The organism is Polaribacter sp. Asnod1-A03, assembly GCF_045063585.1.
In the GTDB taxonomy this organism is placed as follows: domain Bacteria; phylum Bacteroidota; class Bacteroidia; order Flavobacteriales; family Flavobacteriaceae; genus Polaribacter.
This window is the reverse complement of sequence record NZ_JBEFOE010000009.1, coordinates 461,373-519,043: the sequence shown is the minus strand read 5'-3', so window position 1 is coordinate 519,043 and position 57,671 is coordinate 461,373. Positions and strand designations below refer to the sequence as shown.

General features: G+C 28.1%; 48 protein-coding genes (2 of these 48 cut by a window edge). 25 read left to right on the top strand and 23 right to left on the bottom strand.

Annotation, left to right across the window (positions count from 1 at the left end):
- Positions 1-253, top strand: partial view of a DUF3037 domain-containing protein gene (locus tag ACJJVY_RS02675; protein WP_405604857.1) — the 3' portion only. 131 nt of this gene lie to the left of the window's left edge; the window shows 253 of its 384 coding nt (coding positions 132-384); the start codon falls outside the window, past its left edge; it ends in the stop codon at positions 251-253.
- A gap of 94 nt (positions 254-347) precedes the next feature.
- Positions 348-863, top strand: a complete 516-nt coding sequence (locus ACJJVY_RS02670) for a hypothetical protein (RefSeq protein WP_405604855.1) — start codon at positions 348-350, stop codon at positions 861-863.
- Between the two features lie 100 nt (positions 864-963).
- Here the strand turns inward: ACJJVY_RS02670 and ACJJVY_RS02665 are convergent, their stop codons facing one another.
- Positions 964-1,239, bottom strand: a complete 276-nt coding sequence (locus ACJJVY_RS02665; RefSeq protein ID WP_405611569.1) for a winged helix-turn-helix transcriptional regulator — start codon at positions 1,237-1,239, stop codon at positions 964-966.
- A 157-nt stretch (positions 1,240-1,396) separates the two neighbouring features.
- Between ACJJVY_RS02665 and ACJJVY_RS02660 the strand changes: the two genes are divergently transcribed.
- Complete coding sequence (locus tag ACJJVY_RS02660; protein WP_405604853.1) at positions 1,397-1,909, top strand: VOC family protein; 513 nt, start codon at positions 1,397-1,399, stop codon at positions 1,907-1,909.
- 320 nt (positions 1,910-2,229) lie between these two features.
- On the opposite strand, the gene ACJJVY_RS02655 is transcribed toward ACJJVY_RS02660, so the two are convergent.
- A complete protein-coding gene (locus ACJJVY_RS02655) occupies positions 2,230-4,089 on the bottom strand; it encodes a B12-binding domain-containing radical SAM protein (protein ID WP_405604851.1) in 1,860 nt (619 codons plus the stop codon).
- 157 nt (positions 4,090-4,246) lie between these two features.
- Here ACJJVY_RS02655 and ACJJVY_RS02650 point away from each other — a divergent pair, with 157 nt between their 5' ends.
- Complete coding sequence (locus tag ACJJVY_RS02650; RefSeq protein WP_405604849.1) at positions 4,247-6,604, top strand: PAS domain S-box protein; 2,358 nt, start codon at positions 4,247-4,249, stop codon at positions 6,602-6,604.
- A complete protein-coding gene (locus tag ACJJVY_RS02645) occupies positions 6,604-6,738 on the top strand; it encodes a GNAT family N-acetyltransferase (RefSeq protein ID WP_405611566.1) in 135 nt (44 codons plus the stop codon). Before ACJJVY_RS02650 ends, ACJJVY_RS02645 begins: the two co-directional genes overlap by 1 nt.
- A 174-nt stretch (positions 6,739-6,912) precedes the next feature.
- Here the strand turns inward: ACJJVY_RS02645 and ACJJVY_RS02640 are convergent, their stop codons facing one another.
- Both ACJJVY_RS02640 and ACJJVY_RS02635 read right to left on the bottom strand, forming a co-directional pair.
- A complete protein-coding gene (locus ACJJVY_RS02640) occupies positions 6,913-9,354 on the bottom strand; it encodes a M1 family aminopeptidase (RefSeq protein WP_405604847.1) in 2,442 nt (813 codons plus the stop codon).
- Between the two features lie 174 nt (positions 9,355-9,528).
- Positions 9,529-10,704 carry a GlmU family protein gene (locus tag ACJJVY_RS02635; protein WP_405604845.1) on the bottom strand — a complete coding sequence of 392 codons (1,176 nt, stop codon included), beginning with the start codon at positions 10,702-10,704 and terminating at the stop codon, positions 9,529-9,531.
- Between the two features lie 236 nt (positions 10,705-10,940).
- Here ACJJVY_RS02635 and ACJJVY_RS02630 point away from each other — a divergent pair, with 236 nt between their 5' ends.
- The gene (locus ACJJVY_RS02630) at positions 10,941-11,495 is read left to right on the top strand and encodes an acyl-CoA thioesterase (protein ID WP_405604843.1); all 555 of its coding nucleotides are present in this window, start codon (positions 10,941-10,943) and stop codon (positions 11,493-11,495) included.
- A 223-nt stretch (positions 11,496-11,718) separates the two neighbouring features.
- Here ACJJVY_RS02630 and ACJJVY_RS02625 read toward each other — a convergent pair whose 3' ends face one another.
- The 4 genes from ACJJVY_RS02625 to ACJJVY_RS02610 all read right to left on the bottom strand — a co-directional run bounded on the left by ACJJVY_RS02625 (position 11,719) and on the right by ACJJVY_RS02610 (position 14,854).
- Positions 11,719-12,246, bottom strand: coding sequence for a hypothetical protein (locus tag ACJJVY_RS02625; protein WP_405604841.1), 528 nt, complete (start codon positions 12,244-12,246; stop codon positions 11,719-11,721).
- Between the two features lie 104 nt (positions 12,247-12,350).
- Positions 12,351-12,677, bottom strand: a complete 327-nt coding sequence (locus tag ACJJVY_RS02620; protein WP_405604839.1) for a hypothetical protein — start codon at positions 12,675-12,677, stop codon at positions 12,351-12,353.
- A 1-nt stretch (position 12,678) separates the two neighbouring features.
- Positions 12,679-13,521, bottom strand: a complete 843-nt coding sequence (locus ACJJVY_RS02615; RefSeq protein ID WP_405604837.1) for a sulfurtransferase — start codon at positions 13,519-13,521, stop codon at positions 12,679-12,681.
- A 7-nt stretch (positions 13,522-13,528) separates the two neighbouring features.
- Complete coding sequence (locus tag ACJJVY_RS02610; protein ID WP_405604835.1) at positions 13,529-14,854, bottom strand: dicarboxylate/amino acid:cation symporter; 1,326 nt, start codon at positions 14,852-14,854, stop codon at positions 13,529-13,531.
- A 124-nt stretch (positions 14,855-14,978) separates the two neighbouring features.
- Between ACJJVY_RS02610 and ACJJVY_RS02605 the strand changes: the two genes are divergently transcribed.
- Positions 14,979-15,620, top strand: coding sequence for a DUF937 domain-containing protein (locus ACJJVY_RS02605; RefSeq protein WP_405604833.1), 642 nt, complete (start codon positions 14,979-14,981; stop codon positions 15,618-15,620).
- Between the two features lie 62 nt (positions 15,621-15,682).
- Here the strand turns inward: ACJJVY_RS02605 and bshA are convergent, their stop codons facing one another.
- The 4 genes from bshA to dnaB all read right to left on the bottom strand — a co-directional run bounded on the left by bshA (position 15,683) and on the right by dnaB (position 20,848).
- A complete protein-coding gene (gene bshA, locus ACJJVY_RS02600; protein ID WP_405604831.1) occupies positions 15,683-16,819 on the bottom strand; it encodes an N-acetyl-alpha-D-glucosaminyl L-malate synthase BshA in 1,137 nt (378 codons plus the stop codon).
- 156 nt (positions 16,820-16,975) lie between these two features.
- Positions 16,976-17,821 carry a transketolase gene (locus ACJJVY_RS02595; protein ID WP_405604829.1) on the bottom strand — a complete coding sequence of 282 codons (846 nt, stop codon included), beginning with the start codon at positions 17,819-17,821 and terminating at the stop codon, positions 16,976-16,978.
- A 175-nt stretch (positions 17,822-17,996) separates the two neighbouring features.
- Positions 17,997-19,256 (bottom strand): asparagine synthetase B, encoded by a 1,260-nt coding sequence (locus tag ACJJVY_RS02590; protein WP_405604827.1) that lies wholly within the window; start codon positions 19,254-19,256, stop codon positions 17,997-17,999.
- Between the two features lie 71 nt (positions 19,257-19,327).
- On the bottom strand, positions 19,328-20,848 hold the full coding sequence (gene dnaB, locus ACJJVY_RS02585) for a replicative DNA helicase (RefSeq protein WP_405604825.1): 1,521 nt from the start codon (positions 20,846-20,848) through the stop codon (positions 19,328-19,330).
- Between the two features lie 138 nt (positions 20,849-20,986).
- Between dnaB and ACJJVY_RS02580 the strand changes: the two genes are divergently transcribed.
- From ACJJVY_RS02580 to ACJJVY_RS02555, 6 genes are all read left to right on the top strand, one after another.
- On the top strand, positions 20,987-22,051 hold the full coding sequence (locus ACJJVY_RS02580; protein ID WP_405604823.1) for a DUF3810 domain-containing protein: 1,065 nt from the start codon (positions 20,987-20,989) through the stop codon (positions 22,049-22,051).
- 110 nt (positions 22,052-22,161) lie between these two features.
- Positions 22,162-25,131 carry an amidohydrolase family protein gene (locus ACJJVY_RS02575; protein WP_405604821.1) on the top strand — a complete coding sequence of 990 codons (2,970 nt, stop codon included), beginning with the start codon at positions 22,162-22,164 and terminating at the stop codon, positions 25,129-25,131.
- Positions 25,132-25,142: 11 nt separating this feature from the next.
- Positions 25,143-26,441: an amidohydrolase family protein gene (locus ACJJVY_RS02570; RefSeq protein WP_405604819.1), complete on the top strand. Its 1,299-nt coding sequence runs from the start codon at positions 25,143-25,145 to the stop codon at positions 26,439-26,441.
- Positions 26,442-26,603: 162 nt separating this feature from the next.
- Entirely contained in the window at positions 26,604-27,401 is a 798-nt protein-coding gene (locus ACJJVY_RS02565; RefSeq protein WP_405611563.1) for a TrmH family RNA methyltransferase, read from the top strand.
- Between the two features lie 6 nt (positions 27,402-27,407).
- Positions 27,408-28,154, top strand: a complete 747-nt coding sequence (gene ppgK / locus ACJJVY_RS02560; protein WP_405604817.1) for a polyphosphate--glucose phosphotransferase — start codon at positions 27,408-27,410, stop codon at positions 28,152-28,154.
- On the top strand, positions 28,155-29,387 hold the full coding sequence (locus ACJJVY_RS02555) for a M48 family metallopeptidase (RefSeq protein ID WP_405604815.1): 1,233 nt from the start codon (positions 28,155-28,157) through the stop codon (positions 29,385-29,387). It abuts the gene before it with no gap.
- On the opposite strand, the gene ACJJVY_RS02550 is transcribed toward ACJJVY_RS02555, so the two are convergent.
- Positions 29,384-29,602 carry a hypothetical protein gene (locus ACJJVY_RS02550; RefSeq protein ID WP_405604813.1) on the bottom strand — a complete coding sequence of 73 codons (219 nt, stop codon included), beginning with the start codon at positions 29,600-29,602 and terminating at the stop codon, positions 29,384-29,386. The two genes, ACJJVY_RS02555 and ACJJVY_RS02550, sit on opposite strands and share 4 nt — an antisense overlap.
- Before the next feature lie 40 nt (positions 29,603-29,642).
- Here ACJJVY_RS02550 and ACJJVY_RS02545 point away from each other — a divergent pair, with 40 nt between their 5' ends.
- The 3 genes from ACJJVY_RS02545 to ACJJVY_RS02535 all read left to right on the top strand — a co-directional run bounded on the left by ACJJVY_RS02545 (position 29,643) and on the right by ACJJVY_RS02535 (position 33,699).
- Complete coding sequence (locus ACJJVY_RS02545) at positions 29,643-31,865, top strand: RelA/SpoT family protein (RefSeq protein WP_405604811.1); 2,223 nt, start codon at positions 29,643-29,645, stop codon at positions 31,863-31,865.
- Between the two features lie 73 nt (positions 31,866-31,938).
- Positions 31,939-32,388, top strand: coding sequence for a Fur family transcriptional regulator (locus ACJJVY_RS02540; RefSeq protein ID WP_405604809.1), 450 nt, complete (start codon positions 31,939-31,941; stop codon positions 32,386-32,388).
- Positions 32,389-32,427: 39 nt separating this feature from the next.
- Positions 32,428-33,699: an adenylosuccinate synthase gene (locus tag ACJJVY_RS02535; protein WP_405604807.1), complete on the top strand. Its 1,272-nt coding sequence runs from the start codon at positions 32,428-32,430 to the stop codon at positions 33,697-33,699.
- A gap of 72 nt (positions 33,700-33,771) precedes the next feature.
- Here the strand turns inward: ACJJVY_RS02535 and ACJJVY_RS02530 are convergent, their stop codons facing one another.
- Both ACJJVY_RS02530 and ACJJVY_RS02525 read right to left on the bottom strand, forming a co-directional pair.
- Positions 33,772-35,574 (bottom strand): hypothetical protein, encoded by a 1,803-nt coding sequence (locus ACJJVY_RS02530; RefSeq protein WP_405604805.1) that lies wholly within the window; start codon positions 35,572-35,574, stop codon positions 33,772-33,774.
- Positions 35,575-35,661: 87 nt separating this feature from the next.
- Entirely contained in the window at positions 35,662-37,098 is a 1,437-nt protein-coding gene (locus tag ACJJVY_RS02525) for a pyridoxal phosphate-dependent decarboxylase family protein (RefSeq protein ID WP_405604803.1), read from the bottom strand.
- A 287-nt stretch (positions 37,099-37,385) separates the two neighbouring features.
- Between ACJJVY_RS02525 and ACJJVY_RS02520 the strand changes: the two genes are divergently transcribed.
- The 4 genes from ACJJVY_RS02520 to ACJJVY_RS02505 all read left to right on the top strand — a co-directional run bounded on the left by ACJJVY_RS02520 (position 37,386) and on the right by ACJJVY_RS02505 (position 42,244).
- The gene (locus tag ACJJVY_RS02520) at positions 37,386-38,111 is read left to right on the top strand and encodes a DUF542 domain-containing protein (RefSeq protein WP_405604801.1); all 726 of its coding nucleotides are present in this window, start codon (positions 37,386-37,388) and stop codon (positions 38,109-38,111) included.
- A 77-nt stretch (positions 38,112-38,188) separates the two neighbouring features.
- Positions 38,189-39,820: an OstA-like protein gene (locus tag ACJJVY_RS02515; protein ID WP_405604798.1), complete on the top strand. Its 1,632-nt coding sequence runs from the start codon at positions 38,189-38,191 to the stop codon at positions 39,818-39,820.
- A 2-nt stretch (positions 39,821-39,822) separates the two neighbouring features.
- The gene (locus ACJJVY_RS02510) at positions 39,823-41,004 is read left to right on the top strand and encodes an aspartate aminotransferase family protein (protein WP_405604796.1); all 1,182 of its coding nucleotides are present in this window, start codon (positions 39,823-39,825) and stop codon (positions 41,002-41,004) included.
- Between the two features lie 52 nt (positions 41,005-41,056).
- Positions 41,057-42,244: an NAD(P)/FAD-dependent oxidoreductase gene (locus ACJJVY_RS02505; RefSeq protein WP_405604794.1), complete on the top strand. Its 1,188-nt coding sequence runs from the start codon at positions 41,057-41,059 to the stop codon at positions 42,242-42,244.
- Position 42,245: 1 nt separating this feature from the next.
- Here the strand turns inward: ACJJVY_RS02505 and ACJJVY_RS02500 are convergent, their stop codons facing one another.
- Genes ACJJVY_RS02500 through pheT form a run of 3 tightly spaced genes read right to left on the bottom strand, consistent with a single transcriptional unit; the run spans position 42,246 to position 46,401 of the window.
- Positions 42,246-42,860: a LysE family translocator gene (locus tag ACJJVY_RS02500; protein ID WP_405604792.1), complete on the bottom strand. Its 615-nt coding sequence runs from the start codon at positions 42,858-42,860 to the stop codon at positions 42,246-42,248.
- A gap of 36 nt (positions 42,861-42,896) precedes the next feature.
- On the bottom strand, positions 42,897-43,931 hold the full coding sequence (locus ACJJVY_RS02495; protein ID WP_405604790.1) for a quinone-dependent dihydroorotate dehydrogenase: 1,035 nt from the start codon (positions 43,929-43,931) through the stop codon (positions 42,897-42,899).
- Between the two features lie 46 nt (positions 43,932-43,977).
- Complete coding sequence (gene pheT, locus ACJJVY_RS02490) at positions 43,978-46,401, bottom strand: phenylalanine--tRNA ligase subunit beta (RefSeq protein ID WP_405604788.1); 2,424 nt, start codon at positions 46,399-46,401, stop codon at positions 43,978-43,980.
- Positions 46,402-46,571: 170 nt separating this feature from the next.
- Here pheT and ACJJVY_RS02485 point away from each other — a divergent pair, with 170 nt between their 5' ends.
- Positions 46,572-48,233 carry an ArnT family glycosyltransferase gene (locus ACJJVY_RS02485; RefSeq protein ID WP_405604786.1) on the top strand — a complete coding sequence of 554 codons (1,662 nt, stop codon included), beginning with the start codon at positions 46,572-46,574 and terminating at the stop codon, positions 48,231-48,233.
- Between the two features lie 287 nt (positions 48,234-48,520).
- Entirely contained in the window at positions 48,521-50,275 is a 1,755-nt protein-coding gene (locus ACJJVY_RS02480) for an LTA synthase family protein (RefSeq protein WP_405604783.1), read from the top strand.
- Here the strand turns inward: ACJJVY_RS02480 and ACJJVY_RS02475 are convergent.
- The 5 genes from ACJJVY_RS02475 to ACJJVY_RS02455 form a co-directional block, all read right to left on the bottom strand.
- A complete protein-coding gene (locus ACJJVY_RS02475; protein WP_405604781.1) occupies positions 50,268-50,825 on the bottom strand; it encodes a phosphatase PAP2 family protein in 558 nt (185 codons plus the stop codon). The two genes, ACJJVY_RS02480 and ACJJVY_RS02475, sit on opposite strands and share 8 nt — an antisense overlap.
- A 106-nt stretch (positions 50,826-50,931) precedes the next feature.
- Positions 50,932-52,089 carry a peptidylprolyl isomerase gene (locus tag ACJJVY_RS02470; protein ID WP_405604779.1) on the bottom strand — a complete coding sequence of 386 codons (1,158 nt, stop codon included), beginning with the start codon at positions 52,087-52,089 and terminating at the stop codon, positions 50,932-50,934.
- 9 nt (positions 52,090-52,098) lie between these two features.
- Positions 52,099-52,803: an FKBP-type peptidyl-prolyl cis-trans isomerase gene (locus ACJJVY_RS02465; protein ID WP_405604777.1), complete on the bottom strand. Its 705-nt coding sequence runs from the start codon at positions 52,801-52,803 to the stop codon at positions 52,099-52,101.
- Positions 52,804-52,811: 8 nt separating this feature from the next.
- On the bottom strand, positions 52,812-53,342 hold the full coding sequence (gldI, locus tag ACJJVY_RS02460) for a gliding motility-associated peptidyl-prolyl isomerase GldI (protein ID WP_405604775.1): 531 nt from the start codon (positions 53,340-53,342) through the stop codon (positions 52,812-52,814).
- Entirely contained in the window at positions 53,332-54,360 is a 1,029-nt protein-coding gene (locus tag ACJJVY_RS02455; protein WP_405604773.1) for a bifunctional oligoribonuclease/PAP phosphatase NrnA, read from the bottom strand. Before ACJJVY_RS02455 ends, gldI begins: the two co-directional genes overlap by 11 nt.
- 80 nt (positions 54,361-54,440) lie before the next feature.
- Here ACJJVY_RS02455 and ACJJVY_RS02450 point away from each other — a divergent pair, with 80 nt between their 5' ends.
- The 3 genes from ACJJVY_RS02450 to ACJJVY_RS02440 form a co-directional block, all read left to right on the top strand.
- Positions 54,441-55,481 (top strand): alkaline phosphatase D family protein, encoded by a 1,041-nt coding sequence (locus ACJJVY_RS02450; protein WP_405604771.1) that lies wholly within the window; start codon positions 54,441-54,443, stop codon positions 55,479-55,481.
- A 51-nt stretch (positions 55,482-55,532) separates the two neighbouring features.
- The gene (locus ACJJVY_RS02445; RefSeq protein WP_237590045.1) at positions 55,533-55,952 is read left to right on the top strand and encodes a nucleoside-diphosphate kinase; all 420 of its coding nucleotides are present in this window, start codon (positions 55,533-55,535) and stop codon (positions 55,950-55,952) included.
- A gap of 176 nt (positions 55,953-56,128) precedes the next feature.
- A protein-coding gene (locus ACJJVY_RS02440) for an ArnT family glycosyltransferase (RefSeq protein WP_405604769.1) crosses the window boundary here: on the top strand, positions 56,129-57,671 show its 5' portion. Its footprint extends 140 nt past the window's final position; the window shows 1,543 of its 1,683 coding nt (coding positions 1-1,543); the start codon lies at positions 56,129-56,131; its stop codon lies beyond the right edge, outside the window.

Genomic DNA, 57,671 nt, shown 5'->3' with positions numbered 1-57,671 from the left:
AGATAACAATAAATTAAGCGTTATTGCACCAGATTTAGAAATTGCTTTACTAAACGACTATTTAAGTGCTTGGAAATTAATTTGTAATGGAGGGAAATCTGGAGGTAAAATTGGTGAGTTTGAAATTTCTGATCGTTTTAGATGGTTAGCGGCCTGTAGAAGTACAATTGTACAAAGTTCTAAAACACATCCTGGTCTTTGTGATAACCCAGAACAAGCGCTAAATGATATTTTCGAAAAATATGTATTATAGTTAAGTTTGCTCAATTTTCGTGAATAAAATTGTAATTAAAAGCATTAACTAAAAAATTAAATCCCTATTATTGCCGAAATTAATCAATAGTAAAATGGCAAAAAGAAAACCTTCATTTGCATTACAAGTTAGAATAATTCACAGGTATTTGGGCTTTTTTTTAGCAGGAATTATGTTTATTTATGCGTTAAGTGGAATTTTAATGATTTTTAGAAATACTAATTTTCTAAAAAAAGAAATAATTACAGAACAACAATTAGCTCCAAATTTATCTGACAGACAATTAAAACCAGTCTTTAAAAAAGGTGCTGACGTAATTAAAGAAGAGGCTGGAGTTCTATATCTTAAAGGAGGTACTTATAATAAGCAAACTGGTCTTGCAGTAATAAAAAAACAAGAATTGCCATTTATACTTAATAAAATGGAAAAACTGCATAAAGCAACTACCGATAGTCCTGTATATTTTTTAAATATCTTTTTTGGTGCTTCCTTATTGTTCTTTGTTTTGTCTGCATTTTGGATGTATACTCCAAAAATGGCTATTTTCAAAAAAGGAATGTACTATGCGGTTGGCGGAATTATTTTATCTCTTATTCTTATTTTTGTTTAAAAAAAACAAACACATATAGTTAATTAATTACTTTAGGTAGAAATTTTAATTAAATTTAAATCAGTTATTTAATACTTAAATAAAAGCTAAGTAGTATTGATTAACCATTGATATCTTTAAATCCCCATTCATCTAAACTTCTTAAAATATTTTCTAGAGATTGCCCCCTTTCACTTAAACTATATTCTACTTTTGGTGGAACAACAGGGTATACTTTTCTAATGATAAGTCCGTCTTTTTCTAACTCTCTTACGGTTTGCGTAAACATTTTGTTAGAAATTCCAGAAATTTGTTTCTGTAAGACTCCAGATCTTAATCCTCCGTCTAGTAAATGGAATAATATTAAAGGTTTCCATTTTGTACCTATTAAATTCATGGTATAATTTAAAGGACACTTAATTTTTTCTATCAAAATATAATTATTATTTTGTTGATAATCATTATTTTACTCTTTTTGGTAACTATACTACTTTTTAGTTAGTTATTGCCCAATAAGCAAATATAGATTAATTTTGCTATCTAAATTAAATATTATGACTAAAAATAAAGATTATCCTAAATCATTTTCTCATATAGGTCTTACTGTACCTAATATTAAAGAAGCTGTAAAATTTTATTCAGAAGTAATGGGCTGGTATGTTATTATGGAGCCATCTACTGTTAAAAAAGAAGCAGATACAGCTATAGGTATTATGTGTATTGATGTTTTTGGGGATGATTGGGAAGAATTTGAAATTGCACACTTATCTACTTCAGATGGGGTTGGTGTAGAATTATTTTGTTTTCCAAATGGAGTTAAAGAAGCGCCAGTATTCAATCCTTTTAATACAGGACTTTTCCATTTTTGTATTCAAGACCCAAATATTGAAGAATTAATTGAAAAAATTGTTTCTTATGGCGGTAAGCAAAGAATGCCAATTAGAGAATATTATCCAAAAGACAAACCTTTTAAAATGTGTTATGTAGAAGATCCTTTTGGAATTGTTTTTGAGGTTTACACACACAGTTACGAATTAACATATTCTTCTGGAGCGTACGCTAAATAAGTTTTAATTTATCATTTCAACAATTTTAGGAGAAATCTTATAATATAGAATATTAAATAAAGGGTTCTATATATGATTTCTCCTTTGTCGAAAAAATAAAATTGTGTTTTAATTATTTTAAAAAAACCCAATACCTTTATTTAACGTTGAATTATTCTCTGTAAAAACTTTGTTTGCATACAAGTCTAGCCCAGATTGAAGTGGCATCCTTTTTTCTGTCAGTTCGAGTGAATTTGCTTTTTTTTGCAAATTTGTATCGAGAACAGAAGAAAAAAGATATAGCGGAAAGCTGGAAATAGCTTCCTATAAAAAGAAAAAATTTACTTTTTTAAATAATCTGCAATCAAATTATTTTTTAAAGTAATCTTCGGAACTTTAAAGTCGAAATATTCATGCAAAGGAATTTCAAATCCTTTATGATTTAAGTAATTATTTAAAGCGACATTTAAGCCTTGGCTGTATAAGTGATGCTCTGCTCCTGTTGGATCTTCGTGATATAAATCGTTTTCTGCAAAACCTTTAAATTCTGGTCCAATAATTTTGATGTTAAATTTATCAGGATTTTTACCAACCGGACTGTGACTTGTACAAGCAAATTGATGCCAAAAAGCAGATTGTATACAATCGTTGTAAAACAATTGACGTACAACTTCTAAAGAATCAATTGTTTCTTGTGCCGTTTCTGTAGGAAAACCAAACATTAAATAAGCATGAACCATAATGCTTTCATCCGAAAAAGCTTTGGTAACTCTTGCAACTTGCCCAATATCTACTCCTTTTTTCATTTTGGCTAACAATCTGTCTGAGGCAACTTCTAATCCACCAGTTACAGCAATACAACCAGATTTTGAAAGTAAAGCACATAATTCTGGAGTAAACGTTTTTTCGAAACGAATGTTTGTCCACCAAGTAATATACACTTTACGTTCCATTAATTTATTAGCCAAAGCTCTAAGCATTTTTGGTGGTGCAGCTTCATCTACAAAATGAAAACCTGTAATTCCGGTTTCCGAAATTATTTTTTCTATTTTATTTACTAAATCATCTGCAGTTGTATTTTCATAATTACCGATATAATCTAAAGTAACATCACAAAAAGAACATTGTTTCCAATAACAACCATGAGAAATAGTAAGTTTATTCCATTTACCATCAGACCACATTCTATGCATCGGATTCATAACATCTAAAAAAGACAAGTATTTTTCTGTTGGCAAACCAATATAACTTGGTGCTGGTAAATTTTTATGATGAAAAATAGTATTCGGTATTTTATTCGCGTAAATAACTTTATCTTCTCTACAGATAAAGGTTCTTTCTAAAGACTCCTCTCCTATTTTATTTTCTAAAAACTCTGTAATTTTTAACAATGGGCTTTCTCCATCATCTAAAGTAATAAAATCTATATAATCGAAAATTCTAGGATCTGATAACCGTCTTAATTCTGTATTACAATAGCCACCACCCATTGCAATTTTAATATCAGGATATTCTTGTTTTATAAACTGTGCACACCTTAATGCAGAAAATAAATTACCAGGAAAAGGAACTGTAAAACAAACCAAATCATACGAATCTTCTTGTAATTGCTCGTTTAACAAATACAACATTTCGTCTTCAATTAACGTGGTTTCATATTGTAAACAATCATCAATCGTATCAAAACTAGAAGCGGCTCTACCAATTTGTTCTGCATAACGTGTAAAAGAAAAAAACTCATCTACATTCGCGTTGATAAAATCGCCTAATTCTTCTACAAACAAAGTAGCAATGTGTTTGGCTTTGTCTAAAATACCGAGTTTACCAAACTCGGTGCTTAAATCCTTTTCTAATTTTATACGTCTATGTCCGTATGGTAAATAATCTTTATGTATTATTTGATACGCCGCAGTAACTTCTTGCACACGTAAATAATCCATTACAGAATCTACTTTATTTATATAATCTTCTTTTTTCTGATAAACTAAAGGGTATTCTTTATTACCAAGCATTGCTGCTTGTTTAAAAATAGCATCTATAAACTCTTTAGTAAAAACGGCTGTAAACAACTCTATACTTAAGTCTATCTGCCTTGTTTTTACATTTTTAGAATCTAAAAATCCTTTAATATAGGCGGTTGCAGGATATGCAGTATTTAATTGAGTAAAAGGAGGAGTTATTAAAAGTGTGCTTAAAGACATAGATTAATTAAAGTGCAAATATACTATCTGATTTTAAAAGGATAAGATAACAGTAAACTAAATAAATGTTTTTATAAAAAAAAGAGTAATTGTTTGTCATTTTAGTCGATTATAAAACTTATTTTTATAATTTACACTTGCTATTTAAAAGAATAAAATGAAATTTGTAAATTTAAAAAGTCTTCTACTTTTTTTTATACCAATAATTATAATTAGTTATTTTGGTATTAATCATTATTACCATGTAATTACCCAAAATGAATTAGAAATCATAAAAACGGGTGCTGCTAATGATCTGAACGCTAAAACCCTACTGATTAATGACATGTATAAATCTCTAGCAACTGATATTGATATTATACATTGGGGACTTAATCGAGACCCACAACCAGAGAAAAGAAATGTAAAAGATTATTTTCTTCATCTATCTAATTTACAATCAACTTATGATCAAGTAAGACTTTTAGATACTTTAGGTCATGAAATTATCCGTGTAGATTTTGATGGTATTAATTCTGCTAAAAATCAAGAGGAACATAAGCTTCAAGATAAAAGTGATCGTTATTATTTTAAAGAAGCTAAAAAATTAGGGAAAAACGAAATTTATTTTTCTAATATAGATTTAAATATGGAATATGGGAAAATTGAAATCCCTTATAATCCTGTTCTTAGAATTGCTACAAAAATATATAATCAAAAAGGAGAAACGAATGGCGTAATTATTATCAACTATTTTATGAAAAATTTATTTGATAAACTTGTTACACAAAGCAAATTAAAACATTCTTCTTTTGAATTAATTAACGATAAAGGTTTTTATTTAATTTCTAAAGATGAATATAAAAACTTTAGTCATTTTGTATCGGATTCTGATAGTTTGGCTTTATATAATACAAATAAACAACTTTGGAATAAAATAAGTCAAAATTCTGAAGGAATAGATATTCAAAAAGATGCTATTTATATATTTAAAAAATTAACGGTAGATGGCAATAGTACTTATAATATAAACTATAAAGACCGTAAATCTCTTATTCTTGTTCATAAAATAGATTTAAAAAAAGTAAATGAATCTCAGTTTATTTATGCAATATATCAATGGGTTTCTTTTATCTTTTTTAATCTTTTTATGCTTTTTATTATTTTAAGTTTACAATATTATAATTATAAATTAAAATTAAAAAACGATAAATTACTAGAATCTAATGAAGAATTAGAGAAATTAAAAAATAAAATTCAAAAAACATTAAATATTAAACTGGATGAATTAAAACTCACAGAAAGAAAATTTTACTCTATATTTAATAATGCTGGTATTGGTATTACACTGGTAGATTTGGAAGGTAAGCCTGTGTATCCTAACAAAAAATTTATGGATATTTTGGGTTATACTAAAGAAGAACTTCTTAATATGACTTTTGCAGATTTTACACATCCGGCAGACAGAGGTATTGATGTTAAAAAATTTAATAGAATAATTAATAGAGAATGGGATTCTTATAATATAGAAAAACGTTACATACGTAAAGACGGAGCTATTATTTGGGTAGATTTAAATGCATCTCTACTTCTTGATGAAGAAGATAATATAATAAGCGTTATTGGTGCTGTTACAGATATAACAGAACGTAAAGCTGCTCAAAATGAATCTAAAAACCTCAAAAAAATTATTAAGAGTCTTAGTTATATTGCAAAAGTTTTAAAAATAGATTCCATAGAAAATACTACAGAAATTAACGAATCGGTTAATTTAGTACAATACATAGAAAAACAGTCTGAAGATATTTTAAATGCAAATAAAGCTAGAGAAGAGCTACTTAAAAATTTAGAAAATAAAAACATAGAATTAAATAATTATGCACAAATTGTTTCGCATGATTTAAAAACACCTTTAAGAAGTATTTATACTCTATTTAATTGGGTTGAAGATGAAATTGAAAACAAATTAAGTGAAGAAAGTAAAGATTATTGTCAATTGATTCTAGAAAATATAGAAAAAATGGAGTCTTTGATCACTGGTATCCTAAAATATTCTAGCATTGACAATGATGAAATGGTAGAATATAATTTAAACACTTATGATTTGGTAAACGAACTTGTAAAGTTAATGTTGATTCCTAAATTTATTGAAGTTAAAGTTGATGAAAACCTACCAACCATAGAAGGCAATAGACAAAGAGTTTTACAGATCTTTCAAAATTTACTTCAAAATGCTGTAAAAAGTATTGTTAATAAAACAGGTAAAATAGAAATTGGTGTAAAAGAAAGTGAAAATGACCAGTTTTGGGAATTTTATATAAAGGATAATGGTAAAGGTATCGAAGAAAGATATTTTAAAAAAATATTTGAATTATTTCAAAGTGTTGATGAAAATGACGGAAAATCAGGAATAGGTCTTTCCATTGTTAAAAAAGCAATTAATTTTTACCACGGAGAAATTTGGGTAGAAAGTGAGGTTTCTAAAGGAACTACTTTCTATTTTACACTGCCTAAAAACATAAGTAGTAACTTGTAATTACAGTATCATTCTTAAATAAGAATGATAAACTTTTTGAAATAGGAAAAATGGCTGTTTCAGAAAAATACCAAGGTCATAAAATAAATACTTTTTTACTTGAACATTGTTTAGAATCAGCAAAAAAAAGATAAAAACACTATTCTTACACTCTAATACTCAATTAAAACCTAAAATCTATCTTTTAAATAATACGGATTTGTTAAAGTTGAATTAGAAAAAGAATTATACCAAAGAGTAAATACAAAAAAGAAAAAGCACCCTTGTATTAAAGATGCTTTTCTTTTTTAACATTTACTAATAAAAAATTATAATAATTTTGCCATAGATTCTTCTATGATCGCTATATTTCTTATTTTATTTGGTTGATTTTTAGTTTTTTGATCTTGTATCATTTTACGCATTAGGTTAATTACAACCTTGTCAAAATTAAAAGACTTGTATTGTGTTCCTTTTACAACCATATCGTCAACTAAATTTTGAATGGCTTCTGAGTTATTACTTTCAGAAACTTGTTTAAATGCTTTTTCGTAAAGAACTTTTGTTGCATCATCACCTGTTAAAAACATTCCAGATAAAATACTTTTCGCAATAAAAGGAAGTTCTTCTTCGTCTTTTTCTTCAATGTAAATACGAGTTAAAGGTGTTGCTAATATTTTTTTAACTTCATCTGGCAACTCTTTAGATTTACCAATTGCTGTTTCTTTATCGATATAATACATTGAAACTAAAGCTTTACCTAAAACCGCATAAGACTCACTACTTAAGTGTTTTAAAAATATATTTTTTAATTCAGGATCGGTTAATTTACCTAAAGTTTCTATTGCTGCAGCTTGTACTAATGTCTTATCATCGTTATTTGCAATTTGCATTATTTTTTGAATGGCTTCCTTTTTAGAAAACTTATTAATTAAATCTATTTTTTGTAATGCTAGAATTCTAATTTTATAAGACTCATCATTTAAAGCATCTGCAACAGCATTAAAGGCATCTTTTTCTTCTTGCTTTTTTACGACTTCTAACAAAGCTTCTCTTCTTTGTGCAAAATTCTCAGCATTTTTTAATTGAAAAATATAATCACTTAAAATTTTGTTTTCGTTAATCTCGCATAATAAAACACCATCTGCATTTACTTGTATCAATGTTGGTTGTTTTTGATAATCAAAAGTAAAAGAAGCGTCTTTACCATCTACAAAAACGTTATGTCTTATTCTTTTTCCATTTTCAAAAATATCAATTGCAATAGGGAATTTAAATTCATTTACATTTAATTGCAATAAATTAACGGTTACTTTTTTCTGAATTGTGTTATAATCATAAGAAACATCTATTTTTGGATGTCCAGAATTATAATACCACTGGTTAAAAAACCAATTTAAATCTTTACCTGTAATTTTCTCGAAAACTAATCTTAATTGATGTACTTCTGCAGCTTGATACTTATTTTCTGTTAAATACGTTTTCAATCCTAAGAAAAAAGCGTCATCACCTAAATAATTACGTAGCATATGTAAAATAGAACCACCTTTATTGTAGCTTACTAAATCAAACATATCTTCTTTATCATCATAATTAAAACGAACCAAATGTTTTTCGCTACTTTGTCCGTTTATATAAGCTTCTCTATCTTCAAACAAATGCATATCTGCATCTAGTTTTCCGTATTTATATTCTCTCCATAAATATTCGCTATAATTGGCAAAAGATTCATTTAATGTTAAATTAGACCAACTCTCTGAAGTCACTAAATCTCCAAACCAATGGTGAAATAACTCATGGGCAATGGTGTTTTCTTGTATATTTTCATCAATTAATTGCCCTGGTTTTTGGTATGCTTGTTCTCCATGAATTACAGCTGTTGTATTTTCCATTGCACCAGAAACATAGTCTCTACCAACAATTTGGCTGTACTTATTCCAAGGATATTCTACGCCTAATTTATCTGAAAAGAAACCAATCATTTCTGGGGTTAATCCAAAAATATTTTTGGCATAAGATGCATATTCTTTTTCTACATAATAATTAACAGGTATGTTTTTATAAGAATCTTTAATAATTTCAAACTCTCCAACTCCCATAAAAAACAAATATGGAGCGTGTTTTTGATCCATCTTCCAGTAATCTGTTCTATTAGATCCGTTTTTTGTTTGATTTTCTAATTTTCCGTTAGAAAGTGTTACATATTTATCTGGAACAGTAATGTAAATTTCTTGAGTTGTTTTTTGGTTAGGACTGTCTATTGTAGGAAACCAACAGCTACTTGCTTCTGTTTCTCCTTGTGTCCATATTTGTGTTGGTTTATTTTTGTCAGCACCATCTGCATTTATAAAATACAAACCTTTAGCATCTGTAATTGCAGCACTTCCTTTTTGTTTTACTTTTTCTGGGCGAGCAGTATATTTAATATAAACGGTAAATTCTTCGTCTTTTTTATATTGTTTAGGTAATTCTATAGTGATTTTAAAATCATCATAGTTATAATTTAATTCTTTACTATTTAAGGTAATAGTATGAATTAGCATAGCTTTAGCATCTAATGTAAACTTGTTAGTGGCATAAAAATGAGGTTTAGCTGTAACCCAAGCTTCACCATTTAATTGTTTTTTATCAAAATTAAAATCTACCTTTAATTTTGTGTGTACCAAATCATGGATTTTATCTCTTTCTGGTTTATATGTTTTATAAGTTTGAGAAAAACTGATTAAACTAACCATGGTAAAAAGAGCAAATAAAAACTGCTGTAACTTCATAAATTTTACTTTCTTAAAATCTCAAAAATAATAAATAATATAGCTGATGCTGTTAATTAGCAGTTAAAATAAGATTTTTACAAACATAGAAAAAGACCATAAACATCTTATTTTTAGTTTGTTATTTATTTTTGACAAGTTTTTTTAAGACAATATTAGTAATTAAAGTAAAAATTAATAATTTCTATATTTTTTTGTTTCATTAAAAACATGTTCTAAAATACGTTTATCTTGGTCGTTAAACTCTAAATTTCTACGTTCTAAAACAACTGTAGCTACTTCAAAAAACTTATTAGTTTTATATTCTGTAAAACCAGAAGAACCACCCCAGCTAAAAGAAGGTACAAAATTTCTTGGAAATCCTGTACCAAAAATATTAGTACTAACCCCAATAACTGTACCTGTGTTAAACATAGTATTGATGCCACATTTAGAGTGGTCTCCCATCATTAAACCACAAAATTGTAATCCTGTTTTTGCAAATCTACCAGAGTTATAATCCCATAATTTTACTTCTGCATAATTGTTTTTTAGGTTAGAATTATTGGTGTCTGCACCTAAATTACACCACTCTCCTAAAACAGAATTTCCTAAAAAACCATCGTGTCCTTTATTAGAATACGCCATTAAAAGAGAATTATTAACCTCTCCTCCTACTTTACAATAAGGACCAATTGTTGTACCTCCATAAATTTTTGCACTCATTTTTAATAATGCACCTTCTCCCATTGCAAATGGACCTTTTACAGCACTGTTTTCTAAAATAACAGCATTTTTACCAATATAAATTGGTCCAGAAGAAGCATTTAAAATAGCAAAAGTGATGCTTGCTCCTTCTTCTATAAATATATTTTCTTTATTAATATACCTTGTTCCTTCTGGTATTGGTTGAGATTCTCTACCTTCTGTAATTAAATCGAAATCTTGTTGAATTGCTTTAAAATTTAATGAAAAAATGTCCCAAGTATTTTTAACTTGTAATAAATCTTCTTCAAATTCTATATGCTTATAAGCATCAAAATTTACTTCTTCTTGAGAGTCTTTTGTAAAAAAAGCTAAAACATCATCACCTTTAAAAATAGCTTCGTTTTCAGATAAATCCTTTATAAGCTCGACTAAATTTTCATTAGGGCAATAAGAGGCATTTATTAAAATATTCTCTTCCATTTCTACCATTGGATATTTTTCTTCTAAATATTCTTCGGTAACGGTAGTTGTTGTAACACCTAGATGCTTTTCCCATTTTTCTCTGATGGTTAAAATACCAATTCTAATATCTGCTACTGGTCTTGTAAATGTAAAAGGTAAAAGGTTATTTCTAACCTCGCCATCAAATAGGATATAATTCATTTTTCTTTTTTTAACTAAAGCAAATTTACTTTAAAAAGAGCATTAAACAAACAGATTATAACAATTACAATCAGTTTGTTTAATATAATTTAAATATTGATTTGTAAGTCTTTAAATTATAAATTGCCGAAATAAAACAAAATAAAAATTATAAATTAGCTTTTAAGAAATTAATTAAGCTTGTAAAATTCTTAATATTTTTCTGTTAACCGCTTCTAACCAATAGATATTAACTTATGAAATCAAATTTTAAACATATAACAGAATCTCAGATAACAATTACAGAATTAATGTTACCATCTAACTCTAATTTTAGTGGTAAAATTCATGGAGGATATATTTTAAATTTAATGGATCAAATTGCTTTTGCTTGTGCGTCTAAACATTCTGGTAATTATTGTGTAACTGCTTCTGTGAATAAAGTAGATTTCTTAAACCCGATAGAAGTTGGCGAATTGGTAACTATGAAAGCTTCTGTAAATTTTACAGGAAGAACCTCTATGGTTGTAGGTTTACGAGTAGATTCTGAAAACATTAGAACCGGAGAAACTAAACATTGTAATTCTTCTTATTTTACAATGGTTGCTAAAGATGATGATGGAAAAAGTACGCCAGTGCCAGGAATTATTTTAACAACAGAAGATGAAGTAAGACGTTTTGTAAGGAGTATTACTAGACAAAAAGAAGGACGAAAAAGAACTTCTCGTTTTAGTAGTAATGTTTTTAAAATGAAAGATAATTTACATTTATTAAAAGAGAGTAATGCTAAAATAGAGTTAGAAAATAAATAGTTATTGTTGTATTCTGCAATTGTATTTGGGTTGTGTCTAATTTTAAAGTTACAAGAATTTGCAATAAAACACATTTTATTCAGTCACTATAATTTTATGTGTTGAACATAGTAGTTCAAATCTTATTCTTTCAGTTTTAGTTGATCTTATTTTAACAGAAACCAGATGTATTTAGATAAGATTAGTTGGCTATGTTTAAAACAATAAAATTCAAAGTAAATTTTTATAGGTTAACTATACTTTCAATTATAATTCCGATAAAACAATCATCCATACACTCTTTTTCAACATAACCACAGGTTGAAATTAATCCATTATTTTCTGACTCAAAATAAGAAGTTGCATTTTTTCTTTTTATTAACCAATCTTGTTCTGCTTTTAGATATATTTCATCTAAGGTTAAAGCTGTGGCAGCTAATGAATATTCATATTTTGTACTGTTGATTTCATTTTCATTTTCTGTCCATTCTAATTGATCTACAGGTATGTTTACTGTGTTACCTGTATATTCAAAATGTCTCTCTATTATTACTCCATTTGATACTGTGATAGTTGTTTCCCAACCGTAATCGGTAAAAACAGAACCTCCAGACACCAAGTATTTGTATGAATCGTTAGATGACTCTTTGAAATCTAGCCAATTATTTTGGCTTTTTTCAAAATCATTTTGATAGTCTATATCATCTAATGAACATGAAGTTGTTAAAATATTGATGAATAGAAGTGCAATAAAATAAAGTTTGTGTTTCATAATTGTTTTATAACTATATCCAATAGATGTAAATTTCTCTGTTTGGTTGCGTTAACACTTAGCTTTATTTTTGTTTTTACTTCTTAAGAGTAATCAACTAAAACTTAATCAATAATTTTCTTTAAAATAGCAAATACTTTTTTTTCTACAACATCTACAGAACCATCCGCAAAAAAGACATTTTTAATATCCTTTATTAAATCATCTTTCTCTTGTTGACTAAATTCGTTTTCTATAATATATTGCTGAATTTTATTTAAATTATTTTCATCCGAATCTACAACAACTTCTATATGAATTTTATTAAATGTAATTTTATCTACTTTAGATAATATATAATCCTGTTCTTCTTTAGATTCAAAATAATTACAATGTGCAGCATATAAAAGCACATAGGCTTCAAACTCTTTTTTTGTCCAATCTAACTTCATCTTATCTTTCTATTGGTAAACTTTTAGTTGTTCCCCACTCTGTCCAAGAACCATCATAAACTGCATAATTATTATTCCCTGACACATTTGCCGCCAAAGCTAAAATCGATGCTGTTATTCCTGACCCACAAGAGAAAATAAATTCTTTTTTTTCTGGATTTATTTCATCAAAAATAATTTTTAATTGATCATCTGATTTAAACAATCCGTTTTCTAAAACACTTGAAAAAGGCAAACTTATAGAATTAGGAATATGTCCTCCTTTTATATCATTTCTAGGTTCAGGCTCAGTAGCATAAAATCTACCTTTAGAGCGTGCATCAGCAATTAAAATTTTATCATTATTAATAGCTGATAAAATCTCTTTTGTAAATGTTATTTTTTTAGGTTGATACGCTGCTTTAAAGTTTCCTTTTTTAATAGGTTTCTTTTCAGGTTTTTCTGTGGGATAATTATTTTCTTTCCATTTGGGTAAACCACCATTTAAAACGGCAACATTTTTAAAACCCATTAACTGAAACATCCACCAAACTCTTGGAGACGAATAAATACCTAAATCATCATAACAAACAATGATACTTTCTTTATTTATCCCTATTTCTCGTGCTTTATCTTCAAAACCTTTAGACGATAAAATTGTATTGGGAAAAGGAGCTTTTTTATCTGAAAAACTGTTTTTTATATCAAAAAAAATAGCTCCTTTAATTTGTTCTTTATCAACGTTTATTGTTGATTTATTAGTTACTTTAGGAATTGTACAATCTAAAATGATTAAATTTTCATCATTTAAATGATTGTTTAACCAATCTATTGAAATTATTGGTTTTGTAATTTCTAAAGTCATATTATAATTATTTTACAGCTTCATAATTATCATCCCATTCTTTAGGTTTAGGATCGTGTAATTTACCTAAAGATTTAGCTACCAAAACAGAAACAGTAGCATCTCCTGTAACATTAACAACAGTTCTACACATATCTAAAGGTCTGTCTACGGCAAAAATAAGCGCAATACCTAATGGCAATAATTCTGCAGGAAAACCAAGAGTTTCTAATACAACAACTAACATTACAATACCTGCACTTGGTACAGCAGCACTACCAATAGAAGCTAAAACAGAAGTACCAATAATAACTAATTGATTAGAAAATGTTAAGCCTTCTGGCCAAAGTACTTGCATAATAAACACGGCAGCAATACCTTGGTATAAACTTGTACCATCCATATTTACTGTTGCACCAACTGGTAATACAAAACCAGCTACTTCAGAATCTACACCTAGATGTTCTTCTACACGCTCCATAGTTACCGGCAAGGTTGCCGCACTACTACTTGTAGAAAAGGCTAATAATTGAGCTGGACTTATTTGTTTTAAAAACCAAATTGGCGATTTTTTTGCATACACACTAACTAAAAGTAGGTAAAAACAAATTAATAAAACCAAGCCTCCGAAAACACAAAATGCATACCAAAGCAGTTTTAATAAGATTTCTGTATCATCAAAAGAAATGATAACATTTGCTAATAATGAGAAAACAGCATAAGGAGCAAAAAGCATAATTAAATCTACCATTTTCATAACCACTTCATTTAGTGAATCAAAAAAACTGATTAAAGGTTTTGCTTTCTTTTCGTCTATTAATAATAAACAAATACCAACAAAAAGAGCAAAGAAAATAACTTGAAGCATAGATGCATCTGTTAAAGACTTAAAAATATTACTTGGAAAAATATCAACCAAAGCTTGTAATGGCCCTGCTTCTTTTTGGGAAGTTGCTTTATTTAATTTATCAATTACACCAGAATCATTAGAATACTTTAATTTAATTTTTTCAATCGTTTCTGCAGGCATTCCATTACCTGGCTTTACTGTATTTACAATACTTAAACCAATAATAACAGCAACTAAAGTAGTAACCATGTATAGACTAATGGTGCGTAACCCCATCGATTTTATTTTAGAAATATCTTTTAAATCAGAAATACCTTTTATTAGAGAAGCAAGAATTAATGGTACTGCTATTAATTTTAATAAATTTATAAAAATGGTTCCGAACGGTTTTATCCAATCAGTAACAAATCCTTTTCCTCCGTCTATAGAATTCATTATAAATCCAAAAATGATTCCAAGAAACATTCCTATTAAAATTTTCCAATGTAGTGCTAGTTTTTTCATCAAATGTTTTAAAATTATTAAGAATTTGAAAGGTAAAAAAAAAATTTATAAGCAGACGTGACTTTATTTGTATATTGTGTCATAAAATTAGAAAACATTTAAATTAATTATAAAAAACACAATAATGGCAGGTATATTAGACTTATTAAATAGTGATTTAGGAAAACAAATTATTTCTGGAGTTTCTGGTTCTACAGGTAACGACACAAGTAAAACAAGTAGTGTTTTGACAATGGCTTTGCCAGTTTTAATGAAAGCAATGGAAAGAAATGCTTCTACTCCAGAAGGTGCAGCAGGATTAATGGGCGCTTTATCTAATAAACATGATGGTAGTATTTTAAATAATTTAGGTGGTTTATTTGATGGAGGTGTTGATGAAAGCGTAAAACAAGATGGAGCAGGAATTCTTAATCATATTTTAGGAAGCAAACAACAGGGGGTTGAGCAAGTTATTGGGCAAAAGTCTGGTTTAGATGCAGGTTCTGTTGCTAATATTTTAAAAGTAGCAGCACCTATATTAATGGGGGTGTTAGGTAAACAAAAACAAGAGCAAAGTGTTAGTAATTCTGGTGATTTAACAGGACTTTTAGGTGGTTTATTAGGAGGAAGTAACAACAATACAGAACAAAATTTCTTAGAACAAATTTTAGATTCTGATGGAGATGGAAGTGTTGTTGATGATGTAGCAGGAATGCTTTTAGGTGGTAATAAAAGTCAATCTGGTGGTGGAATTGGTGGAATGTTAGGTGGACTTTTCGGAAAATAAATTTCTATAAATCTCACATATAATTAAAAAAGCTCAAACAAACGTTTGAGCTTTTTTAATTCTTATAATACTTTAGTTTTATAACAAGATTTATAAATGTCCTCATAAACCGGCAATATATTTTCTAATGAAAATCTTTTAGTATGTTCTCTAGCGTTTGTTTTAAATTTTTCTAATGTATTCTCGTCTTTTAGAATGGAAATGGCATTTTTTGCCATATCTTTTACATCACCTAAATCACTTAAATAACCTGTAACACCATGTATATTTACTTCTGGTAAACCACCAGTGTTTGTAGATATTACTGCTGTTTTTGCAGCCATAGCTTCTAAAGCAGCTAAACCAAAACTTTCTGTTTGAGAAGGTAAAAGAAAAATATCTGAATAACATAAAATTTTAGCAACCTCAGAACTGTTTCCTAAAAACATAACAACATCAGAAATTTTTAATTTGTTTACTAAGTTTTCTGCTTTTACTCTTTCTGGTCCTTCTCCTACTAATAATAACTTAGACGGAACTTCTTTTTGTACTTCATAAAAGATTTTGATTACATCTTCTACTCTTTTTACAGGCCTAAAATTACTAATATGCGTTAAAACTTTTTCGTGAGGTTCCGCAATCGCAATTCTATTGCATTTTTTTTGATGTACTTTGTCGTACTTTACTACATCTATAAAATTGTAAATTACTTGTATATCTTTTTTAATATTAAAAAGTCTATTTGTAGTCTTCTTTAAATCGTTAGAAACAGATGTAACTACATCAGAATTATTAATACTAAACTCTACCGCGGTTTTGTAAGTTGGATGGCTACCAACCAATGTTATATCTGTACCGTGTAAAGTAGTTACAACTTTTACAGAAATACCTTTTTCTTTTAACATTTGTTTTGCCATGTATGCTGCATATGCATGTGGTATTGCATAATGTACATGTAAAACTTCTAGCTCGTGTTTTTCTACAACTTCTACTATTTTACTAGATAAAGCCAACTCATAAGGTTGGTATTGAAATAATGGATACTCTTCTAAAATTACTTGATGAAAATGTAAATGATGAGAAATAAAATCTAAACGAACTGGCTGGTTATAGGTGATAAAATGTACTTCGTGTCCTTTATCTGCTAAAGCCATGCCTAATTCTGTAGCAACTACTCCACTTCCTCCAAATGTTGGGTAACAAACAATACCTATTTTCATTCCTTATTAAATAATTTATAAATTGACAAAATATCAATTTGTTAGTTGTAAAGATAAAAGTATTCTTACAGTTTAAATCTAAATAAAAACATAAAAAAACCTACAATTGAATTTGTAGGCTTTGTAATATAAATTTCTGATAATAAAATCAGGTGTTTAGTAATCTCCTAAAGTTACTGGGTTTTGAGCTAAAGCATTTTCTAACTGCTCATCATTTGGCGCTTTACCATGCCAAGCATGGGTGTGCATCATAAAATCTACACCATTACCCATTTCTGTATATAATAAAATACAAACAGGTTTTCCTTTACCTGTCATAGATTTTGCTTCAGATAAACCTGCTAAAATAGCCTCAATATCATTCCCTTTTTCTACTTCTAAAACATCCCAACCAAAAGCTTCAAATTTAGCTTTAATGCTTCCCATTGCTAAAACTTCGTCTGTAGAACCATCAATTTGTTTTCCGTTTAAATCTATAGTAGCAATTAAGTTATCAACTTTTTTTGCTGATGCATACATAATCGCTTCCCAGTTCTGGCCTTCTTGTAACTCTCCATCTCCATGTAAAGTATATACAATTTTATCATCACCATTTAATTTTTTAGCTTGTGCAGCTCCTAAACCAACAGACATACCTTGTCCTAAAGATCCAGATGCAATTCTAACACCAGGTAAACCTTCGTGAGTTGTTGGATGCCCTTGTAAACGAGAATCTAATAATCTAAATGTGTTTAACTCTTCTACAGGAAAAAAACCACTATGTGCCAAAACACTATAAAAAACAGGAGAAATATGTCCATTAGAAAGAAAAAATAAATCTTCATTTTTACCATCCATTGTAAATTCTGTAGAATAATCCATTACTTCTTGATATAAACAAGTAATAAACTCTGCACATCCTAAAGAACCTCCTGGGTGACCAGAACTTACTTTATGAACCATTCTTAATATATCTCTACGAACTTGTTGCGTAAAATCTTGTAATTGCTGTGTTGTTGGCATTGTGTTAATTTAATTTGACGACAAAAATACAAAAGAGATTGAATTTTATTCTGTTTTAATATTATTTATTTTATAATAATTAATAATATTAAGTAGATAATCTTATTAAGAATGTAATAAAGTGAGCTATTTTTTATAAAATGAGATTATATGAGTTTTTGCACTTTATTTTATACTAAGTTTTTTGCTTTTTCTTTTTAGCTGCAGGAAACAATACATTGTTTAAAATTAAACGATAACCAGGAGAAGTTGGGTGTAAATCTAACTCCGTTTTAGGATCTCCTACTCTATGCGTGTAATCTTCTGGATCATGACCTCCATAAAAAGTAAACATTCCTTTTCCTTTGGTTCCATGTATATAACGAGCTTCTCTATTTGTTTTATTTTCTCCTAAAACTAATACATTAGATTTAATTGTATTTCTATTAAAGGAAGTAGTTTGCCCCATAAAACCTTTTACCAAAGTTGTGTGGTTTTGATTTAACATAGTGGGTACAGGATCCCATTTTGCCGAAAACTCTACCAAAGAAAAATAATCTGATGTTTTTGGTATTTTACGTTTACTTGTCATATCTATCGAAGAAAACTCATAAGTATTAGGGTTTCTAACTAACAGAAAGTCTTTAAAAGCAAAAGTTTTATTATAATCTATTTTAGATTGATAATTTAAATCTGTTCCATCTCCATCAAACATAGATTCTGCAATATCTACACCTTCGGCAGATAATGCAATATCAAAACTATCTGTTGCAGAACACATAGCAAACATAAAACCACCACCAATTACATAATCTCTAATTTTTTTAGAAACAGCTAATTTTTCTTCTGAAACTTTAGAAAAGCCTAATTCTGTAGCTAATTTTTCTGCATTTTTCTTTCCTTCTAAATACCATGGAGTTGATCTAAAAGAACCGTAAAATTTACCATATTGTCCTGTAAAATCTTCGTGATGTAAATGCAACCATTCATATAAAAGTAACTTATCTTCTAAAAGTTCTTTATCGTAAATAACATCAAAAGGAATTTCTGCATACGTTAAAACCATAGTAACGGCATCATCCCATGGCATTTTATCTTTTGGAGAATACACAGCTATTTTTGGTGCTTTTTCTAAAGTTACCGCATCTTGATTTGATGATGGCGAAGAAATTTCTTCTAAAATTAATTGCGCTTTTGCATCAGAAATTACATGAAAAGAAACACCTCTAATTTTGCATTCTTTTTCTATAATTTTATTGTTTTCTATTAAAAAAGCTCCTCCATCATAATTTAACAACCATTTAGATTTTAAACCTGCTTCCAAAGAAAAATAAACAATTCCGTATGCTTTTAAATGATTATTTTGATTATCATGACTCATAGGAACATAAATAAATGATGCCCAAATTGAGTTAGAAATTAAAAGAAAAGTTAAAATTAAAAGCAGCTTTTTCATATTAAAAACTAAAATACACAATTACTTTAAAGCAATTGTGTATTTCTATAATTTTATAAAATCTTTAAGTTTTAGAAAGGAACATCATCTCCACCAAAAGCATCTTTTGGATCCATTCCACCTTCATTAGAACCTTCAAATGGGTTTTCTGGGAAATCTGCATTCATAGAAGATTGAAATTCTGAACTAAATCCTTCTTCTAAATCAGAGAATTTTGCTAAATGTCCTGTAAATTTTAAACGAATATTATCCAAACCACCATTTCTGTGTTTTGCAACAATAAATTCTCCTTGCCCTTCACATGGCGAATGATCATCATCATCCCATTCTGTCATTCCGTAATATTCTGGACGGAAAATAAACGATACAATATCTGCATCTTGTTCAATCGCTCCAGATTCACGTAAATCTGATAATAGAGGTCTTTTAGACCCTCCACGAGTTTCCACCGCACGCGATAACTGAGATAATGCAATAACTGGCACAGATAATTCTTTTGCCAAAGCTTTTAAGTTTCTAGAAATCATTGAGATTTCTTGCTCACGATTTCCTCCTGCTTTCCCTCCTGCTGTCATCAATTGTAAATAATCAATAACTAAAATTTTAACATTGTGTTGCGATACCAATCGTCTTGCTTTTGCACGTAAATCAAATACAGAAAGAGAAGGCGTATCATCAATAAAAATAGGCGCATCAGATAAGCGCTTCACTTTTACATTTAATTGTTCCCACTCATGTGGTTCTAAATTCCCTTTTCTTAATTTTTCTGATGTTAATCCCGTTTCCGAAGAAATCATACGTGTAATTAACTGTACAGAAGACATTTCTAAAGAAAATACGGCAACTCCATGGTTAAAATCGATTGCCATATTTTTTGCCATCGAAATTACAAATGCTGTTTTTCCCATACCAGGACGTGCAGCAATAATAACTAAATCAGACGGCTGCCAACCAGAAGTTAACGCATCTAATTTCGTAAAACCAGTTGCCAAACCAGACATTCCTTCTTGATTACCGATTTCTTGTATCTTTTTTAAGGCTTGTTTTACAAGTGATCCCGCATCTTCGGAACTCTTTTTTAAATTACCTTGTGTAACTTCAAAAAGCTTAGCTTCTGCATCGTCTAATAAATCAAAAACATCTGTACCTTCATCATAAGCGTTTTCTATAATTTCTGATGAAATAGAGATTAATTTACGTTGAATGTATTTTTGTAAAATAATTCTAGCATGGAACTCAATGTGTGCAGAAGACGCTACTTTTTGAGTTAAACGAATTAAAAAGAAATCTCCACCAACAAATTCTAATTTACCATTCTTTTTTAACAAGTTAGATACCGTTAAAAGGTCAATAGGTTCAGAATTTTGAAATAATTCATAAATAGCAGCATAAATATCTTGGTGTTTTTGATCATAAAAAGCATCTGCACTTAAAACATCAATAACATCATCAATACCTTTTTTATCAATCATCATTGCACCTAGCACAGCTTCTTCCAACTCCACTGCTTGTGGTGGAATTTTACCTTTTTCAAGTTGTACTAGTCTTGATTTATCTATCTTTTTACCTGTAACAGGAGTCGTTTTTTCCATGACTGCAAATGTACTTTTTTAGGTTGAAAATGGTTTCTAAAAATTAACTTTAATTTGTAAACATTTATTGTAAACAAAATTGTTATTATCTTGTTAATAACCAGTCAACTTCTATTTTGATTTGTTATTTTTACATCAATGAAATGGAATAAAAGACATATTTTACTTGCAATATTATTACCTATTCAAGTATTTCTAGTACAACTATCAGCTAATACCCCTTCTTTTATAGAAACCTATTATTCTAACGGAATTTACCCACGCATATCCTCTTTTTTTAGAATTATTTTAGGTTGGATTCCTTTTTCTTTTGGCGACGTTTTATTAGGTTTTGGTTTGTTTGTTTTAATACGTTTTTTAGTACGGTTGGTAAAAAGTAGATTTAAATATTTTCTACCTAAACTAATTCATTTTACAGCCATTTTATCTATCATTTATTTTTGTTTTTATCTTTTTTGGGGATTGAATTATTACAGAGAACCTTTAGCAAAAAACTTAAATTATCAGCAAAAAGAATATACTACAGAGCAACTTATAAAAGTAACCGAACATGTTATTGAAAAACTCAATTACTATCAATCTAAAATAACAAAAAATGATACTTTAAAAGTTGTAAACCCATATCAACCCAAAGAAATGTATAAAATGGCTGTTGATGGATATAATAATTTAGCTAGAGATTTTCCGCAATTAAAATATCAACATCCGTCTGTAAAAAGTTCTCTAATGAGTTTGTTACAAACTTATAACGGTACAGCTGGTTATTTAAATCCGTTAACAGGAGAAGCACAAGTAAACGACAAATTACCCAAAACTAGTTATCCAACAACAACTTGCCATGAAATGGCGCATCAAATTGGTTTTGCTGCAGAAAATGAAGCTAATTTTGTAGGCTTTTTAGCCGCAAACTATAATGATGATCTTTACTTTAAATATGCTAGTTATAGAATGGCTTTTGGGTATTGTATTTCTGAAATTAAAAAACGAGATAAAAAATTATCTCAAGAACTTTGGCAAACTGTAAACAAAGGAATTGTAAAAGATTTTAATGCTAGTTATTTATTTTGGCAACAATATAAAAATCCTTTTGAACCATTTATTAAAAAAGGTTACAATGTCTATTTAAAAGCAAATAAACAAGATAAAGGAGTACAGTCTTATAATTATGTTGTAGATTTATTTATCAGTTACTTTGCATCTTAGATAAATCCTTAATTATCTTAAATTTTTGTTAATTTAACCTATTTTAACATTTTACAAATTGCTTCTATTTAATTTTAGGGAATTAATCCAAATATATAATTCAAACTTTTATGAGAAAATTACTCTTATTTTTCTCCTTATTTGTAGCATTTTCTATGCATTCGCAAGATTATTTCCCTACAGATAGCGGAGTAAAAACAACAGAAAACACAACTTTTGCATTTACAAATGCAACAATTTATGTTACGCATGACAAAGTTGTAAAAAAAGGAACTTTACTAATTAAAGATGGTAAGGTTTTAAGTATTGGTAAATCAGTTAAAATTCCTGAAGGAACAAAAACAATTGATTTAAGTGGTAAAACTATTTATCCTTCTTTTATTGACATTTATTCTGATTTTGGTTTGGCAAAACAAAGCAGAGAAGGTGGTCAAGCAGGGTTTAGATCTAGAACAAGACAATATGAGGCTACTCGTGAAGGTTATTACTGGAACGATCATATTAGACCAGAAACAAATCCAATTGCAGATTTTAAATTCGATAGCAAAAAAGCGAAAGGTTTAATTGATGCTGGTTTTGGTGTTGTAAACACACATTTTAACGATGGTATTGTACAAGGAAATGGTTTATTAATAGCTTTAAACCCTAATTCTTCTGATGCTTACAGAATTTTAGATACAAAATCCTCTCAATATTTATCATTTAATAAGAGTTCTAAATCTAGTCAAGCATACCCAAGTTCTAGAATGGGTGCAATGGCTTTATTACGTCAAGTATATAATGATGCTGATTGGTATGCAAAAGGAAATATGAAAAATAAAGATTTGTCTTTAGAAGCATTTAATGCAAATAAAGGTTTAAATCAAATTTTTGAAACTTCTAATGTTTTAGATGCTTTAAGAGCAGATAAAGTAGGTGATGAATTTGGTGTACAATACACAATTGTTGGTAGCGGAGAAGAATTTGAAAGAATTAGCGATATTAAAGCAACCAATGCAAATTTTATTATTCCTATTAACTTTACTGTTGCTTATGATGTTTCTAATCCTTTGCTTGCACAACATATTTCTTTAGGAGATATGCGTAAATGGAATCAAGAACCTTCTAATTTAAGTGTACTTTCTAAAAACGGAGTAAATTTTGCTTTAACAACACATACTTTAAAGTCTGTTGGTTCTTTTCATAAAAACTTACAAAAAGCCATTAAATATGGTTTTGAAAAAGAAAAAGCTTTAGCTGCTTTAACTACTATTCCTGCAAGTATTATTGGCAATACTTCCATCGGAAACTTAAATACAGGTAGTTATGCAAACTTTATTATTACTTCTGGTGATGTTTTTGATCCTAAAACTACCATTCATGAAAACTGGGTGCAAGGTGATAAAAACATAGTTAATGACATGGGAATTAAAGATATTACAGGTAACTATATGTTAACGGTTAATGGTGAAAATTACGATTTATCAATTACAGGTAAAGGTGCTAAACAAACTGGTACCATTAAAAAGGGTGATAAAAAAGTAACTTCTAAATTTTCTTTTTCTGATGATTGGGTTACAATTACTTTAAATGAAGATAACAAATTTACCAGAATGTTAGGTAAAATTGTAAACGATTCTAATTTAATGCAAGGTGACGCTTTTGATACTAAAGGAGATAAAACATCTTGGTCTGCTAGTAAAAAAGTAGCAGCAACAACATCAAAAGGAAAACCTTCTAAAAAAGATGGTAAAAAAGAAAAAGCAATTACTGTTGTTCCTGTTAGTTATCCTAATATTGGTTTTGGTAATTACGTTCAACCAAAAACACAAACAATTTTAGTAAAAAATGTAACTGTTTGGACCAGTGAAGATGAAGGTATTTTAGAAAATACAGATGTTTTATTAAAAAATGGAAAAATTGCTAAAATTGGTAAAGACTTAAGTGCTGGCGGAGCAACTGTTGTTGATGGAACCGGGAAACACTTAACTGCTGGTATTATTGATGAGCATTCTCATATTGCTGCATCATCTATTAACGAAGGTGCACAAAACTCTTCTGCAGAAGTTACTATAGAAGATGTTGTAGATCCTAATGATATTAACATTTATAGAAACATTTCTGGTGGAACAACAACTTCTCAAATTTTACATGGTTCTGCAAACCCAATTGGAGGTCGTTCTGCAATCATCAAATTAAAATGGGGAGAAAATGCGGAAGAAATGATTTACGATAACTCACCTAAATTTATAAAATTTGCTTTAGGAGAAAACGTAAAACAATCTCGTAGCACAAACGGTACTCGTTTTCCGCAAACAAGAATGGGTGTAGAACAAGTTTTTATCGATTACTTTACAAGAGCAGAAGAATATGATGCTTTAAAGAAAAGTGGAAAGCCTTATAGAAAAGATGCTGAAATGGAAACATTGGCAGAAATTATTAACAGTGAACGTTATATTTCTTGTCACTCTTATGTACAATCAGAAATTAATATGTTAATGAAAGTTGCAGATAAATTTGGTTTTACAATTAACACTTTTACGCATATTTTAGAAGGATATAAAGTTGCAGATAAAATGAAAGAACACGGAGTTGGTGGTTCTACATTCTCTGACTGGTGGGCATATAAATACGAAGTAAATGATGCAATACCTTACAATGCTGCAATTATGCATAATGCTGGTGTTACTGTTGCTATTAATTCTGATGACAGAGAAATGTCTAGAAGATTAAACCAAGAAGCTGCAAAAACAGTAAAATATGGTGGAATGACAGAATTAGAAGCTTGGAAAATGGTAACTCTTAATCCTGCAAAATTATTACATATCGATGATAGAGTTGGTAGTATTAAGGTTGGTAAAGATGCAGATGTGGTTTTATGGAGCGATCATCCAATGTCTATTTATGCTAAAGTTGAAAAAACAATAATTGATGGTAAAGTATTTTTTGATAGAAACGAAGACATTAAAAAACGTGAAGCTATCAAAGAAGAAAGAAGCAAATTAATTAACATGATGTTACAGGAAAAAATGGGCGGAGCTAAAACTCAAGTTCCAAGAAAAAGAAGAGATATTGATTTTCACTGTGATACTGAAATATAAAGCTAGATAATATGAAAAAAATAATATATAGTTTGCTATTCACCTTCTTATTAGGAAATAGCATTATAGCACAACAAACACCTGCAGACAAACAAACTGCAGATTATTCTATTGAAGGTGCAACAGCACATTTAGGAAATGGAGAAGTTATAGAAAACTCTTTAATAATGTTTAGCGAAGGTAAAATTGTTTTTGCAGGAAGTGCAAATGCAAAAATTGCTAGAAAAGGAACCGTTATTAATGCAAAAGGAAAACACGTTTATCCAGGTTTTATAGCAGCTAATGCCTCTTTAGGTTTGGTAGAAATCGATGCTGTTAAAGCAAGTGATGATGAAGATGAAATAGGTACAAACAACCCACACATTAGAAGTTTAATAGCTTACAATGCAGAAAGTAAAGTTGTAGAATCTATGAGGCCAAACGGAGTATTAATGGCACAAATTACACCTAGAGGTGGTTTAATTTCTGGAACATCTTCTGTTGTACAATTAGATGCTTGGAATTGGGAAGATGCGGCCATTAAAGTGGATGATGCAATCCATATGAACTGGCCACAAAGTCTTTCTAGTGGAAGAAGAAGATTTGGTGGTGATGGAACTTTAAAACCAGATGCTGATTATCCTAAAAAAATAAGTGATATTAAAGATTATTTTACTAACGCTAAAGATTATTTAGCTAGTAAAACAGAAAAAAAACACTTACCTTACGAAGCTACAAAAGGCTTATTTGATGGTTCTAAAGGTTTATTTATTCATGTAAATGGACAAAAAGAAATTACAGATGCAGTAACAATTTCTAAAGATTTAGGAATAGAAAAAGTTGTAATTGTTCTTGGTGGTGAAGCAGATAAAGTGGCTGATTTGTTAGTTGAAAACAAGATTCCTGTTATTTTAGAAAGACCTCATAGAAATCCTAATAGTGAAGATGATGCTTACGATGCTACATATACTATTGCTAAAACTTTAACCGATAAGGGAATTGTAGTTGCACTTGGTATGCAAGGAGCTATGGAACGTATGAATACTAGAAATTTACCTTTTTATGCGGGTACATTTGCTGCTTTTGGTTTAGATAAAGAAGTTGCTTTACAATTATTAACAGGTAATTCTGCTAAAATTTTAGGAATTGATGATTTTACTGGAACTTTAGAGGTTGGTAAAGATGCTACACTATTTATTTCTGAGGGTGATGCTTTAGATATGAGAACTAATATTATTTCTGTTGCTTTTATACAGGGTAGAAATATCAGCTTAGAAACACATCAAACAAAATTGTGGAAAAGATATTCCAACAAATACAAAACAAAGTAAATTTGTTTTAACTTAAATTAAAAAAGGCTCGCAATTGCGAGCCTTTTCTTTTTCATAGAATTTTAACTAATTCAAATAAATAAAATATTTACTTCATTTAGTTACAAATATTGTAATTGTTTAGAGTTAAAACAATACCTATAATTAGGTATATTTGCCATGATGAAAGAAATTACAAGCATTCAGAACTCATACGTAAAAAACTTACTAAAATTACAAGATAAAGCTCGTGAACGTAAAAAACAAGGTTTATTTATTGTAGAAGGTAAACGAGAAATTTCTCTAGCAATTTCTGCTAACTATAAATTTGAAACAGTTCTTTTCTTTCCAGAATTGATTTCAGAAAACGAAATTTTACACCTTTTTAATGAAAATGTAAATAGAATAACTATTTCTAAAGAAGTATATCAAAAACTAGCTTATAGAGAATCTACAGAAGGTATTATAGCTGTTACAAAAGCAAAAGATTTTTCTTTAGATAATATTCAATTTAAAAATAAAAAACCACTAATTTTAGTTGCAGAAAGTGTAGAAAAACCAGGTAATATTGGTGCACTTTTAAGAACTGGAGATGCTGCAAATATAGATGCTGTTTTTATTGCAGATCCTAAAAGCGATTTATACAATGCTAACATTATTAGATCTAGTGTGGGTTGTGTATTTACTAATGATATTGCTATTGGTACATCAGAAGAAATAATTACTTTTCTTAAAGAGAAAAACATTAATATATACGCTGCTACTTTACAAAACTCTAATGAATATCATAAAGAGAATTATATAGAAGCTTCTGCAATCGTTGTGGGTACAGAAGCAACTGGTTTAACCGAGATTTGGAGACAAGCTGCAAATAAAAACATAAATATACCTATGCAGGGTAAAATAGATTCTATGAATGTTTCTGTTTCTGCTGCAATTATTCTTTTTGAAGCAAAAAGGCAGAGAGATTTTAAAATATAAAAAAACATGAAAGTATTAGGAATTGACATTGGTGGATCTGGAATAAAAGCTGCTGTAGTGGATACAAAAACAGGAGAATTACTTACAGATAGACACAGAATACCTACACCAAAACCAGCTACACCAGAAGCTGTGGCTAAAGTTGTAAAAGAAATCGTAAAACATTTTGATTGGAAAAAATCCGTTGGTTGTAGTTTTCCTACTACAATTGTAGATGGAAAATGTATCCATTCTGGAAATTTAAGTGAAAAATGGTTAAATGTAAAAGTTGATAAACTTTTTAAAAAGGAATGTAAACTACCTTTTTATGTAAGTAACGATGCAGATTTAGCCGGACTTGCAGAAGTAAGTTTAGGTGCAGGTAAAAAAGAGAAAGGAGTTACTTTAGTTATTACAATTGGTACAGGTATTGGGTCTGGTTTGTTTTTTGACGGAAAATTGATTCCGAATGTAGAAGTAGGAAAATTGTTACATACCGATGGAAAAATCATTGAGTTTTACACTGCGGATTCTATAAGAAAAAAAGAAGACTTAACACTAAAGCAATGGGCTTTACGTTTTGATGAATTGTTAGAATATGTAAGAATTGTTTTTTCACCAAGTTTAATTATTCTAGGTGGTGGTATAAGTAAAAAATACGATGAGTTTAAAGAACATTTAACCACAGAGGTTAATGTAAAAGTTGCTGAGTTTAAAAATAATGCAGGTATTATTGGTGCTGCAATGTATGCCCATAAAAAGGAAAAAGAATAAATGCAACCTACTACTCTATTTTATATATTAATAGCAATTTTAATTATCAGTTTTATTATTGATAAGGTTTTAGATTTTTTAAACTCTAAACATTTTGATGATGAAATTCCTGATAAGTTAAAAGATGTTTATAATAAAGAAGAGTATCAGAAATCTCAAGAATACAAAAAGGTAAATGATAAATTTTCTAATATAACATCTGCATTTTCTTTGGGGTTAACTTTAGTTTTCTTTTTTGTTGACGGATTTAAACATGTAGATGATTTTGCAAGAAGTTTTACTGATAATTCTATTTTGGTCGCTTTAATTTTCTTCGGTATTATAATGTTAGCATCAGATATTTTAACAACACCTTTTTCTTATTATAAAACCTTTGTCATAGAAGAAAAATTTGGTTTTAATAAATCAACAAAAAAAACTTTTTGGTTAGATAAATTAAAAGGAGGTTTAATGAGTGTAGTTTTAGGTGGTGGAATTCTATCTTTAATTATTTGGTTTTATCAATTTTCTGGAGAAAATTTTTGGTTATATGCCTGGGCTTTAGTTGCTTTATTTTCTTTGTTTATGAATATGTTTTACGCAAAATTAATTGTGCCTTTATTTAATAAGCAAACAGCTTTAGAAGCAGGTGAATTAAAATCTGCAATAGAAGAATATTCAAAAAAAGTAGGTTTTACCATTAATAATATTTTTGTAATCGATGGTTCTAAACGTTCTACAAAAGCAAATGCCTATTTTTCTGGTTTTGGCTCTCAAAAAAGAATTACTTTATACGATACTTTAATAAACGATTTAGAAACTGATGAAATTGTAGCTGTTTTAGCGCATGAAGTTGGTCATTATAAAAGAAAACATATTGTTTTTAATTTAATATCTTCTATCCTACTTACAGGTTTTACACTATTTATTTTATCGCTTTTTATCAATTCTTCTGTTTTATCAGAAGCTTTATCTATTTCAACTCCAAGTTTTCATATTGGTTTAATTGCATTCGGAATTTTATATTCTCCAATTTCAGAAATTACAGGATTATTTATGAATTATATGTCTCGTAAATTTGAATATCAGGCAGATAATTTTGCAAAAGAAACTTTTGAAGGAAAAGCTCTAATTACATCACTTAAGAAGTTGTCTAAAAATAGTTTGAGTAATCTAACTCCACATCCTGCTTATGTTTTTGCTCATTACTCACATCCAACTTTGTTGGAAAGAATAGAAAATTTAGAAGGTTAATTATTTTCAATTACAGAATAAACAATATTTTCTATCATTTTTTTAAAAGGTTCATCAGCACTATAAGCCAACATTGTGGTTAACTCAATACACGTATTTTTATCATATTTAATATAATAAATACGTTTTTTAAAATCAATTCCTTTTTTATCTATAATCCCTTCTAATAGAAAATTTAGAAAACTAATTATTTGCTTGTTAAAATACTTCTTCATAAATTCACTTAGAATATCATTTTTTTCAAAAGTATAACTTATGGAATACAACGCTACAATAGAAGAAGAAAATAAAGAAATAGCAAATCGTTACAAAGATTTACTAAAAGGAACATATGAGGTTTTATCTAAAGAAGATAAAGAACTCATTAGAAAGGCATTTGATGTAGCTGTAGAAGCACACTCTAAGCAACGTAGAAAAACTGGGGAACCTTATATTTTTCATCCAATTGCTGTTGCTAAAATTGTGGCTTATGAAATTGGTTTAGATGCAATTTCTATTGCTTCTGCCCTTTTACACGACGTTGTAGAAGATACAGATTATACTATAGAAGACATGGAACGTCTTTTTGGTGAAACTATTGCTAAAATTGTAAACGGACTTACCAAAATTTCTCGTTTAAATAAAGAGCAAGATGCATCTATACAAGCAGAAAATTTTAGAAAAATGCTTTTAACATTACATGATGATGTTAGGGTTATTTTAATAAAAATTGCAGACAGATTGCATAATATGCAAACAATGGATGCTATGCCTGGTTATAAGCAAGTTAAAATAGCATCAGAAACATTATATATTTATGCTCCTTTAGCACATAGATTAGGTTTATACAATATAAAAACGGAATTAGAAGATTTAGGATTAAAATATACAGAACCAGAAGCTTATAATAGTATTTTAAGTAAAATTAAAGAAAGTAAAGAAGATCAATTAAATTATTTAAATCAATTTGAAGAAACTTTAAAAGCAGGTTTAGATAAAGAAAACTTTGATTATGAAATAAAAGGACGTTTTAAATCCATTTATTCTATCCGTAGAAAAATGATTAAACAAAACGTAACTTTTGATGAAGTTTATGATAAATATGCTATTAGAATTATTTACAAACCTAACTCTAATGATGATAAATTTGATGCTTGGAAAATCTACACCATTGTAACAGACTACTTTAAACCAAATCCCTCTAGATTAAGAGATTGGATTACACAACCAAAATCTACTGGTTATGAAGCTTTACACATTACAGTTGTTGGGCCAAATTCTAGATGGGTAGAAGTGCAAATTCGTTCTAATAGGATGAATGAAATTGCAGAAAAAGGATATGCCGCACACTTTAAATACAAACAAGGTACAAGTGAAGATAATGGTTTAGAGAGTTGGTTAAACAAGTTAAAAGAAACGCTAGAGACTCAAAGTTTAAATGCTGTAGATTTTGTAGAAAATTTTAAACTAAATCTTTATTCTAAAGAGATTTATGTATTTACTCCTAAAGGCGATTTAAAATCTTTACCAAAAAATGCAACTGCTTTAGATTTTGCTTTTTCAATACATACAGACGTAGGTTTAACTTGTAGAGGTGCAAAAGTAAATGGTAAATTAATGCCTTTAAGTCATCAACTTAAAAGTGGAGACCAAATAGAAGTAATAACAAGCTCTACAAACAAACCCAATGCAAGATGGTTAGATTTTGTGATTACAGCCAGAGCAAAAGGTAAAATTAGAGCAGCATTAAAAGAAGAAGAAAAACTAATTGCAGAAGAAGGTAAAGCAATATTATCACGTAAACTACGTCATTTAAAAATTGATTATAATGATAAAAATATTAATGAAATTGTAAACTATTTTCAACTTAGAACAAGTTTCGATTTATTCTTTAGAGTTGGTAATGGGGCTATTGATAACACACAATTAAAAGCATTTGTTTCTCAACGTAACAGTAAAATTTTAAATTTCTTTAAAACAAAATTACGAAGAGGACCTTCTGATAAAGATTTTATTGCAGAAACAGATGAAGTTAATAATAAATTTGATGCACTCGTTTTTGGAAAAGAAGAAGAAAAATTAGATTATAAGTTATCTAAATGTTGTAACCCAATACCAGGAGATAAAGTTTTTGGATTTTTAACTATAAATGATGGTATTAAGGTTCATAAAATGAACTGCCCTAATGCTATTTCTTTGCAATCTAACTATGCATATAGAATTATGCAGGCCAAGTGGATAGACTCTACTAAACAAGAGTTTAAAGCAATATTAAAAATTGAAGGTGTTGACAATAAAGGAATTGCAAATAAAGTTACTCGTCTTATCTCTAGTAATATGGGCGTATTTATAAATAGCATAAATATTAAAGGAGATGATGGTGTATTTGAAGGTAAACTTTCTATTAGTATTAAGAATAGTTCTCAGTTAAACAAGCTGATAACAAACCTTTTAAAAATTGAAGGGGTTAAAAAAGTAGAACGTGTTAATACTTTGTAAATATCAATTGATTAAAATTGTTAATTTATTAATAAATAGCTGTAAATTTGCTTTTTGTAAAAATCACTTGTAAATGAGTAATTCTCTTGAAAATCAAGAAGTAGTTAAAAAAGTTTTCACTGCATACCTAGAAGAAAAAAAGCATAGAAAAACACCAGAACGATACGCAATTCTTCAGGAAATATATTCTTCTGAAGAACATTTTGATATAGAATCACTTTATATTAAAATGAAAAATAAAAACTATAGAGTTAGTAGAGCTACGCTATACAATACTATAGATTTACTTTTGGGTTGTGGCCTAGTAAGAAAACATCAGTTTGATGGACAATCTATGGCGCGTTACGAAAAGAGTTATTTTGATAAAAATCACGATCACGTAATTTTTGCAGATACAGGAGAAGTAAAAGAGTTTTGTGACCCAAGAATACAGGTTATAAAAAAAACAATAGAAGAAATTTTTGATATTGATATTCATAGTCATTCTCTATATTTTTACGGAACAAAAAAGAACAAATCTTAAACAAAACACACACAAAATAAAATATCAAATTACACACTAATGGCTGTAGATTTATTACTAGGATTGCAATGGGGAGATGAAGGTAAAGGTAAAATTGTAGATGTACTTACTAAAAATTACGATATCATTGCTCGTTTTCAAGGAGGTCCAAATGCAGGACATACTTTAATTTTTGACGGACACAAACACGTTTTACATACAATTCCTTCTGGGATTTTTCATAAAACAGCATTAAATGTTGTTGGTAATGGAGTTGTTATTGATCCTGTTATCTTTAAAAAAGAATTAGAAAACCTAGATAAACATAATATAGATTATACTTCTAAATTATTAATTTCTAGAAAAGCACACTTAATTTTACCAACGCATAGATTATTAGATGCGGCATCAGAAACATCTAAAGGAAAAGCAAAAATAGGTTCTACTTTAAAAGGTATTGGTCCAACTTATATGGATAAAACTGGTAGAAATGGAATGCGAGTTGGAGATTTAGAATTAGAAAACTGGAAAGAAAAATACGATGCTTTAACAGAAAAGCACATTAAAATGTTAGAATTCTTTGATGTTCAAATAGAATACGATTTAAAAGAATTAGAATCAGAGTTTATAAAAGGTATTGATAAATTAAAAACATTGGCTTTTATTGATAGTGAAGAATTTTTAAACCAAGCTATTAAAGATAAGAAAACGATTTTAGCAGAAGGAGCGCAGGGTTCTTTATTAGATATTGATTTTGGTACATACCCTTTTGTAACATCTTCTAACACAACTGCTGCTGGTGCTTGTACCGGTTTAGGTGTTGCACCAAATAGAATTGGAGATGTTTTTGGTATTTTTAAAGCTTACACTACTCGTGTTGGTTCTGGACCTTTCCCTACTGAATTATTTGACAATGACGGAGCTACAATGGCAAAAGTAGGTCATGAGTTTGGTGCTACAACAGGTAGACCAAGACGTTGTGGTTGGTTAGATTTAGTAGCTTTAAAATATGCTGTTGATGTAAATGGTGTTACACAATTAATGATGATGAAAGGTGATGTTTTATCTGGATTTGATACATTAAAAGTATGTACATCTTACAATTATAAAGGTGAAGAAATTAGTCATTTACCTTATAACATTGAGCCAGAAAATGTTTCTGTTAACTATACAGAATTTAAAGGATGGGAAGACGATTTAACAAAAATGACTTCTGCGGATCAATTACCACAAAATTTATTGGACTATGTTGCTTTTATAGAAAAAGAAACAGGTGTGCCAGTTTCTATAGTTTCTGTTGGTCCTGATAGAATGCAAACAATTACAAGATAATTTATCTTGCGATAATAAATTTAAAAGCATCTTTCTGTTTATGAAAGATGCTTTTTTTTACTTAAAAAGTAATCATTTAAGGTTTTCTATTTCTAAACCTATTAGAGATAATTTATTTTGTTCAACTTTTAGAGCATTTAAAAGAACTTCTTTTTGTAATGCAAAAAAATCTTTCTTTTCTGTAAATACCTCATTATAATAATAAATACCAGCTTCTAAATTGTTTTTAAATTTAGATAAATATCTCAATTGCTTTTTATCTATTTCTGACTTAATTTCATCAACTTTATCTTGTAAATGAGTTATGTATAGAGATAATTCTTTTATAAAAACATTAGGTCTATCTAATCTTGATATCATGTTTTTTCTACCATAAATATGATCCGTAATTCCCTTTAAACTCATTATTTTATCATAATAAGCCATATTTGGTCCTGGGCAAACAGAAACTCCATCCCCAGTTTTTTTTGTACTTACATTATTTAAAATTAATGTTGATGTACCTAAACCAACACAGATACATGATTTTTCGATAATTTTTTCTTTTCTTGATTCTTTCTCTTGATTCGAAATTTCTAAAGCATCTAATTCTTTTAATTTTAAATGCTGATATTCTCTTGAAGCAGTACACAATCCACTTTCTTTAAATTCTTTGTTTAAAGAAATGTATTTATTAGGACAAGAAGTACCAGGTCTTCCTTTGTCAATTAATTCCTGTTTTTGAATATCTTTAGTATTTCCTTTTAAAGTATTAAAAGGTATACCTAAAGGAGAAGTATTGCTTAAATATAAATCGGCTTCTTTTGCTTTAGCAAGCTGTTGCATCGTTTTATCGTCAACGCTAGTTGCTTCTGGCACTAATAAAAACGGACTTCCCCAACCTACTGAATCTAATTGATATTCTTCCATTAAAAAAGAATGCTCTTCTTCTGTACCTACTCCACCTTGTGTTGTAATTTTTAGTTCTAAATCCGTATTAGGAATAATTTTATTCGAGTCTTTTAAAGCTTCAAACATTAAGTTTTGGGTCTGTTCTTTTAAAGCTTCTTTATTCTCTCTAAACTCTTTTAAAACTGGGCCTAAAAGAAAACCATCAGTAGCAAAAGCATGTCCACCACAATTTAAACCAGATTCAATTCTGTACTCAGAAACCCATAAACCTTTTTTTGCTAAAAATTTACCTTGTATAAATGCAGATCTATAATCGCTTACTTTAAGAATTATTTTCTTTTTAATATAACCATTTTTATCAGGAAAAAAGTCTTTAAAATTACTGATGTAAGCATATAAACGAGGGTTCATACCTGCAGAAAGGACCAAAGAAGAAGTTAATTTACTTTCGGCAAAACCCCTTAAAGCAGCATGAGCATCATTATACTCAATTGACATTAGTTTTTTATCTTGGTAATTTCCTTTATCAACTTTGGTCATAATATTTACATCAATACTACCCATTGTTAAGTTTCTATTTGCCCAATCTTTTAGTTTAGAAAAATCAACACTTTCTTCTGTTAACTTTAAAAATTCTTTTTTAACACTAGAATACTCTGGTAGCATATGTATGTAATCCCTTAGTGCTTTACTTTTTTCTGAAGTAATATTTTTAAGTTGATTAAATTTTTGCTCTGTTTGATCATGTAATAAATTTAAATAAGAAGTAATTCTTTTAGCTCTAAAATCATCAACTTTATCTGTAATTTCTTTGTAAGGTAATTCTAATTTTTCGCTGTAGAGCTTTCTCATTTTCTCTACCAAAATATCATCAACTAAAGAAACAACAGAATCTATACCATATTGTGCAACTTTTAAAGGGGAGTCAATTGTAAAACCAATTCCCATAACTGGAATATGAAATGAATGCGTGTTTTTTTTCATTTATTTTAAATGTTTTGTAAACCGCAATATATTCTTATTTAAAACTGAAAAACATGATTATTATCAAGTTCTTAAAACCATTTTAACTTATTTATCCCATTCTAATAAAATTTCTTTGGCGTATTTATCGCACTGATTTAAAGTATCTGTAACATGTTTTAAAGTTGTTTTAGGGTTTATTAAACACATTCTTATTACAACCTGATTTAGCAAAACAGTAGTAACTAAAAGCGCTTCTTTAGATTCTATAACCTTAGCCGAAATCTCTTGATTTAGAGAATCTAACTCCTTCTCATTTAAATTTTTACTTAAAGGATTGTATCTAAAATTAATAATAGCCAAAGTAGCCGGAGAAACGATTTCCCAATTTTTACTTTCTCGCAATAAATCTTCTGTTTTATCAGCTAAATCAATATTATATGTTATTGCTTTTTTAAAGGCATTTAAACCATACGTTTTTATAGACATGTAAAATTTTAAAGCTCTAAATCTTCGGGTTAACTGAATACCATAATCATAAAAATTAATTTCAGATTCATTACCTTCTATATCTCTTAAATATTCTGGTTTTTCACTAAAAGTATTACTTAACCAAGAAGCATCTTTAACCAACAAACACCCTATTTCATATGGTTGAAAAAACCATTTATGAGGATCTACTGTTAAAGAATCTGCACGTTCTATTCCTTGTAAAATTTTGCTTCCTTTTTTAGATAAAATTGCTGCACCTCCGTAAGCACCATCAACATGAAACCAAAGATTTTCTTTTTCGCAAATATCTGCTAACCTATCTAAAGGATCTACAGTACCAGTATTTGTTGTACCTGCAGAAGCAATAATACAAAATGGTTTTTTACCTTCTAATTTATCTCTTGCAATTTCATTTTTAAGCTTGTTTATCCCTATTTTAAACTCTAAATCTGTTGGAATAATTTTTATTTGCTCTTTCTTAAAACCTAAAACTCTAATTGCTTTAATGTTAGAAGAATGTGCTTGGTCTGATAAATAAATAATTGCTTTAGAAAAATCATCACCACATTTAACTCTTCTGGCTGTGGTAATTGCTGTTAAATTAGCCATGGATCCACCACTTGTAAAAATCCCTCCTCCTTTTAAAACAGGAAAATTAAACATTTTTAAAAGCCAATTTAAAGTAACAATTTCTAATTCTGCAGCTGCAGGGGAAACAATCCATCCACCAGAAAAAATATTAAAACCTGTAGCTAAAGAATCTGCCATTGTACTAATAAAATTACTTGGCCCAGGTACAAAAGAAAAAGATTTAGGGTGTGTAGATATACTACTGTTTGGTAATACATTTTTAGTAACAAAATCTAAGACTTCATCAGCAGGTGTTGCTTCGTCTGGCGCTTCTGTAGAAAAAAGTGTATCCATTTCTTTTCTAGAAGCCTTACTTACAGGGTTTTTATTTTCTTCATCTGCATAATGGTTTACAATAGTGTCTACAATTTTATAGCCATATGCTTGCATTTCTTCTTTCGTTAAATAAAAAGGTGATTTCATCAAAAAATATTTTTTTTTGCAAATTACAAGAACTAATATTTATATTGAAGATAAAAATGATAATTTATCATAAAAATTGAATAAAATCGTACAATATCATATTTTAAGATTTAATATTCTTCAACATCTAAAAGAAATTTATACTATTAATTCTATGTTTAGAACAATTATATATTAGAAGTCACATCAAATTCATTTATTAGTTTCTAATACTATAAAAGTGTGATAAAAGTCATTTTTTAAAGTTTAAATCTGAGCCAAATTTGTATAATTTAAAATACAAAAAGATGAAGTCTCTAATTAATAAAAGTGTAGCTGGTATAGTTACCGAAAACATAAACACGGCATCGATTTTTAAAAAATATAAAATAGATTTTAGTTTTCATGGTAATATGTTACTATCCAAAGTATGCGAAGAAAACAATATTAAACCAGAAATAATTTTAGAAGAATTAAAATCTGTAAGTGTTAATCAATTTTATTTAAAAGATTATAATTCTTGGGAATTAGATTTTTTGATTGATTTTTTAATCAATATTCATCATGAGTATGAAGAAGAAAATGTTTTATTACTTAAAGAATGTAGTAAAAAAGCAGTTAAAATTCATGGAAAACAGATTAAAGAATTAATTGAAATAAATAAATTAATACAAGATATTTCTGATGAAATGTTAGAACACATGAAAAATGAAGAAACAGTTTTATTTCCTTACATCAAAAAACTTATTGAAGCAAAAAATAAAAATAAAAAGATCAAAATCATACACTCTCCTCTTAATGAACCAATTGATGCTTTAGAAGACGATCATAATAAAGTAGGTAAAACCTTTAAACGTATTTCTTTTTTAACCAATAATTACAAAGTACCAGAAAATGCTTGCAACACATTAAAAGTTTTATACGTTAAATTACAACAGTTTGAAGAAGAACTAAAAAAGCATATACATTTAGAGAATAATATCTTATTTCCGAAAGCTAAAAAGTTAGAAAGAACATTTTATAACCTTCAATAAAACTAATAAAATAAATTTCACTTTTCTTTAATAGATTGCCATTTAGTTTTCAGTATTTTTGCTTCAAAATTATTATTTTGAAAAGAATATTTATTCTATTTTTTATACTTATTTCTACCATTGCATATTCGCAAACAAGAAAAATTGTTTATAATGCAGAGATTCAAGAAGCTGACGAGGAAAAATATCCAGGAGCAACCATTTTAATAGGTAATGTAAAAATGACTCATGAAGGCGTTGTTTTAACTAGCCAACAAGCATTATATTACAAAGAAAAAAACTTCTTTAAAGCTATTGGTAATGTACTTATAAAACAAGGGGACACAATTACGCAAACAAGTGATTACACAGATTACGATGCCAATTCTAAACAAGCATTATCTTGGGGTAATGTAGTTTTAAAAGATCCATCAATGACGTTAACTACAGATACTCTTCATTTTGATAGAATGAATCAAAAATTGTTCTATTTAAATTATGCAACTATAAAAGATGAAACAAATACGCTAAAAAGTAAAATAGGTACTTACTATTTAGAAAATAAAAAATTTACAGCAACTTCTAGAGTTACAGTTGTAAACCCAGAACATCACTTAGAATCCGATCATTTAGACTATTATACAGAATCTGGACTTACTTATCTATATGGGCCATCAACCATAACAAATACAGAAAATCAGAATAGAATTTATTGTGAAAAAGGGTTTTATAATACTAAAACCGATATTTCTCATTTTGTTAAAAATGCCAAACTTTATCTAAAAGAAAGAACTGTAGAAGGTGATAGTTTGTATTATGATAAAAATAAAGGTTTTGCTTCTGCAACTAAAAATATTAAAGTAATAGATACAGTACAGAACTTTATTACAAAAGGTAATTATGCAGAAATTTTTGAACTAAAAGATTCTTTATTTATTATTGAAAAAGCAGTTGCAATTACTATTGTAGAAAAGGATTCTATGTTTATACACGGAGATACCTTACTTGTTACCGGTAAACCAGAAAAAAGAATTGTTAGAACCTACCACAATGTAAAAATCTTTAAGTCAGATTTACAAGGTAAGTGCGATTCTATTCATACAAATCAAGAAACTGGTTTAACCAAAATGTTTAAAAATCCTGTAATTTGGTCTGATAAAAATCAAATTACTGGTGATACAATCCATCTACTTTCTAATGTAGAAACCGAAAAATTAGATTCCTTAAAAGTTTTAAATAATTCTTTTGTTATCTCTCAAGATTCTATCTCTAAAGAAGATTATAATCAAATTAAAGGTAGAAATATGTTTGGTAAGTTCGAGAATAATAAGATTAGAACTCTTTTAGTAAAAGGAAATGCAGAATCTGTTTATTTTAATAGAAACGAAGAAACACATATTTTAGAAACAATTACAAAAGAAATATCTAGTAATATAGAATTTACTTTAACAGACGGTCAAATAGAAACTATTAAGTATTTAAAACAATCAGATGGTAACACCTATCCTCCTTCTAAAGTACCAGATGATGTAAGGGTTTTAAAAGGTTTTATTTGGCGAGAAGAAGAACAACCTAAAAAAATGGAAGATATTTTTATTATTGATGATGTAAAACTTCCTCTAAAAGAAACTGAAAACGTCGAAAAATCATCAAAGAAGGTCGATGAAAAACCTAAAAAGAAAGACGGAAAAAAACCGAGTAAATCTGATATCAGAAGTAAAAAACAATAATATTGAAAACCGATTTTTTTAAATATCAAGCACAAACTTCCCCTCATCCATTTGCTTTAGAAATATCCAAAGCAAAAGGAACTTATATTTATGATTCTGCCGGTAAAGAGTATTTAGATTTTGTTGCAGGAGTTTCTGCAAATAGTTTAGGTCATAATCATCCAAAAGTTACAAATGCTATAAAAAATCAATTAGATACATTTTCTCATGTAATGGTTTATGGCGAATTTATACAACAACCGCAAGTTGAGTTGTGTAAATTATTAGCTAAAAATTCACCTGAAAATCTAAATTCTGTTTACATTACAAATTCTGGTACAGAAGCTACAGAAGGAGCTTTAAAATTAGCTAAAAGAGTTACAAATAGAGCAGAAATAATTGCTGCAAAAAACTCTTATCATGGTAATACTATGGGTTCTATGAGTGTTTGTGGTACAGAAAAACAAAACCAAGCTTTTAGACCTTTAATACCAGGAACTCGTTTTATTGAGTTTAATAATCTAATTGACATTGATAAAATTACTCATAAAACAGCTGCAGTAATTTTAGAAACCATACAAGGTGGTGCAGGATTTATTGAACCAAAAAATGATTTTTTACACAAAGTAAAAGAACGCTGTAAAGAAGTTGGAGCTTTATTAATTTTAGATGAAATTCAAACAGGAGTTAGTAGAACCGGAAAATTTTGGGGATTTGAAAACTATAATGTAATACCAGATATTGTAATTACAGGTAAAGGTTTAGGTGGCGGAATGCCAATTGGTGCTTTTATTTCTTCATTTGACAAAATGAGTTTATTAAGAGACAATCCTAAACTGGGGCACATTTCTACTTTTGCTGGTCATCCGGTAATTGCAGCAGCAGGAGTTGCAACAATAAAAGAAATTATAAATGCCGATTTGATTAATGAAAGTTTACGAAAAGAAAAATTAATTAAAAAACACTTAAATCATCCTTCAATAAAAGAAATTAGAGGTAAAGGTTTAATGCTTGCTGCAATTTTAGAAACACCAGAATTGGCGGCTAAAGTTGTTTTTGAATGTTTAGACAAAGGGTTAATTCTTTTCTTTTTACTTTTTGAAGGACGTGCTTTAAGAATAACACCACCGCTTACAATTTCTGATGATGAAATTATAAAAGGATGTAACATCATTTTAAAGGCTATTGATAAAGTTTCTAACTAATTTTAGTGCAAATAATCTATAATTCAACCACTTTAAACAACAATTTTTCTTGATGAAAAAAATTTCAATTATAGGTGGAGGTTCAGCTGCTTTAATACTTGGAGCACAAATAGATACTAAAAAATATAAAGTTACAATTTTTGATCAAAAAAAGAAAGTTGGACGTAAATTTTTAGTCGCTGGAGAAGGTGGATTGAATTTAACATTTAATTCTGATTTAGATTCCTTTATAAACAAATATTTTCCGAGTAATTTTATAAAACCAATACTACGTAAATTCTCGAATAAAGATTTTATTGATTGGTTAAATGCTTTAGATATTCCAACATTTATTGGTTCTAGTAATCGTGTTTTTCCTGATTTAAATCAAAAACCAATTGAAGTTCTTAATAAAATTGTAGAAGCCGTTGCTAACAATAATGTAAAATTTCAATTAGATACAAAATGGATTGGTTGGAATGAAAGTGGAGATTTATGTTTCGAAAATTTAGAAGATGTAAATTCTGATATAACGGTTTTTGCTTTGGGTGGAGCAAGTTGGAAAGTTACAGGTTCTGATAGTAAATGGAGTGATATTTTTAAAAATAAAGGAATAAATATTGTTCCTTTTAAAGCGGCTAATTGTGCTTTTGAAGTAATTTGGCACAAAGATTTTATCAATTTACACGAAGGAAAACCATTAAAAAACATCGCTTTATCTTATAAGAATCATTTTTCTAAAGGAGAATTAGTTGTCTCTAAATTTGGTTTAGAAGGTAATGCCATTTATGCATTAAGCCAGAAAATTCAAGAAAACCTAAGTAAAGAGAATGATGTTGTTATTCATTTAGACTTAAAACCAACTATGACAGTTGCTCAAATAAAGGCTAAACTAAAGAATTCTAAAAACTCTAAAGTAACAGATCTTTTAAAACGAGTTTTAAAATTAGATAGAACTGCTATTGGTCTATTAAAACAATTTACAGATAGAAATACGTTTTCTAATTTAGATTTATTGGCAAAAATTATAAAGAATGTACCTATAACCTTAAAATCATCCGAAGAAATAAATAAAGCTATTTCTACTTTAGGCGGAATTTCTTTAGATGAAATTGATGATAATTTACAATTTAAAAAATTTCCAAATTCTTATGCTATCGGAGAAATGTTAGATTGGTATGCGCCAACAGGAGGTTATTTGTTACAAGCTTGTTTTAGTATGGGATTTGTTTTGGCAAACCATTTAAATGATTTGGAGTAACTTAAATCATAATAAAAACAGCAATTAAAATAAATACAACAACTTGAATCCATTTTAAATAGAATCCAATTTTATTATTTTCTTTAATTTTTTCTGATATCGTTCCTGCAAGAATTGCTATTAAAGAGAAAATTAGTAACGAAATTAGCATAAATATCAATCCTAAGACATAAAATTGTACAATCGGATTAATTTTATCACTAAAAAGAAAACCAGGAAAAAAAGCTAAGAAAAATATTGATACTTTTGGGTTTAAAACATTCATTATAAACCCTTGTTTAAACAATTGTTTGGTGCTTTTTTTAACAACATTATTATTAGACAAAACAATAGATGCATCCGATTTATAGACTTTAAAAGCTAAATACAACAAGTAAGTTGCTCCAAATATTTTTATAATAAAAAATAAATTTTCAGATTCTTTTATAATTGCAGAAACTCCAAAAGCTAATAGTGTTGTGTGCACTAAACAACCAGAAATCAACCCAAAAACAGTAGCTAGACCATATTTTTTACCATTTACAATGCTTTGCATCAAAACAAAAATATTATCTGGTCCTGGTGCTAAAGCTAAAATCGAAGTTGCGAAAGCAAATGATATTAATGTTTCTATCATACTTTATCAAATCCTCTAAATTATACAGAAGAAAAATTATTGTTTAGATAAAATAGCTTTGTTTATTTTTTTAACTAAACTTGGTCCTTCATAAATAAAACCAGTATAAATTTGTACCAAATCTGCACCTGCTTCTATTTTTTCTAACGCATCTTCTGCAGAATGTATACCTCCTACTCCAATAATCGGGAATGATTTATTAGAATTGTCTGCTAAATACTTAATCACCTTAGTACTTTGATTTTTAATAGGTTTACCACTAACACCTCCATTACCAATTTCTTGTAAACGTTCTTTAGAAACTTTTAAATTATCTCTAGAAGTAGAAGTATTAGAAGCAATTACTCCATCAATTTTTGTTTCTGCTACTAAATCTATAATTTCATCTAATTGTACTTCATTTAAATCTGGAGCAATTTTTAATAAAATAGGCTTTTGTTTTTCTTGTTGATTATTTAAACTTTGACAAGCTGTTATTAACTCTACCAAATAATCTTTATCATTTAGTTTTGCATGACTACCAACATTAGGGCAACTTACATTTAAAACAAAATAGTCTACATAAGCATGTAAAGCCTCAAAAACCTCTAAATAATCTTTGGTATAAGCTTCTGGTTGTGTGGTTGTATTTTTACCGATATTTCCTCCGATAATTACTTTTCCTTTGTTCTTTTTTAGATTTTCAATGGCAGATTCCATTCCGTCATTATTAAAACCCATTCTATTAATAATTCCGTTATCATCTTTTAAACGAAATAACCTTTTCCTAGGATTACCAACTTGCCCTTTAGGAGTTACTGTACCAATCTCTACAAAACCAAAACCAAAGTTTGCCAACTCGTTATATAAAACAGCATTTTTATCGAAACCAGCAGCTAAACCAACAGGGTTTTTAAAAGTTAACCCAAATAAATTTCGCTCTAACTTTTTATCATTTACCTGATATAATCCTCTAAATATAGAAGCTACAAAAGGTATTTTACATAAAATTCTTATTAAAGAAAAAGTGAAATAGTGCACTTTTTCTGGATCAAATAAAAAGAAAATTGGTCTTATTAGTAATTTGTACATAATTATAAATCTAAAAAAAAGCTCCTTGATAAAAGGAGCTTTTAAATTATCTTAAAACAGCATTTAAACTCTTTTCGAAAGTTTGCTGTAACTTTTGCATTATTTTATCAATTTGATTTTCTGTTAATGTTTTTGTTTCATCTTGAAGCATAAAACTAACAGCATAAGATTTTTTACCTTCTGGTAACTTATCTCCCTCGTAAACATCAAATAAATCTACTTCTTTTAATAATTTTCTTTCCGATTGAAAAGCTAAATTATAAACCTCTTTAAATTCTGTTTTAGTATCTAACAATAAAGCTAAATCACGTTTTACTGTTGGGAATTTTGGTAAATCAGAAACTTTTACTTGCTTATTTCCTATAAACTTAAGAATGGCATCCCAATCAAAATCAGCAAATAAAACTTCTTGTTTAATTCCGAATTCCTTTAAAACAGCACGTTTTACAACTCCAAATTCTACCAATTTTGTTTTACCCAAACTTAAAGAAAGTCCTTCTGAAAAAACATCTTGTTTTACCTGAGTTGGTTTTACTTTGTCTAAACCTAATCTACTTAACAAAGAAGTAATAACACCTTTTAGATAAAAAAAGTCTGATGTTTTATTAGCAACACTCCAGCTCTCTTTTGTTCTGTTACCAGTAACAAAAAGCGTTAAATGTTTATTTTCTTGGTATTCATTGTATTTATGATATGTTTTACCAAACTCATAAAATTGTAATGAATTATTTTTTCTATTGATATTGTAAGAAACAGATTCTAAACCACTAAATAATAATGATTGACGTAAAACTTTTAAATCGTTACTTAACGGATTTAACATTTCTACATTTGCCGCCTCATTAATATTTTCCGATAAGTTTGTATACTTTGGCTTTGTTAAAGAATTTGCCATTGTTTCATTAAAACCTAGAGCAGTTAATTGGTTTGCAATAATATTTTCTACTTTTATTTCTTTGTTAGAATCAAAAGAAATAGAAGTATTTAATTTATGCGAAAACTCGATATTATTATAACCGTAAACTCTTAAAATTTCTTCTATAATATCTGCTTCTCTTTGTACATCTGTTCTATAAGAAGGTATTGTTAGCCCTAAACCACCGGCTGTTTCGCTATTAATTTTAATTTCTAATGAAGCTAAAATGTTTTTAATAGTTTCTTTTGGTAACTCTTGCCCTATTAATCTATAAGCGTTATCATAAGATAAAAACACTTGAAAATCTTCTATCTTTTCTGGATAAAAGTCAGAAATATCAGAAGCCATCTTACCTCCTGCATATTTTTCTATTAACAAAGCAGCTCTTTTTAAAGCATATTTTGTTAAGTTAATATCGATACCTCTTTCAAAACGGAAAGATGCATCTGTATTTAATGCGTGTCTTTTTGCTGTTTTACGAACAGAAACAGGGTTAAAATAAGCACTTTCTAAAAAGATAGAAGTTGTATACTCTGTTACACCAGATTCTAATCCACCAAAAACACCCGCAATACAAAGCGGATTAGAATCTGAATCGCAAATCATGATATCTTCGGATGATAATTCTCTTTCTACTTCATCTAAAGTGGTAAATTTCGTACCTTCTTCTAGTGTTTTTATAAGAACTTTATTTCCTTTAATTTTCTGAGCGTCAAAAGCATGTAAAGGTTGTCCTAATTCGTGTAAAACATAATTAGTAATATCTACAATATTATTTTTAGGGATTAAACCAATGGCTTTTAGCCTATTTTGAATCCATTCTGGCGACTCTTTTACTTCTATATCTGTAATGGTAATACCAGAATAACGAGGTACCAATTCTTTATCTTCTACTTCTACATCAAAACGTAAAGTTCTTTCATCTACATGAAAATTACTAACAGACGGAGAAATTAACTCTAATTTTATGTCTTTTTGAATTAATCCTGCTCGTAAGTCTCTAGCAACACCAAAATGGCTCATTGCGTCAGATCTATTTGGTGTTAAACCAATTTCAAAAACATAATCTGTTTCTATATTAAAAACTTCTGCTGCAGGCATTCCTACAACTAAACTTTCTTCTAAAACAAGAATTCCATTATGACCTTTACCCAAACCTAATTCGTCTTCAGCACAAATCATTCCATGACTTTCTTCTCCCCTAATTTTACCTTTTTTAATTTTAAAACCTTCTCCTTTATCATCATATAAAGTTGTACCAATAGTTGCAACTGGTACTTTTTGTCCTACTGCTACATTTGGCGCTCCACATACAATTTGTACAGGTGCTTCTAATCCTAAATCTACAGTAGTAACTTTTAATCTATCTGCATTAGGGTGTTGTACACAAGTTAAAACTTCACCAACAACAATCCCTTTTAAACTTCCTTTAATAGATTCTTTGGTTTCAATTCCTTCTACTTCTAATCCTAAATCAGTTAACAACTCACCTGTTTTAATAGGTTCCCAATCAACCTGCAAAAACTGTTGTAACCAATTGTATGATATCTTCATATTCTTTTTTTAAGGTTTATTAACCGCAAATTTACTTAAAATCTACTTTTTATTCCTAATTTTATCCACTTTACTTTTTTATGAAGTAAAAATTAAAAAGAGGATTAAAAAAAGAGTAAATTCATTTATTCTAATCTTTTATTTATCAAATCACTGAGTTAAAATATACAATGTTAAACAACCTACGTTTCCGCGAAAACAAATCTTATTTTTTAGTTTTTTTATTAATATTAATTGTTACAATTTTAGGGTTGTCTTTAGATTTAATAAATCCTGATGCTGCTCTATACGGAACCATTTCTAAAACTATTTATGAAAATAATGATTTTATAAACCTTTATTCTTTAGGATATGATTGGTTAGATAAACCACATTTACCCTTTTGGTTAACGGCAATTTCTTTCAAAATATTTGGTGTTTCTAACTTTGCTTATAAAATACCTGGTGTACTTGTTTTCTTTTTAGGTATTTGGATGACTTATAAATTCACCAAAGAAAACTACAATAAAAAAACAGCATTTATAGCGGCCATCATTTTAGCAACCGCCACACATTCTGTTATTTCTAATTTTGATGTTAGAGCAGAACCTTATTTAACAGGGTTTATAATTGCTAGTTTGTATTATACCGATAGATTTTTAAAACTGAATAAATTTTATTATTTAATTCTAGCTTGTTTGTTTTCTGCATTTGCCATAATGACAAAAGGAATTTTTGCTTTAATCCCTATTGTATTTGCTTTATTTGGAGAGCTAGTTGTTAAACAAAATTGGAAACAATTACTAAACCCAATATGGTTTATAGCAGCTTTTTTAATAATCATTTTTATATTACCAGAAATCTATACATTATATATACAATTCGATTTACATCCAGAAAAAATAGTATTTGATAAAACCAATACTTCTGGTATTAAATTTTTCTTCTGGGATAGCCAATTTGGTAGATTCTTTAATACTGCTCCGATAAAAGGTAGCGGAGATAAATTTTTCTTTTTTCATACAATTTTATGGGCTTTTTTACCTTGGGGAATCTTATTTTACATTGCTAGTTTTTTTAAAATAAAACAAAACATTAAAAAGGTAGCTAAAAAACAAGAATTCTATACAATTTTCGGAAGCTTATTTACCATTTTAATTTTCTCTTTAAGTAAATTTCAACTAGCACATTATACAAATATTGTATTCCCATTTATGGCTATTATTGTTGCCGATTTTATCTTTAAATTAGAAAAACACTATCAAAAAAGCTTAAAAAGTTATCGTGTTATTCTTTGGTTTCAAAACATTTTAGGGCTATTACTTATCACTTATTTATTTTTTATCATCAAACCAGAAATTAATTATTTCTTTTTTGTTCTACTTATAGCTTCATTCTTTCTATTTAAAGTGATTAGAAACTCTAAGGAAAATAAATCCTTAAAACTTTTTTTCTTTTCTTGTTTGATATTTTTAAATATTTATAGCTTCCTATTCACTCATTTTTATCCTACTATTTTAGAATATCAAGGAGGTGTAACTGCTGCTAGGTTTGTAAATAATAATTATGCTAATAAAGGAAGTCTAATAGACAATAAACAGAAGCATTTTGGATTTGAATTTTATTTAAAAGAACCTTTAAAAAGAGTTGATAGTTTACAGATTAGTAAAGAAAAAGATCGCATTTTTTTTGTAGATAAAAATGAATATCAACTTTTATTGAGACATAACATTAACTTTAAAATAATTAAAGAAATTGATAATTTTCGTGTTAGTAAAATAAATTCTAAATTTTTAAATTCTAATACAAGAAAAACAGCTTTAGATAAAAAGTACTTGGTTCAGATTAAATAGCGCACTTAGTAATTTACATTAAATTTAATTTAATATTTTTGTAAATTACTATGAAAAAAATACCAAATTACATCAAATACATCTTTTTAAATGTATTTTTCATTTTTATTTATCTATTCGTACTTAGAATAATTTTTTATTATTTCTTTACTAATTTAAATGAAGTAAGCTTTAATGAAGCAAAAACAGCTTTTTTGTTAGGCTTGCGTTTCGATTTAAGATTAGCAATAATTTCTTTCTTACCTTTTACTATTTTAATTTTGATAGTTAATTATCGTTTTTTTAAAATGAAAATTTTTAAGAAAATTACAACTATTTATTCTATTTTATTATTTTTAATTCTTACCATATTTTACCTTTTTGATTTTGGTTATTATGATTATTTAAACACTCGTTTAGATAGTTCTTCTCTTCGATTTTTTAGTAATTTAAAAATATCTACACAAGTATTAATAGAAAGTTACCCTATTTACAAAGGTCTTTTAGGGTTAGTAATTCTTTGTTTTCTTATTTATATATTATCAAAATATATTTATAGCTCTTTTACAAATCAAAAGGACTCAATTTCAAAAAAGTTAAAAACAATCTATTTTTTAAGTACAATCTTAATTTTATCTTACGGAATTTACAATAGCATTTCTCATTATCCTTTACGTTGGAGTGAAGCTTTCTTTTCTAAGAAAAATGCTGTAAATCAGTTTGCTTTAAACCCTGTTTTATATTTTTTTGATACCTTTAGTTATAGAAGTGAAGGCGTAAATATGGATGAATTTAAAAAGTATTATCCTGTTATTGCAAAACACTTAAATCTACCCAAAGATTCTATTTCTTTTGAAAGAAAAATAGTCTTTGACTCTACTTTCACTAAAAAACCAAACATTATTATTGTAATGATGGAGTCTGTTGGTGTAAAACCGATGAGCTATTATGGTAACCCAATAAATACAACACCAAAATTAGATTCATTAATAGATAAAAGTATTAGTTTTACTAACTTTTATGTACATAAATCTGGTACAGCTCCAAGTGTATTTGCAAGTGTAACAGGGTTACCAGATATAGAAAGAGTAAAAACTGCTTCTAGAAACCCTTTTATTCAAGATCAACGAATTATATTTGATCAATTTAAAGGATATGAAAAACTTTACTTTTTAGGCGGAAGCGCAAATTGGGCAAATATTAGAAGTGTTTTTAAATCTAATATAAATGGGTTAAAAATATTTGAAGAAGGAAGTTATCAAACAGAAAAAAGAGCTGATGTTTGGGGAATTGATGATTACGACTTATTTAAAGAATCTAATAACGAATTAGAAAAATTAACTAAAAAAAACAAGCCATTTATAGCCTACATTCAAACAGCATCTAATCACATGCCATTTACTGTACCAAATAAAAAAGATAGTTATAAACCATTAGAAAAAAATGAAATAAAAAAAGAGGTCTTAAAAGAATCTGGTTTTAAATCTGTAGCTCAGTTAAATGCTTTACGATATTTAGATTTTAACATTAATAAATTCTTAGAAAGAACTAAAGAATCTGGTTATTATGATAATACTATTTTTGTTTTTTTTGGTGACCATAACACCAGTATGCAAAGAACGGAACAATTTACAAAAGAATCTGATTTAAATATTCAATTACAACACGTTCCTTTTATAATTCATGCTCCTAATTTTGTGACACCAGAAACTATTTCTAAAAATGGAAATCTTATTGATTTATTCCCTACAATTGCAAGTTTAGCTAAAGTAAATTATACTAATTTCACTTTGGGTAACGATTTATTAAGTAGTTCTTCGCTTAAAGATCCTGTATCTTTTGTTTATCTTAAAGGAAATGGTGCTATCGGACTAATTAAAAACAACTTTTATTATACCATAAATAAGTCTACTGATAAAAATGGCTTATTTAATCTTTTGACAAAAGATTTAAAAGACTTAAAAGAAGATTATCCATATGTAACCAAGGAAATGGATGAATTATTAAAAGCTTATTATCACTCTACTAAATATTTATACTATAACAATAAGAAAACTATGTAAAAAGCTTTTTATCTGCTTTCTTAAAAAAGAAATAATAAATATTAGCTAAAGTAAATCCTATAATAACTCCAACAAGAATATCTATAGGAAAATGGACTCCAAGATACAATCTACTATAAGCAAATACTAATGGCCAAATTAATATAAAGTAGATATATTTATATTTATCTCTTAAAAGTAGAATAACAAAGACAGAAAAAAATGTAGATGTTGTAGCATGCCCAGACATAAAACTAAAACCTTGTGGGTTTTTAGATATTCTTAGCAAATGTTTAATCTCAGTGTCATTATTTGGTCTCAAACGCTGTACCGAATTTTTGATAAGATTTGTAAACTGATCAGAAAATGCTACTAATAATATTAAGACAAATATCATAAAACCACCACGTTTCCAACCGTAAGCTTTAACTACTAAAAATAAAACTAAAATAAATAATGGACTCCAATTAAATTGATTAGTAATGCCTAGCCAGAAAGGATCCCATTGATCAGTACCTAAATTATTTAGAAAAACTACAATATTTTTATCTATTTGTATAATATCGTCCATGCTTATTATGTATAATATATTTAGTTTTATGTGTTTATGCAGTCAATATAGGTAAAACAGAATATTGTACAAGACCTTCTGTAAAAGTAAAAGTTTTGCAAGTAATTTACTTGCCTATTTTTAAAAGTTCAATTTCAAAAACTAAATCTGATTTAGCAGGAAATGGCCCATATTTCTCCTCTCCATAACCTAAGTAATACGGAATAAATAACCTTACCTTTTCTCCTTCTCTCATGGTAGATATACCTTCTTTAAAACCAGCAATCATTGGTCTTTGTGGGTCATCTAACTGACATACAAAAGGCTTTCCTCCTGAATCTTCTGTAGATTGAACTTTTGTTCCATCTGCAATATAAAGGGTATAATTAAGTTCTAAAGGTTTAGTATTAACTACTTTTTTACCAGATGTCTTTTTTAATTTTAAAATTCTAAGTCCAGAAGCTGTCTTAGTTGCTTTGCTAACTTCTTTTTTAGCATAAAAAGCCTTTCTTTCTGTTATATATTTAACATATCTAGCTTTTTCTAAGGCTTCCTCTTCTTTTTTGTGTTCAATTTCTGACTTAGTAAATTTATCATATTCATTTACAAAAACCTTGGCAGCGTCAAAATCTTTTGCTTCGTCTCCTATTTTTAATATTTTAATATCTAAAATAGTATCATTCTTAACAATTTTATCTACAACTAACATTCTTGTAGAATCAATTGATTTTTTTAATGCTATAGAATCTATAATTTTTAACTTTAATCCTTTTAAAGTTTTAAAATCAACTACTGTTTTTCCGAAAACAGAATGTTTACCATCTAAATGAGGTATAGACCTATGCGTAATAAAGAATTGGCTATTATTTGTTGTTGGACCTGCGTTGGCCATAGAAAGTATACCTTTATCATTATGTGTATACTTTAAATTCCCGTCTTCTTTTTTAGGGAATTCATCTCCAAAAACATAACCTGTATTTTTCTTCCCTTCAGCTGTAAAACCACCAGCTTGTATTACAAAGTTATTTACAACTCTATGGAAAAGAATATTTTTATAAAAATTTTTATTTTTTAAAGAATCTAATAATTTAGGATTTGTACCTTCTACTAAAGAAACAAAATTAGCAACTGTTAAGGGTACATCTTTAGCATATAATTCAACTAAAATAGTACCTTTATTTGTCTTAATTTCTGCATAAAGACCATCTTTTAAGCCCTCTTCTTTAGATGCACAAGCACCTAAAAAAAACACAAACACCAATAAAACTATTAGATTCTTTATCATAAATTATAATTATTCTACAATTTCTAATAATTCTACTTCAAAAATTAAAGTTGAATATGATTGTATGTTTTCTCCTTTATTTTGTGCTCCATAAGCTAGTTCTTGAGGAATAAAGAATTTATATTTAGATCCTACTTTCATTAACTGTAAACCTTCTGTCCATCCTTTTATAACTTGGTTTAATCCAAATGTAGCTGGTGTACCTCTGTCTACAGAACTATCAAAAACTTTACCTTCTATATTTGTACCGTGGTAATGTACTTTAACTCTAGTTGTTGGGCCTGCTGGTTTATCACCATCACCTTCTTCTAAAACAATGTATTGTAACCCACTATCTGTAGTAATGACTCCTTCTTTAGATTTATTAGCTTCTAAAAATTCGATTCCTTTTTGTTTATTTACTTCTCCTTTAGCAGCATTCTCCTTTTGTAGAACCGCTTGCTTTTTTTTAAAGTAATTCTGTATAACATTCTGGATATCTTTATCTTCTATTAATAAATTAGTAGAATCTAAACCATTTTTAATTGCTTGTGTTAAAATATCTTTATTAACCTCTTCAAAACCACTTTTTAACTGACTAGCCATTGTTAAACCAATTGCATAACTAACAGAGTCTATGTCTGATTCCAAAGATTTTACTTCACTTACTTGATTTCCACAAGAAAACATTGATGCAGCTACTGCGATTGAAAAAACACTTTTTATAATTCTCATTTTTTTTACTATTTAATATTAATTAATGTTACTGTACTTTTTATTGATTGATTTATTCCTATTTTATTTCTATCTCCAGAAATTCCAAAAGCATTGTATGATGGAATAACAAATGTAATGGTTTCTCCTACTTTCATCAACTTTATTCCTACTTGAAGTGCAGAAATAAAATCTTCTTTATCTACTTTATATTCTTTTACACCTAATTCTTCTTCACTATATATTACATTACCTTCTAAATCTGTAATATTATATTCAAGTTCTACTATATCTCCTAATTTGGGCGTTGGTGTATTCTCTTCTACTTTATTAATATATGTATACCAAAATCCATTAGAAGAAACAGTATAATGTCTTGTAGAATCTAATTCTATTAAACTTAAAATTTTATGTTCTTCATTTTCATTCAATCTTTTAGACTCTAAAACAGTTTCTTTTAAAATAGTTGTAGAACCTTTTGGATTAATAGGTTTTCTTGGTGCTGTTTTTGTGCAACCAATAATTATAACGCTGGCAAAAATTATGAATCTAATTTTCATAAGAAGTTTCTAATTCTTTTTTATATTCTGGCAATAAAGTAACAAATTTAGTTACCGTTTCTGCTATAGAACTACTAGACTTTCCTCCAGCAGCATTGTCATGTCCTCCTCCATTAAAATGATTTCTAGAAAATTTATTTACAGAAAAATCACCTTTTGATCTAAAAGATATTTTAATGTTTTTTTGTTCTTTATCTTCAATAAAAATAGCGGCTAAAACAATTCCCTTTAAAGAAAGTGCATAATTTACTACACCTTCTGTATCTCCTTTTTGAAAATCAAAACGTTTCTTTTCATCACTACTTAAAGTAATATATGCCGTTTTATAAGAAGGTAAAATTTGTAAATTGCTTAAAGCTTGTCCTAATAAAAGTAACCTATTATAAGAATTAGCATCATACACATTATTATGTATCTTGTCATTCTTAGCTCCTTTATCTATTAAATTAGCAATAATTCTATGTGTTGTACTCGTGGTAGATCTAAAACGAAAAGAGCCTGTATCTGTCATAATACCTGTATATAAACAAGTAGCAATATCTTTATCAATTAAATCTAAATCGTTACTCATTTCTATAAATTGATACACCATTTGGCAAGTAGAACAAATAGTAACATCAGAATACATATATTTTACATCATCTGGTTGTTGATGATGATCTATCATTGCAAAATCATTCGTGTATTTTTCTAATGTATTTTGCATATCAGAACCAACTCTATGCAACGTATTAAAGTCTAATAAAAATATAATATCCGATCCTTTTATTGCTTTTTGTGATTGATTGTTTTGCCAATCAAAACGATATGTTGTTTTAGAACCTGGTAACCAATGTAAAAAATCTGGATATTCATTAGGTACTACAACGGTACATTTATGACCCTTTTTATCTAAATAATGTTTTAAAGCTAAAGTAGAACCCATCGCATCTCCATCAGGATTTCTGTGCCCTACAATTACAATGTTTCTTGGTTTAGCAAGAAACATTTTTAATTCATTAAATCCTTTTAAAATCATAAGATGCGAATATACAATTTAATAACATTGTTCAAAATATATTTTAATTTACATTTGTAGTTACATCAAACAATTCTATAATGAAAACGACACTAAAATTAAGTTATTTTGTATTATCTATAATTTTACTTTCTTGCTCATCTTCTAAAAAAGCAAATAAAATAACAAGCGATAAAAAAATAGATTTTACCATAGCTTTTGGTTCTTGTAATAAACAAGATACTGAAAACTTATTATGGAAAGAAATTAAGAAAAACAATCCTGATTTATGGATTTGGGGTGGCGATAATATTTATTCTGATACAGATGATATGGCAATCTTAAAGAATGATTATGAAACTTTAAGAAATCAAAAAGGTTATTATGATTTAATAAAAGACATACCAGTTATGGCTACCTGGGATGATCATGATTACGGTGTTAATGACGGAGGTATTGATTTTTATAAAAAGAAAGAAGCTCAACAAGTTTTTTTAGACTTTTTTAATGTTGATAAAAATAGTCTTAGAAGAAAACAAGAAGGTGTTTATCAATCAAAAATATTTACAACTAAAAAAGGAAGCATAAAAGTAATTGTTTTAGACACAAGGTATTTTAGAACAGCATTAACTGATGATACAGAAACTTCTAAAAGATACAAACCAAACACTTATGGTAAAGGTTCCGTTTTAGGAGAAGCACAATGGAAATGGTTAACAGAAGAATTAAATAATTCAAAAGCAGATTTTAATATAATTATGAGTAGCATACAAATATTATCTGCAGAACATGGTTTTGAAACTTGGGGTAATTTTCCGCATGAAGTAGATAAATTAAAGAAAACAATTGTAGATAGTAAAGCAAAAGGAGTTTTACTACTTTCTGGAGACAGACATATTTCTGAATTTTCTAAAACAGAAGATTCAAATATTTCTTATCCTATTATAGATTTTACCTCTAGTGGCTTAACACATTCTTATACCGATTATAGTGGAGAACCAAATAAATACCGTACAAAAGAAGTGATTTCTAAAATAAGCTTTGGTCTTTTAAAATTTAATTTTGATGATAAAGAAATTACTATGCAAATGAGAGGTGTAAACAATAATTTACAACAAGAATTAAGACAAATTTATCCTTAACTTGTTATTTACTTTAAAAAATGTATTTTTGTCAAAATCTAAAAAAACAAGATGGCAACAAATAGAACATTTACAATGCTTAAACCAGATTCTGTAGAAAACGGACATACTGGTGCTATATTAGAAAAAATTAATGCTGCAGGATTTAGAATTGTAGCTTTAAAGAAAACTCAAATGACAAAAGCTGATGCTGAAACTTTTTATGCTGTGCATAATGAGCGTCCATTTTTTGGGGAATTAGTTGAGTTTATGACACGTGGACCAATTGTAGCTGCAATCTTAGAAAAAGAAAATGCTGTAGAAGATTTTAGAACTTTAATTGGTGCAACAAACCCTGCTGATGCAGCAGAAGGAACAATTAGAAAAATGTATGCTACTTCTATGGGAGAGAATGCAGTACACGGTTCTGATTCTGATGAAAATGCAGAAATAGAAGGAAACTTTCACTTTTCTGGTAGAGAACAATTTTAATAAGAATTTTTAGAAATTCTTAGTCTAAAAATATATTTAGTAAAAACTCATAACTTAAATGTTATGAGTTTTTTTGTGTTTTATAATTGAATACTATTTATAGTTTATAAACAAAACCAACTAAAAGAATTAATTACTTTTACAAAAAAAAATGAAAATCTAATATATTAAGTAAAATGAAATTAGTTTCAAATACAAAATACCTGTTCTATTCATTTTGGTTTATTTGTTTATTTATACAAGCTTATTTTACAGAAATCACATACGATGAAGCTTATTATTGGATGTACTCCAGAGAATTAACTTGGGGATATTTTGATCATCCACCAGCAATTGCATTTATTATTAAATTAGGCTATAGCTTATTTTCAAATGAATTAGGTGTAAGATTAATTCCGATTATTTTAAGTACACTAACTATTTTTATATTAGAAAAAATTATCAAACCTAAAGAAATAAAAACCTTTTTTATGTTAGTAATGGCTGTTGGTCTACTTCATTTTATAGGTTTTTTTGCCATACCAGATTCTCCGCTATTATTTACATCTGTACTTTACCTGTTTATTTATCAGAAGTTTATCATTAAACCAAATTTGCTAAAATCATTACTTTTAGGCTTTGTTATAGCATTAATGTGTTTATCTAAATATCATGCAATAATTATTATTTTCTTAACAATTCTTTCCAACTTAAAATTACTAATCAATAAATATTTTTGGATAGCAGCAATTACCACATGTTTATTTCTAATTCCTCATGTTTATTGGCAAATATCCGCAGGATTTCCGTCTATATACTATCATTTATTTGAAAGAAGTACAGAAGCTTATAAATTTACTTATTCTATTGAATATATAGCAAGTCAATTAGTATTATTAGGTCCTATTACAGGCATTCTCTTTTTTATTGCTGCAATAAAAATTAAAGCTGATAATCAATTTGAAAAAACACTTAAAACACTTTTTTGGGGTGGATATATTTTCTTTTTTCTGATGAGTTTTAAAGGAAGGATTGAAGCACATTGGACACTTTTTATCGTTTTACCCGCCATTTATTTTGGATATTATTATCTAATCAAACTAAAGAATACCAATAAAGTTATAAACTATATATTTTCAATTTCATTATTACTGATAATCATTGTCCGTGTATTTATAGCTATTGATATAAAATCAACTACCTCTAGTATAATTTATAAACCAACCAAACAGTTTAGAAATAAAGAGAAAATGCTTGCCATTAAAAAACAAGCAAAAGAATATCCGGTTGCATTTATGAACTCATATCAAGATGCTTCTTTATATTCTTTTTACACGAAATCAGAAGGATTTAGTTTAAATAACACAAAAGGTAGAAAAAATCAGTTTGATATCTGGAATGTAGAAGAAAAATACAGAGGACAAAAGATAATGATGATTCCTAATTATAATGTCAAAGAATTTGATTCTATTAAAGGTATTTCTAAAACAATCAGATATCATTTTATTGATAATTTTCAGTCTTTTTCTAAAGTTAAAATAGAAGTAAATAATTTTAAAAATACGGTTGTAAAATCCGATACATTAAAACTCACAATCAGTTTAAAAAATACATTTAAAAACAAAATAGATTTTAGTGCCAATAAAGAGTATCCTTCTTTTGCTTATTATCAATTCTTTGAAGGTAAAAAACTTATTAAGCAACAAAAAGGATTTAAAATTTCTAATAAAACTTTAAATA

Excerpts from the sequence above, each read along its gene's own strand:
- ACJJVY_RS02485 (WP_405604786.1), top strand. The coding sequence starts at position 46,572 with ATGTTAAACAACCTACGTTTCCGCGAAAACAAATCTTATTTTTTAGTT.
- ACJJVY_RS02500 (WP_405604792.1), bottom strand. The coding sequence starts at position 42,860 with ATGATAGAAACATTAATATCATTTGCTTTCGCAACTTCGATTTTAGCT.
- ACJJVY_RS02530 (WP_405604805.1), bottom strand. The coding sequence starts at position 35,574 with ATGAAAAAAAACACGCATTCATTTCATATTCCAGTTATGGGAATTGGT.
- ACJJVY_RS02595 (WP_405604829.1), bottom strand. The coding sequence starts at position 17,821 with ATGCCAACAACACAGCAATTACAAGATTTTACGCAACAAGTTCGTAGA.
- ACJJVY_RS02665 (WP_405611569.1), bottom strand. The coding sequence starts at position 1,239 with ATGAATTTAATAGGTACAAAATGGAAACCTTTAATATTATTCCATTTA.
- ACJJVY_RS02655 (WP_405604851.1), bottom strand. The coding sequence starts at position 4,089 with ATGTCTTTAAGCACACTTTTAATAACTCCTCCTTTTACTCAATTAAAT.
- ACJJVY_RS02630 (WP_405604843.1), top strand. The coding sequence starts at position 10,941 with ATGAAATCAAATTTTAAACATATAACAGAATCTCAGATAACAATTACA.
- ACJJVY_RS02650 (WP_405604849.1), top strand. The coding sequence starts at position 4,247 with ATGAAATTTGTAAATTTAAAAAGTCTTCTACTTTTTTTTATACCAATA.
- ACJJVY_RS02520 (WP_405604801.1), top strand. The coding sequence starts at position 37,386 with ATGAAGTCTCTAATTAATAAAAGTGTAGCTGGTATAGTTACCGAAAAC.
- ACJJVY_RS02450 (WP_405604771.1), top strand. The coding sequence starts at position 54,441 with ATGAAAACGACACTAAAATTAAGTTATTTTGTATTATCTATAATTTTA.
- gldI (WP_405604775.1), bottom strand. The coding sequence starts at position 53,342 with ATGAAAATTAGATTCATAATTTTTGCCAGCGTTATAATTATTGGTTGC.
- ACJJVY_RS02575 (WP_405604821.1), top strand. The coding sequence starts at position 22,162 with ATGAGAAAATTACTCTTATTTTTCTCCTTATTTGTAGCATTTTCTATG.
- ACJJVY_RS02540 (WP_405604809.1), top strand. The coding sequence starts at position 31,939 with ATGAGTAATTCTCTTGAAAATCAAGAAGTAGTTAAAAAAGTTTTCACT.
- ACJJVY_RS02580 (WP_405604823.1), top strand. The coding sequence starts at position 20,987 with ATGAAATGGAATAAAAGACATATTTTACTTGCAATATTATTACCTATT.
- ACJJVY_RS02640 (WP_405604847.1), bottom strand. The coding sequence starts at position 9,354 with ATGAAGTTACAGCAGTTTTTATTTGCTCTTTTTACCATGGTTAGTTTA.
- ACJJVY_RS02525 (WP_405604803.1), bottom strand. The coding sequence starts at position 37,098 with ATGAAATCACCTTTTTATTTAACGAAAGAAGAAATGCAAGCATATGGC.
- bshA (WP_405604831.1), bottom strand. The coding sequence starts at position 16,819 with ATGAAAATAGGTATTGTTTGTTACCCAACATTTGGAGGAAGTGGAGTA.
- pheT (WP_405604788.1), bottom strand. The coding sequence starts at position 46,401 with ATGAAGATATCATACAATTGGTTACAACAGTTTTTGCAGGTTGATTGG.
- ACJJVY_RS02480 (WP_405604783.1), top strand. The coding sequence starts at position 48,521 with ATGAAAATTTTTAAGAAAATTACAACTATTTATTCTATTTTATTATTT.
- ACJJVY_RS02495 (WP_405604790.1), bottom strand. The coding sequence starts at position 43,931 with ATGTACAAATTACTAATAAGACCAATTTTCTTTTTATTTGATCCAGAA.
- ppgK (WP_405604817.1), top strand. The coding sequence starts at position 27,408 with ATGAAAGTATTAGGAATTGACATTGGTGGATCTGGAATAAAAGCTGCT.
- ACJJVY_RS02610 (WP_405604835.1), bottom strand. The coding sequence starts at position 14,854 with ATGAAAAAACTAGCACTACATTGGAAAATTTTAATAGGAATGTTTCTT.
- ACJJVY_RS02535 (WP_405604807.1), top strand. The coding sequence starts at position 32,428 with ATGGCTGTAGATTTATTACTAGGATTGCAATGGGGAGATGAAGGTAAA.
- dnaB (WP_405604825.1), bottom strand. The coding sequence starts at position 20,848 with ATGGAAAAAACGACTCCTGTTACAGGTAAAAAGATAGATAAATCAAGA.
- ACJJVY_RS02565 (WP_405611563.1), top strand. The coding sequence starts at position 26,604 with ATGAAAGAAATTACAAGCATTCAGAACTCATACGTAAAAAACTTACTA.
- ACJJVY_RS02670 (WP_405604855.1), top strand. The coding sequence starts at position 348 with ATGGCAAAAAGAAAACCTTCATTTGCATTACAAGTTAGAATAATTCAC.
- ACJJVY_RS02475 (WP_405604781.1), bottom strand. The coding sequence starts at position 50,825 with ATGGACGATATTATACAAATAGATAAAAATATTGTAGTTTTTCTAAAT.
- ACJJVY_RS02570 (WP_405604819.1), top strand. The coding sequence starts at position 25,143 with ATGAAAAAAATAATATATAGTTTGCTATTCACCTTCTTATTAGGAAAT.
- ACJJVY_RS02660 (WP_405604853.1), top strand. The coding sequence starts at position 1,397 with ATGACTAAAAATAAAGATTATCCTAAATCATTTTCTCATATAGGTCTT.
- ACJJVY_RS02605 (WP_405604833.1), top strand. The coding sequence starts at position 14,979 with ATGGCAGGTATATTAGACTTATTAAATAGTGATTTAGGAAAACAAATT.
- ACJJVY_RS02505 (WP_405604794.1), top strand. The coding sequence starts at position 41,057 with ATGAAAAAAATTTCAATTATAGGTGGAGGTTCAGCTGCTTTAATACTT.
- ACJJVY_RS02590 (WP_405604827.1), bottom strand. The coding sequence starts at position 19,256 with ATGAAAAAGCTGCTTTTAATTTTAACTTTTCTTTTAATTTCTAACTCA.
- ACJJVY_RS02635 (WP_405604845.1), bottom strand. The coding sequence starts at position 10,704 with ATGAATTATATCCTATTTGATGGCGAGGTTAGAAATAACCTTTTACCT.
- ACJJVY_RS02470 (WP_405604779.1), bottom strand. The coding sequence starts at position 52,089 with ATGATAAAGAATCTAATAGTTTTATTGGTGTTTGTGTTTTTTTTAGGT.
- ACJJVY_RS02625 (WP_405604841.1), bottom strand. The coding sequence starts at position 12,246 with ATGAAACACAAACTTTATTTTATTGCACTTCTATTCATCAATATTTTA.
- ACJJVY_RS02445 (WP_237590045.1), top strand. The coding sequence starts at position 55,533 with ATGGCAACAAATAGAACATTTACAATGCTTAAACCAGATTCTGTAGAA.
- ACJJVY_RS02550 (WP_405604813.1), bottom strand. The coding sequence starts at position 29,602 with ATGAAGAAGTATTTTAACAAGCAAATAATTAGTTTTCTAAATTTTCTA.
- ACJJVY_RS02455 (WP_405604773.1), bottom strand. The coding sequence starts at position 54,360 with ATGATTTTAAAAGGATTTAATGAATTAAAAATGTTTCTTGCTAAACCA.
- ACJJVY_RS02465 (WP_405604777.1), bottom strand. The coding sequence starts at position 52,803 with ATGAGAATTATAAAAAGTGTTTTTTCAATCGCAGTAGCTGCATCAATG.
- ACJJVY_RS02620 (WP_405604839.1), bottom strand. The coding sequence starts at position 12,677 with ATGAAGTTAGATTGGACAAAAAAAGAGTTTGAAGCCTATGTGCTTTTA.
- ACJJVY_RS02615 (WP_405604837.1), bottom strand. The coding sequence starts at position 13,521 with ATGACTTTAGAAATTACAAAACCAATAATTTCAATAGATTGGTTAAAC.
- ACJJVY_RS02545 (WP_405604811.1), top strand. The coding sequence starts at position 29,643 with ATGGAATACAACGCTACAATAGAAGAAGAAAATAAAGAAATAGCAAAT.
- ACJJVY_RS02555 (WP_405604815.1), top strand. The coding sequence starts at position 28,155 with ATGCAACCTACTACTCTATTTTATATATTAATAGCAATTTTAATTATC.